The sequence below is a fragment of the Phycicoccus mangrovi genome (assembly GCF_018729305.1).
Classification (GTDB): domain Bacteria; phylum Actinomycetota; class Actinomycetes; order Actinomycetales; family Dermatophilaceae; genus Phycicoccus; species Phycicoccus jejuensis.
The window spans coordinates 1-55638 of record NZ_JAHHWP010000027.1 but is presented as its reverse complement, the minus strand read 5'-3'; the positions used below and the strand labels follow the sequence as shown (position 1 = coordinate 55638).

The window sequence follows — 55638 nt, the reverse complement described above, 5'->3', positions numbered from 1 at the left end:
CCCGCGCACAGAGCGACGACATCCGGGCGCGCCTGCGCGAGGTCGGCGTCCGCGTGGTCGAGGGCACCGGCTCGCTCGTGTCGCCGAGCAGGGTCCGCGTCGACGACGAGCACCTCGACGCCGACGTCGTCCTCGTCGCGACCGGCGCCTCGCCCCGCGTGATGGACACCGCCGTGCCCGACGGCGAGCGCATCCTCACCTGGCAGCAGATCTACGACCTGCCCGAGCTGCCGCAGCGCCTCGTCGTCGTCGGCTCCGGCGTCACCGGCGCCGAGCTCGCGCAGGCCTACCTCGGGCTCGGCTCCGAGGTCGTCCTCGTCTCCTCGCGCGACCGCGTCCTGCCGGGCGAGGACCCCGACGCCGCCTCGGTCATCGAGGAGGTCTTCCGCAAGCGCGGGATGGAGGTGCTCGGGCGCTCGCGGATGGCGGCCGTCGAGCGCACCGCCGACGGGGTGGTCGTGCGCCTCGAGGACGGCCGCGAGGTCACCGGCTCGCACGCGCTGCTGGCGGTCGGGTCGGTGCCGTCGACGCGAGGCATCGGCCTCGAGGAGGTCGGGGTCGAGCTCGCGCCCTCCGGCCACGTCGTCGTCGACCGGGTCTCGCGCACGTCCGTCCGCGGTGTCTACGCGGCCGGTGACTGCACCGGCGTGCTGCCGCTGGCGTCCGTCGCGGCGATGCAGGGGCGCATCGCGATCGCGCACGCCCTCGGCGACGCCGTCGCGCCGCTCAACCTCGGCGTCGTCTCGGCGAACATCTTCACCGACCCCGAGATCGCCACGGTCGGCATCTCGCAGAAGGACGTCGACGAGGAGCGCGTCGACGCCGAGGTCCTCATGCTGCCGCTGTCGCGCAACCCGCGCGCGAAGATGCTCGGCATCACCGACGGCTTCGTCAAGTTGTTCGCGCAGAAGGGCTCCGGCGCGGTCGTCGGCGGCGTCGTCGTCGCGCCGCGGGCGTCGGAGCTGATCTTCCCGGTGACGCTCGCCGTGCAGCACCGCCTCAACGTCGACCAGGTCGCGTCGACCTTCACGGTGTACCCGTCGCTGTCCGGCTCGGTCGCCGAGGCCGCGCGCCGGCTGCACCCCATCGCCTGACCTGCGGCGACGCCGTCGCAGCTGCGTCACCCCCGGCCCGCCGGGAACCTTGCTCCGGCAGGATGGGTTGTCCCTTCAGACACCCCATCCCCGAGGAGGACGACATGGCCAAGGGTCGCGCCGCGGCGCTCATCGCCGCCGTCACGAAGGTCAAGGACTACGCCCGCAACAACCCGCAGAAGGCCGACGAGGCCATCGGCAAGGTCGAGGGGTTCGTGCGGTCCAAGGCCGGGCCGACGCACTCGGCGAAGGTCGACAAGGGCAGCGACGCGCTGCGCAAGGGGCTCGGGCTGCCGCCGCACGGCGGGTCCGGTGGGCCGACCTCCGGTGGCGGCCAGGTGCCCCCGCCGCCCCCGCCGACGTCCGGCCCGACCCACTGAGGCGGGCGGGATGAGCACCGAGCCCGGCCCCGACGTCCCCGACCTGCCGGACGAGGACCTGCCCGCGGCGCCCGAGGCCCCGGACCCGGTCGACCCCGACGCGCCGGACACGCTCGACCCCGACCCCGTCGAGCCGTGGCACCCGCACTCGCCGGACGACCCGGCGCCGGTCGCCCCCAACCCCGCGCCGGGGACCGGGGACGACCCCCAGCCCCGCCGCGACCTGGGGTAGCAGCTCCGCCACACCCGTCGAGTGAACAGAACACGCCGTCCGAGCGCTGGGGCGGGCGGCGGGGTGGGTTGACGCCACGGGGGCGGCCCCCGGGCCCCCCCCCCGGTGGCTAGAACATACCACCCCGCCGCCGGGCTGCCTCGGACGGCGTGTTCTGTTCACTCGACGGGGTCGACCGCCTGGAGTCGTGCCGCTGGGAGGCGGTCAGGCGTCGGCGGGCGCCTCGGCGTCCTTGATGTCGCAGATGACGGCGCCGTTGGTGACCGTCCCGCCGACCTCGGCCTTGAGGCCGGTGACGACGCCGGCCTTGTGGGCGGTGATGGGCTGCTCCATCTTCATCGCCTCGAGGACGACGACCTGGTCGCCGGCGGCGACGGTCGCGCCCTCCTCGACGCTGACCTTGACGATGGTGCCCTGCATCGGGGCGGTGAGGGAGTCGCCGGACGCCGCGGCGCCGCCGGACCCGCCGCCGGAGCGCCGGGGGGCCTTCTTCTTCGCGCCGTGGCCGGAGCCCCCGCCGCCACCGAACGACAGACCGCCGGGCACGGAGACCTCGAGGCGCTTGCCGCCCACCTCGACGACGACCGTCTGGCGCTCCTGCGCCTCGGTGGCGTCGCCGGCCGGGCCGGAGTAGGGCTCGATGTCGTTGTCGAACTCGGTCTCGATCCAGCGCGTGTGGACGGTGAACTTCTCGTCGGGGTCGGCCGGGGCGAAGGCCGGGTCGGCGACGACCTTGCGGTGGAAGGGGACGACGGTCGGCATCCCCTCGACGACGAGCTCGGCGAGCGCGCGGCGGGAGCGCTCGAGCGCCTGCTGGCGGGTGCGCCCGGTGACGACGAGCTTGGCGATCATCGAGTCGAACGCGCCGGCGACGGTGTCGCCCTCGACGATGCCGGCGTCCCAGCGCACGCCCGGGCCCTGCGGCACGACCATCCGCGACACGGTGCCGGGGGCGGGGAGGAAGTTACGCCCGGCGTCCTCGCCGTTGATGCGGAACTCGATGGAGTGCGCGTGCGGCTCGGGGTCGGGGTAGTCGAGGGACTCGCCGTTCGCGATGCGCAGCTGCTCGCGGACGAGGTCGATGCCGGTGACCTCCTCGGACACGGGGTGCTCGACCTGGAGGCGGGTGTTGACCTCGAGGAAGCTGATGTCGCCCTGCGGCCCGACGAGGAACTCGCAGGTGCCGGCGCCGACGTAGCCGGCCTTGCGGAGGATCTCCTTGCTGGCGCGGAGGAGCTCGGTGTGCTGCTCCTCGGTGAGGAACGGCGCCGGCGCCTCCTCGACGAGCTTCTGGTTGCGGCGCTGGAGGGAGCAGTCGCGCGTCGAGACGACGACGACGTTGCCGTGCTGGTCGGCGAGGCACTGGGTCTCGACGTGGCGGGGGTGGTCGAGGAAGCGCTCGACGAAGCACTCGCCGCGGCCGAAGGCGGTGACCGCCTCGCGGACCGCGGAGTCGAACAGCTCGGGGATCTCCTCGATGGTCCGGGCGACCTTGAGGCCGCGGCCGCCGCCGCCGTACGCCGCCTTGATGGCGACGGGGAGGCCGTGCTCCTGCGCGAAGGCGACGACCTCGTCGGGCCCCTCGACCGGGTCCTTGGTGCCCGGGACGAGCGGCGCGTCGGCGGCGAGGGCGATGTGCCGCGCCTTGACCTTGTCACCGAGCGAGTCGATGGCCTCGGGGCCGGGGCCGATCCAGGTGAGGCCGGCGTCGATGACCTTCTGCGCGAAGTCGGCGTTCTCGGCGAGGAAGCCGTAGCCGGGGTGGACGGCGTCGGCGCCGGCCTGCTGCGCGACCTCGATGAGCTTGTCCTGCAGGAGGTAGGAGTCGCCCGGGGTGGAGCCGCCGAGGGCGTACGCCTCGTCGGCGACCTTGACGTGGAGGGCGTCCCGGTCGGGCTCGGCGTAGACCGCGACGGACGCGACCCCGGAGTCCTTGCAGGCACGGGCGATGCGCACCGCGATCTCGCCCCGGTTCGCGATGAGGACCTTGCTGATCGGCATGTCTCGGACTCTATCGGTCCCGTGCGCCACCCACCCGAGGGCGCGGCGAGGTCTCCCTCACACGTGGTCGGGGTCCTCGGTGGGCGTTCCGCTCAGGCGCCGAGGGACTCCGCGAGGCGCGCGAGCAGGCGGGCGAGGGTGTCGCGGTCGCGGGCGCCGAGGGCCTCGAGCAGCCGGGCCTCGTTGGCCACGTGGGCGGCCATCGCGTCGTCGATGAGGGCGCGGCCCGCCGGCGTGAGGACGACGGTGCGGGCGCGGCCGTCGGTGGCGTCGGCCCGCCGCTCGACGAGGCCGCGCGCCTCGAGCCGGTCGAGGCGCTTGCTCACGGCGCCGGAGGTGACCATCGTCCGCGCGGCGAGCTCGCCGGGGGAGAGGGTGAAGGGCTCGCCCTGACGGCGGAGCGTGGCGAGGACGTCGAACTCGCCCTCGCCGAGGCCGAACCGTGCGTACACGGCGGTCAGCTCGGGGGTGAGGGCGGCCGCGACGCGGTGGATGCGGCCGATGACGAGAAGCGGGGTGGTGTCGAGGTCGGGGCGCTCGGTGCGCCACTGCGCGTGGACGGCGGCGACGTGGTCCATCCCTCGACAATATCTTCCGTGGAAGGTAATGTCTCTTCCATGGAAGAGAAAGTGGCGATGCGCACGGTGCTCGGGACGGCCGTCGCCCCGGTGGTGTGGGGATCGACGTACGCGGTGACGCAGCTCTGGCTGCCGCCCGGGCGACCGTTGTTCGCGGCGGTGATGCGCATCCTCCCGGCGGGGGTGCTGCTCCTGCTGTGGGTGCGGCAGCTCCCGCGCGGCGCCTGGTGGGGGCGGGCGGCGGTGCTGGGGACGCTCAACCACGCGGTCTTCTTCGGGCTCGTGTACGTCGCGGCCTACCGGCTGCCGAGCGGGCTGGCGTCGACGCTGACCGCGGTGTCCCCGGTGGTCGTCATGGGGGTGGCGTGGCTGCTGCTCGGGGAGCGCCAGCCGTGGGTCGCGGTGCTCGCGGCGCTGGCCGGCATCGGGGGAGTGGTGGTGCTCGTGTCGGCCGGAGGGGGCGGGACGTCGGGGGCCGTCGACCCGGTCGGGGTGGCGGCGTCGGTCGGGGCGGTCGTGTCGGCATCGGTGGGGTTCGTGCTCGTGAGGCGCTGGACTCCGCGCGACGCGGTGCTCGCGACGACGGCGTGGCAGCTGGTGGCCGGTGGGCTGGTGCTCGTGCCGGTGGCGCTGGTGGTCGAGGGGGCGCCGCCGGCGCTCGACGGCGCGGCGGTGCTGGCGCTGCTGTGGCTCGGGCTCGTCGGGTCGGTGGTCGGGTACGTCGTGTGGTTCCGCGGTCTGACCCGGATGGACGCGGGCGCGGTCGCGGTGGTGGGGCTGCTCAACCCGGTCGTCGGGACGGTGCTCGGCGTGGTCCTGCTGGGCGAGGGGTTCGGGTGGGTGCAGCTCGGGGCGATGCTCGTCGTCCTCGGTGGGGTGCTGGTGGCCCAGGCGCCGGTGCGGGCCGCGGCGGCGGGATGGGTGGAGCGGGCGCGGGCCCACCGGGTCGGGGTGGGCGTGCCGCGCGGCTCGCGCTCCGCCGGCGGGACGTCGGAGCGCGAGGGGGCGGTGGACGCGGTCCGCGAGCCGTCCGAGCCCGCGGCCTGCCGCTCGTAGGAGAGTGGAGGGGGATGGGCGGGCTCGAGGCGCGACCGCCAGCGCGTGCGCGGCGCCTGCCGACCTGAGAACCGGCCCGGGACAGGTGTTCTCCCAGCCTCCATGCGCCGCGGAAGGTTTCCCTTCCACCGGCAACCACCTGGCGGCGTCGTCGCTCCGATGCTTGTGCCCGACAAGGTTTCCCTTGCGCGGCGCGAGGTCTTCCTTGCGCGGCGCGAGGCTTCCCTTGCGCGGCGCGAGGTTTCCCGTGCGCCGGCAACCACCTCGTGGCGACCGGTTGCGCCCCGCGCGGTCTTCCTTCCGCGCGCAAGGACTTCCGCACCCGGGACGCGGGTGGGATCCGATCGTTGCGGGTGCAAGGGATTCCTTCCGGTGCGCATGGAGATCGGGGTACGGGGTCGTCCGCGGCGGGCGAGAGGAGTGACACCCGGGACCCGAGGGGCGGGAGAGCGGGGTGTCGGGCGGGTACGGGCGGCGTCCACAAGGCCCGTGGCCGGCGGCCCTGTCGAGTGGCCGACGAGACAGCGCCTGAGCACGAGTGCCCATGGCCCGACCCGCGTGGGCGCGGGACACTGACGGTGAACCCGGACCCGGGCCCGCTCTCCTCGAGGAGCACCGCGATGACCTCGCCCCCCAGCACCGCAGCGGCGACCCACCCGGACCCGGCCGGTGCCCCCGCCCTCCGCCACCCCGCCACGCCGGGCCAGCTGGCGTGGCTCGACACCCAGCTCACCGCCTGGCAGTCCGAGGGACTGCTCGACGCACCCACCGCCGACCGCCTGCGCGCCCGCTACGTCGCCCACCGCCGTCTCACCCTCGCCCGGATCGTGCTCACCCTCGGGGCGGCCTTCGTCGGCATCGGCCTCGTCTGGACCGTCGCCGCCAACCTCGACGCGGTCTCACCGCTCATCCGCATCCTCCTCGTGGCGCTCGTCTGGCTCGCGCTGGTCGTCGTGGCGGAACTCCTCCAGCGGCGGCGTGAGCGTCTCGGCGACGTCGCCTCCCCGGTCGTCGGCGCCGTCCGGCTGCTCGCCGCCGCCGCCTTCGGCGCGGTCGTCTTCCAGGCCGCCCAGAGCCTCCAGGTCCCCGCCGACCGGCCGGGTCTCGTGGGGCTGTGGGCCGCGGGGGCACTGCTCTACGGGTATGCCGTCGTCGGCGTCGGACCGGTCGTGCTCGGCGTCCTGCTCGGCAGCATCTGGACGGTGTGGAGCGCCGCCGACGCCGGCCGCACCGTCCTCGGGGTGACCCTCACCGTCGCGGCCGCCGCGCTGGCCGCCGTCGCCGTCGGGGTCATCCACCTGCGACTCGACGGCCGGCTGCGCGACTGGCGGGCGCTCGGCGTCCCCTGGCGCGAGCTCGGGGCCGCGCTCGCCCTGGGCAGCCTCTTCGTCGCCGCGCTCCCGGTCGACGACAGCGGTGATCGGACCGGCAAGGTCTTCCTCGTCGCGCTCGGCGTCGCCGCGGTCGTCGCCCTCGCCGCGAGCCTGCGCGCCGACCGCCTCGGCCGCACGGAGATCGCGCTCGCGGCAGCCACTCTCGTCGGCGTCGTGGTCCTCGGGCTGTGGCGGGCGTCGGCCGGCCTCGGGGGCGTCGCCGAGCCCACACCGTCGGACTGGGCGCGGGCGGTCGTCGCCGTCCTCGCCTACCTCGCCGTGACGAGCGGCTACGCGATCCTCGGCGGCATGCGTGACTCCGAGCGGCTCACCTGGGTGGCCACCGCCGCGCTCGTGCTCTTCACGACCGTGCAGGCCTTCGCGGTGTTCGCGCCGGTCCTCTCCGGGGCCGTGCTCTTCCTCGCGGTCGGTGTCGTCCTCCTCGGCACCGGCATCGTCGCCGATCGGGGCCGTCGGCGGCTCGTCGCCGAGGGACGGGAGGCCCGGTCGTGACCGGCCGCACCGGACGGGTCGTCGCCGCGACCGTCGCCCAGCTGCTCCTCGTCGGTGTCGCCGTGTGGGCCCCGCTCTCCGCCAGGCTGACCGGTGACGAGGTGCGCCTGCGGGTCGCGCCCGTCGATCCCTACGACCCCTTCCGCGGCGCGTACGTCGACCTCACCTATCCCGACCTCCCGGACAGTGCCGGGCGCGGCGACCGGCCCGACGCCGAGCCGCTCACGTCCCGTGGCACGGCGTTCGTCCCCCTGACCCGATCCGGCGAGGTGTGGGTCGGCGGCCCGCTCCGGCGCTCGGCTCCTGAGGACGGGCCCTTCCTCCGGTGCGACGACGCGGGGTGGCGCCTGCGGTGCGGCATCGAGAGCTGGTTCCTGCCGCAGGACCGCGCCGCAGCGCTCGCGGACGCCGTCCGCGCGGGGCGCGCCGTCGCGACGGTGCGCGTCGACGCACGAGGGAACGCGGCGCTCGTCGACGTCTCCATCGATCCCTGACACCAGAGCCACGGCACCGCCGCACGGCGGGAGCGCTCCTAGTGCGCGAACCAGTCGGCCGGCGGCCGTGGGTCCGGGTCGCCCGCCGCGCCGCCGGTCGCGGCCCAGGCCCCGAACCTCGCGGCACCCCACGTGCCGGGCTGCTCGACGTCGCCGACCTCGACGAGGGGTGCGAGGTCCCCCCGCGCCGCGACGACGGACCGCATCCGGGCCCACCCGCCGGCGACCACGATGCGCTCGACGGGTACGCCGGCCCGCTCGAGGGTCGCGAGGACGGCCCGACCGCGCGCCGTGCCGCCGTCGAGGGCCGCCCGCCAGACGTGCGCCGGGGTGTGGTGGTCGGACCCGAGGTGCACGACGACCTCGCGGTCCTCCATCCCGAAGCCGGTGACGCGCACGTCCGCCGAGTCGCCGGGTGCCAGCAGGAGAGCGGCGGCGTCGAGCTCCGACCGCGCCGGGTCCTCGGTGGCCCCGAGGATGCGCTGGACCCGCTTGAGCACCAACCCGGTCCGCGTCCCGCCGATGAGGGCCGTGCTGCCGCGCACGACGTGCGGGTACACGGAGATGCCCTCGTGCGACAGGCGGCCGACGACCTCGGGCTCGGGCACGTGGTCGGACGCCGCGAGCCACGCCTCGGCCGTGCCGAAGCTGTCGAGCGCCGATCCCGGTGTGCCGCAGCCGGTCGCGGCCGCAGCGACCGCGTGGTCGTGGCCGGCCATCGTGAGGACCGCGCCGCGCAGGGGGACGACCGGATGGTCCGCTCGCACGGTGCCGACCGGCTCGCCGGCCGCGACCGCGTCGGGCACGAGCGAGCCGTCGACCCCGAGCAGGTCCAGGCCCGGATGCCACCATCCGCCGGTGTGGACGTCGAGGAGCCCGGTCCGCCCGAGCAGCGAGCGCTCGGCGACCCGTCGACCCCCGAGCCGGTGCAGCACGAGCTCCGGTGCGCCGAGCCACTGCAGGCCGCGCAGGTCCAGGCCCTCGTCGCGCAGCCACAGCAGCTTGAAGAGCGTCGCGACGTGGCCGACCGGCAGTCCGGTGCGCTCTGGGAAGGCCCGGGCGAGGTCCTCCGGGAGGACCGCAGCCTGCTCGTCACCGCGCGGGTCGTGCCACGCCATGACGGGGGAACGCGCGGCCCCGTCGGTGTCGAGCAGCGTCCCCGCCTCGGCCATCGACGTGATGCCGACGGAGCGCACCCCCGTGCCGGCGGGCAGCGCGGCGACGACCTCGTCGAGCAGGCGCTCGACGGCCTCGACGACCGACTCCGGCGTGCGTTCCGACCGGCCGTCGCCGGGCTCGCTCCAGGCGGTGGCGACGGCGGCGTCGCCGACGACCGTGCCGGCCTCGTCGACGGCCGCGACCTTGGTCATCGTCGTGCCGAGGTCGATGCCGAGGTCGACGGTGCTCATGCCGCACCCCGTGGTCGCAGCTCGCCCGAGCCGCGCGGCACGAGCCGGGTCGGCAGCACGGTGTCGAGCGGCTCGGCGGACGGCTCGCGCAGCCGTCGCTGGAGGAGGTCGAACGCGGTCTCGGCCAACGCGGTCGGCTGCTGGTCGACGACGGTCGTGGGTGGGGTCATCAGCTCTGCTCCCGGGAGGTCGCCGAAGACGACGAGCGCGACGTCCCGGCGGGCGAGGCGCTGCTGCGCCGTGAGGACGGCGAGCCCGGTCATCGGGGTCGCAGCGAGGAGGGCGGTCGGGGCGTCGGTGCGGGTGAGCATCTGCGTCACGAGCGGCAGGGCCTCCTCGGTCGTCCACGCCCGCGTCTCCACGAGCGTGGGGTCGACCTCGAGTCCGGCCTCCCGGAGGGCGCGCTCGTAGCCGCGGTAGCGGTCGGCGAGCGTGACGAACTGGCCTGTGCGACCGACGAACCCGATGCGCCGGTGCCCGTGTTCGACGAGGTGCCGGACGGCCTCGAACGCGCCCGCTTCGTCCGTGACGCGGACGGCGTCGGTGCCGACCGTGCCGCAGGGACGGTCGACGACGACCACCGGCACGTCGGACGGCAGCGCCGCGGCGACGGCTACCGGGTCGCCGAAGGGGGCGACGACGAGGCCCGCCACCCCGCGGCGCGAGAGCCGCTCGACCTGCGAGCGCAGCCGCTCCTCGTCGAGGCCGGTCGACGCGATGAGCACGTCCATCCCGACGGCCGCGGCGCGTTCCTCGACGACCGCCGCGAGCTGGGCGAAGAAGGGGTCGGCGATGGAGTCGACGACGACGCCCACCGTCGGCAGGCGCCCGCCGCCGAGCCGCTGAGCGGCCGGGTCGGGCTGGTAGCCGAGGCGGTCGATGGCCGTGCGCACCCGGGCGAGCGTGGCCGGGCGGACGTTGGGGGCGTCGTTGATGACGCGCGAGACGGTCTTGATGGAGACCCCCGACTCGCGGGCGACGTCGTAGATCGTGGGCCGGCTCACGCGGGCACCGCCTCGGGCAGCGCCGCCAGTGCCGGGGCGACCAGGGCCGCGTCGAGCATCCCGCCCGACGGGTGCTGCACGGCGGCGGCGGCGACGGCCATCCCCCGGCGGACGGCCTCGGCGTCGGGGGCGCCGGACAGGAGCGCGTCGGTCGTCCCGGCGAGGAAGGAGTCGCCGGCGCCGATGGGGTTGGCGACCGGCACGCGCGCCGCTCCGAGCCACCACGCACCGGCCGACGTGGCGAGGGCGGCGCCGTGCGAGCCCGCGGTGACGACCGCCCGTCGCGCGCCCCGCCCGTGCAGGTCGCGGGCCGCGGCGACGCACCGGTCGACGAGGTCGTCGCCCGTCTCCTCGACCGCCTCGTCGGCGCGACCGTGCAGGAGGGCCTCGGCCTCACCGAGGTTGGGGCTCACGAGGTCCGGCTCGAACGGGAGCGCGGCGCCGAGGACGGCGGGGGAGCCGTCGACGAAGGCCTCGAGCCCGCGGGCGTGGGCCAGCTCGACGACCCGGCCGTAGGTGTCGTCGGGCAGGCCCGGCGGCAGGGACCCGGAGCAGGCGACGGCGGGCGCGTCGACGAGCGCCGCCTCGACGGCGGGCAGCAGCGCGTCGCGGTCCCACGCGGCGGGGTCGGGGCCGAGGCCGTTGACGACCGTGGCGCGCCCGTCGTCCTCGAGGAAGATCAGCGAGAGCCGCCCCTGGCCGTCGTGGGGGACCGGGACGAAGGCGCAGCCCTCGGCGGCGAGGAGGGTCGGCAGCCGGTCGTCGTCGCGCGGGGCGAGGCCGAGGAGGCGGTGCTCGCGGCGCAGGACGCGCAGGGTGCGGCAGACGTTGACCCCCTTGCCACCGGCCACGGTGACGGTGCGGGTGGCCCGCGAGACCGTGCCCGGGGTCAGCGCGCCGAGCCACGTCGTGACGTCGAGGCACGTGTTGGGGGTGACGACGAGCACGGAGGTCCTTCCGGGGCGACGGCGGTGTCGGGGGGCGCGGGGTCTTGTCGGACCGCCTCGCTCCGCGTACCGTAAGGCGGTATGACAGCGCTGTCAACGCCTCGCGTCCCGACCCCCTCCACCATCGGCCTGCACCGGCGGCTCGCGCGCATCTGCGACGCCGCCGGCCACATCCGCACGATGGCCATCGACCACCCCGAGAACTACCTGCGCCTCTTCGACGCCGACCTCGACGCCGTCTCGTTCGAGGAGGTCGTGGAGTCCAAGCTCGACATGCTGAGGGTGCTCTCGCGGCACGCGACCTCGGTGCTCGTCGACCCGGTCTGGAGCTTCGGCCAGTCCGTCGCCGCGGGCGTCGTGCCCGGTGACGTCGGCGTCATCAGCGGCATCGAGGACCTGTACTACCGGCCGGACAGCGCGGTCGGCTTCGACACCGGGCTGCACCTCAAGGAGGGGTGGGGGCCGCAGGTGCTCGCGACGCTCGGGGCAGACGCGGCGAAGCTCGTCGTCTTCCACCGCGAGGACCAGCCCGCCGAGGTCGTCGAGCAGCAGCACGCCGTCGTCGCCGACGCCGCGGCGCAGTGCCGGGCCCTGCAGATGCCGCTCGTCGTCGAGCCGCTGTGGTTCCCGACCGGCGACGAGGACACCGCCGACCCCACCGTGCAGCGCGTGCGGCGCAGCAGCGTCCTGGCCTCGGCCCGCTCCTTCCGGGAGGCCGGCGCGGACATCATGAAGGTCGAGTTCCCCGTCCTCGACCTCGATGACCTGGACGCCGCGCACGAGGCCTGCGCCGCCCTCGACGAGGCGGTCTCCGGGCCGTGGGTCCTGCTGTCGGCGGGTGTCACCTACGAGGGGTTCCGCACCCAGCTCGACGTCGCCGCCGACCACGGCTGCAGCGGGTTCATGGCCGGGCGCGCGATCTGGGGCGACGCGGTCGGCCGGATGGACGCGACGGCGCGCGCCGCGGGGGCCGACCTCGCCGCCCGCCGCCTCGACGAGCTCGCCGAGGTGCTGGAGGGTCGGGGGGCGCCGGCGTTCACCCCGGTCGACCCCGCCGAGGTCGCCGCGCTCGTCGGGCCGGACTGGTACCGGGGCGCCGTCACGGGCTGAGCCCTCCGGGCGTCATCCCCGCACGTGCGGGCTTTTCGTGGTCCGGGAGGCGTGCGGGCATCGACAACCCCGCACGTGCGGGCTTTTCGTGGTCCGGGAGGCGTGCGGGCATCGACGACCCCGCACGTGCGGGCTTTTCGTGGTCCGGGAGGCGTGCGGGCATCGACAACCCCGCACGTGCGGGCTTTTCGTGGTCCGGGAGGGGGGCGGACAGCGACGACGCCGCACGTGCGGGGTTGTCGTGGTCCGTCCGTCCGGGACGAGGCCTGCCACGAGGCCGGGGCGCGCGGTGGCACGATGGCGACCATGAGCGACGACGCGGTCGACCGGGCCCAGCGAGCACTCGAGGAGGGCATCTCGCGGGACTTCGGCACCGCGATGTCGTACGGCGCCTACCTCGACCTCGACACGCTGCTGTCGGCGCAGCACCCCCGCAGCGAGCCGCCCCAGCACGACGAGCTGCTCTTCATCGTGCAGCACCAGGTGTCGGAACTGTGGCTCAAGCTGCTGCTGCACGAGCTGCGTTCCGCGCGAACGCTGCTCGCCGCCGACGAGCTCGCCCCGGCGCTCAAGCGGCTCGCGCGGGTCAAGCACGTGCAGCGTCAGCTCGTGGAGATGTGGGACGTGCTCGCGACCCTCACGCCGAGCGAGTACGCGCAGATCCGCCCGTTCCTCGCGACGAGCTCGGGCTTCCAGAGCGACCAGTACCGCGCGGTCGAGTTCCTCCTCGGCAACAAGAACGCCGACATGCTCCGCGTGTTCGAGCACGACGCCCGGGCGAGTGCCCTCCTCGAGGAGCTCCTCGCCGAGCCGACGCTCTACGACGAGTTCCTGCGCCTCCTCGCGCGCCGCGGGTACGCCGTCCCGGAGGCGGTCCTGCACCGGGACGTCCGAGCGCCCTACCGGCTCGACCCGGACCTCGTCGCCGTCGTCGCGGAGGTGTACGCCGCCCCCGACGAGCACTGGGGCGTCTACGAGACCTGCGAGGAGCTCGTCGACATCGAGGACCTGTTCCAGCAGTGGCGCTTCCGCCATCTCCAGGTCGTCACGCGCACCATCGGCCACAAGGTCGGCACGGGCGGGTCGAGCGGCGTCGACTTCCTGCGCCGCGCGCTGGACCTCACGTTCTTCCCCGAGCTCTACGAGGTGCGCACGCAGGTCGGCTGACGAGCACACCCTCGTCAGGACCGGTCGCGCGCGACGTCCCTCCGGCTCGCGAGGACGGCGGCCCCGACGACCGCGGCCGTGGCCGCGACGAGGCCGCCCGCCACCCAGACCCATCCGGGCAGGCCCGGGGCCCGCTCCGCCGTGGCGGCCGAGTCAGCGGTCGAGGCGTCGGTCGACCCGACGGTCGGGGTCGCCGACACGACCGGTGACGGCGACGAGACCTGTGTGGACGTCGCGTACGCCGGTGCGGCAGAGGCCTCCCCGGCGACCTCGAGCCGGAACGTCACGTCGAGGGGCACCGTGACGTCGGAGTCGACCCGGGGGACCGAGATCGCGACGTAGTACTGGCCGGCCAGGCTCGAGAAGCGGGTGGGGAAGTCCTCCCGGTTGCGGTACCGGACGGGCGCGCTCTCGCGGACCACCCGGGAGTCGGGGCGACCGAGGGTCCCGAGGGGACCGGCGGACACCCGCCCGCGGGTGGGGTCGAAGAGGTTGGCGTCGAAGAGGGGGCCGGTGAACTCGTCGGTGGCGGGGCGGACCGGGCCGACGGTCAGCTTGACCTGCTGGCCCCACTGCACGGGCACGCGGTAGTAGATGGTCTCGCCGCTGACGTACTGCTCCGTCCACGTCCCCGCCGTGACGGGGGTGGCGCTGCCGAAGTCGGTGCCACCGACGACCGGCCGGGCCGCGCCCGCGTCGACGGTCGAGGGCACGGGGTCGGCCTCGGGCGCCGGCTCCGGCAGGGCGTCGACGTCGGTGACCGGAGGCTCCTCGACGACGAGGATCTCGGCGTCGACCGGCGTCCCGGACCCCGTCCGGGTCACGCGCAGCGGGATGTCGGTGAGGTCGCCGCAGCGTTCGGGATCCTGGGCGGTGCCGCCGGGCAGGACGAGCGAGTCGCTGACGACGGATGCCAGGCTCGACAGGCCGATGCGTTGCGCCCGGCCGGGGAGGCTGGTGCAGGACGAGCCCCGCGCGTCCTCGGCCCGGAACTCGATCACGTCGTCGGTGACGTCGTCCCCCTCGAGGTCCACGCCGGGCCGGGCGACGAACGAGACGTGCAGGGTGGACCGGGGGATCGTCCGCCGGACGACGAGGTGCTCGGGCGCCGCGCCCGACGTGAACGTGTCGACGTACTGGCCGGCGGTGAGCACCGGCGCGCCCTCGGGCCCGGTGGTCCCGGCGACCCGGGTCCCGGACGTCCCGAACTGCCGGGCGGCGCGCACCGAGAGGCGCGTGAGGTTGGTGGCCAGCTCGTCCGCGTTCTTGGCGTCGTAGTAGGTCCCGCCTCCGGCCCGGGCGATGCACGTCAGCTGCCGGCGGGCCGCCGCGTCCACCCCGAAGCCGACCGTGTCGATGCGCAGGTCCACCCCGGACCCGACGAGCCGTCGCACGACCGGGCACGGGTCGGGCACGCACGACTCCTCGCCGTCGGACACGAGGACGACGGTGCGCCGGCCGGTGGGGCCGAGGTCGTCGAGGGCCGCCTCGAGGGAGCGGGCGATCGGCGTCTCGCCGAGGGCCCGGAAGCCCTTGATGGTGCGCGTCATCGCCGCCCGGTCGAGCGGGCCGACGGGCTGCACGAGACGGGTGTCGGCGCAGGCGGCCTTCGTCGGCCGCCCACCGCCGTCGACCTCGGCGCCGTACACGCGCAGGCCGACCGAGCTGTCTGCCGGGAGGTCGCGGACGACCGCGGTGAGCGCCTGCTTCGCGGCCTCCATCTTCGACAGGCCCGACGGGTCCGGTCGCTTCATGGACCCGGAGGCGTCGAGGAGCAGGAGCAGGCGCGAGTCCGCGGGGTCGTCCTCGGCGGCGATTCCGCCGGCCGGGGCCCGGGTCGGCGCCGTGGCGGTCGCGGGTGGCGCGACGAGCAGGGCCGTCGTCATCAGCGTGGCGGCCAGCGCGAGGGCGCGGCGGGCGTGGCGTGGCATGGTCTGGACCCCCCGGGTAGAAGACGCTCGTGGTGCGCGATGGCGACCGTATACATTCGCGATCGCAAACGTCAAGGTGCAGCCGGCGTGCGGTCCCCGGTCCCTACACTGGCCGCCGTGACGACGACCGAGGCCCTCGAGCAGCAGCGCGCCCTGTACGGCGCACCGCTCGCCGACCTCGCGTCCGAGGTCCGGGGGGCGCTCGGGCTCTCGCAGGCCGGTCTCGCCCGCGTGCTCGGCCTGTCCGCCCCGATGCTCTCCCAGCTGCTCAGCGGGCAACGGACGAAGATCGGCAACCCGGCCGTGGTGCACCGGCTCGAGTCCCTGCTCGACCTCGCGCGGCGCGGCGCCCCCGCGGACGCCGAGGGCCTGCAGGCGCGCCTGGAGGAGATCGCGGCCGAGCAGGCCACCCTCACCGCCGACGCCGGCGCGGACGTCGCAGCCGCCGCCCGCGCGCTCGCCCGCGTCGTCGACGCCGACGAGCTCGCGGCGGCCGCGAGCCGGGTCGGGTCGCCGGTGCTCGCCGAGGTCCTGCGCCGGGCCGCGGACGTCGCGCGTGGGTGAGGTCTTCGCCGGGCGCTACGAGCTGCTCGACGTCATCGGCGAGGGCGGGATGGGCTCGGTCTGGCGGGTCTGGGACCGCCGCGAGGAACGGGTCGTCGCCGCGAAGGTCCTGCGGCAGTCGGACGCCGTCTCGCTGCTGCGCTTCGTGCGCGAGCAGGCGGTCCGGGTCCGGCACCCGCACGTGCTCACGCCGCTGGGGTGGGCGGGGGAGGACGACCGCGTCCTGTTCACGATGCCCGTCGTCGACGGGGGCTCCGTCGCCTCGCTCGTGGGGGACCACGGCCCGCTCCCGCCGCTGCTCGTCGCCGAGCTGCTGCGCCAGCTGCTGTCCGCCCTCGGCTCCGTGCACCGTGCCGGCATCGTCCACCGTGACGTCAAACCGGCGAACCTCCTGCTCCTCGCGACGGGCCGCGAGCGTCCGCACCTGTTGCTCACCGACTTCGGCATCGCGGTCGACGAGAGCGTGCCGCGCTTCACGCGCACCGGCGGGGTGACCGGAACGCCCGGGTACATCGCCCCCGAGTCCGAGGACGACGAGGTCACGCCCCTCGTCGACGTCTACGCCGCCGGGCAGGTGGGCCGGGCGATGCTCACCGCGCTGCGGCCGGCGGACGCCCGGTCCGCCGAGCGGCCGGCCGGGTGCCCCGCGCAGCTGTGGTCGGCGATCGAGGCGATGTCAGCGGCCGACCCGGCGGCCCGTCCGGGCTCGGCCGAGGCCGCCGCCCTCCTCCTCGCCGGGAGCGGCCTCACCTGGACTCCCGGGGCGATGGGTGACGTCGAGGTCCTCCGGCACGTCGAGGCCGACCCCGGCGGGCGGTGGCAGCTCGGCGTCACCCCGCTCGACGACCTGCCGACCCGCGCCTCGGTCGCCGCGGCCCCGGTGACCATCCCGCCACCGTCGGACGGCGCCGACGGCGTCGTGGCGCCGGCCGCGCCGCCGTCCCCGGGTGGCCGTGGACGGCGCTCGCGGGTCCTCCTCCTCGGCGCGACGCTCGGTGTGCTCGCCGTGCTGGTCGGTGGCGTCGTCCGGGCGACGGGCGGGCTCGACGAGCCGTCGGGTCCGACGCCGGAGAGGTCTCCCGTCGGACGCTCGTCCACGGGGCCGACGCCCACGGCGACCCCGTCCGCGTCGACCCCACCGAGCCCCACCGCGTCGCCGTCGCCGAGCACCGGGACGGTCGAGGTCGGTCCCGTGGTCGTCCGGGCCGGGCAACCGTGCGGCTTCGCCGACGTCGGCCTGCGCGAGACGACGCTCGACGGCGTGCGCGTCGTGTGCGCGCGTGCCGACGACGGTCGCTACCTCTGGGAGCGGCTCTCCGGCTGACGCGCGGACGGCCGAGGGCCTCGCGGGCGGTCGGGCGTCACTAGGGTCGGAGGATGCCGCCCCGGGTCATCCACACCGCGCAGGCCCTCGTCGACGCCGTGATGGAGGTGCCGTCCCTCCCGCGGGGCGGCGGCAACGTCATGGCCACCTCCTACCGGCGCTACGCCGGTGGCGCCGTGACCATCCTGCTCGCGGCGGCCCGCTCGGGAGCGCACGCCGTGCACGCCGGCGCCGTCGGCACCGGCCCGAACGGCGACCTCGTGCGGGCCGCGCTCGCGGCGGACGGCGTGGAGGCGTCGGCCCCGCCGGTCGAGGGCTCGGACACGGGGGTCTGCATCGTGCTCGTCGAGCCGAGCGCGGAGCGCAGCTTCGTGACGACCCAGGGCGCCGAGCGCGAGATCACGGTCGCCTCCCTGGCGACGAGCGCCCCCGTCGCGGGCGACTTCGTCTGCGTCAGCGGCTACTCGCTCGTCGGGCGCACGCGCGACCCGCTGATGGAGTGGCTCGGCACCCTCGACGACGGGGTGCACGTCGTCCTCGACCCCGGCGCCGCCTTCGCCGAGGCGCCCGCCGCCGTCCGCGACGCGCTGCTGGCCCGCACGACCGTGTGGACGGGCAACGCCGAGGAGTCGGAGGCGCTGGCCGGGCTGCGCGGCCTGCAGGAGGCGGCGCAGGTCGTGGCCGGCATCCTGCGGCCGGACGCCGTCACCGTCGTCCGAGACGGTCCGCGGGGATGCCTCGTGCGGGCCGACGGGTGCGACGACGTGCTGCCGGGCCACCCGCAGCGCCCGGTCGACACCAACGGCGCCGGCGACACCCACACCGGGGTGCTGCTCGCCGAGCGTGCTGCCGGCCTCTCGTGGGTCGACGCGGCGGTGCGCGCCAACGCGGCGGCCGCTGTGAAGGTGACCCGGCGTGGCCCGGACACCGCCCCCACGCGCGCCGAGGTCGACGCCTTCCTCGCGGGCTGAGCCGGAGCGCCGGCGGACGGTCGTGGTGCGCGGCTCAGCGCATCCGGCCGAGGTCCTCGCGGCAGCGGCGCTCGAAGCCGTCGAGCTCGGCGAGCGCGGCCTCGAGGTCGCGCCGGCGTTGCTCGAGGTCGGCGCGCCGCTCGTCGATCTGGGCGAGGACGTACTCCAGCTGGCTGCGCCGGCCGCGCGGGGCGTCGTAGAGGTCGATGATCGTGCGGATCTCCTCGAGCGGGAACCCGAGGCGCTTGCCGCGCAGGACCAGCCCGAGGCGGGTGCGGTCGCGCCGGTGGTAGACGCGCGTCGTGCCGCGGCGCTCGGGGGAGATGAGGCCGAGGTCCTCGTAGTGGCGCACGGTGCGGTGGGTGACGCCGAACTCGTCGGCGACCTCGGCGATCGTCCACGTCGTGGCGTCGCCCGCCGGGTCGACCTCGTCGGGCAGGACGTCCGTCGTGCCGGGGGAGGTGCGCTGGCTTGTCACGGAGGCGAGTATTGCTTTACGTTGACGTCAACGTCAAGAACGTGACCACCGCCGGCCGCCGTGACCCGGGGCCGTGCACCTCGAGCGCGAAGGGGCGCCCATGTACGAGCTCAGCAAGGACCACGAGGACTTCCGGGCGGTCGTCCGCGAGTTCGCGACCGACGCCGTCGAGCCGCACGTCGCGCAGTGGGACCGCGACCACCACTTCCCGGCCGACCTCGTGCCGCGGATGGGGGAGCTCGGGCTCTTCGGGCTCGTCGTCCCCGAGGCGTTCGGCGGGTCGCTCGAGGACGCCGACGGCGGCGCCTTCACGAGCCTGTGCATCGCCATCGAGGAGCTCGGCCGGGTCGACCAGTCGATCGGCATCACGCTCTCGGCCGGGGTCGGCCTGGGCATCAACCCGATCCTCACGTACGGCAGCGACGAGCAGAAGGAGCGCTTCCTGCCCGACCTCGTCGCCGGCCGCGCGCTCGCCGGCTTCGGCCTCACCGAGCCGGACGCCGGGTCGGACGCCGGCGCCACCCGCACCAAGGCGGTGCTCGACGGCGGCGACTGGGTCGTCGACGGGGCGAAGGCGTTCATCACGAACTCCGGCACCGACATCACGTCCGTCGTCACCGTCACGGCGCGCACCGGCACGCTCGACAACGGCCGTCCCGAGATCAGCGCCATCATGATCCCTTCCGGTACAACCGGGTTCACCGTCGAGCCGGCCTACCAGAAGATGGGCTGGAACATCTCCGACACCCACGGCCTCTCGTTCGCCGGGTGCCGCGTGCCCGAGGCCAACCTCCTCGGAGAGCGCGGGCGCGGCTTCCACCAGTTCCTCAAGACCCTCGACGACGGGCGCATCGCGATCAGCGCGCTCGCGCTCGGCCTCATCACCCGGATGCGCGAGGAGGCCGCGGCGTACGCGAAGTCCCGCATCGCCTTCGGTCGCCCGATCGGCGTCAACCAGGGTGTCGCCTTCCCCGTCGCGGACCTCGCCGTCATGGAGGACGCCGCCCGCCTGCTCACCTACCGGGCCGCGTGGCTCAAGGACGAACACGAGGCCGGCCGCCGCTCGGTCGAGGAGGTCAAGCAGGCCGCCGCCAAGGCGAAGCTCTACACCTCCGAGGCGGCGGTCACCGCGACCCGCATCGCGACCCAAGTCTTCGGCGGCAACGGCTTCATGGAGGAGTACCCGGTGGCGCGCTTCTACCGCGACGCGAAGATCCTCGAGATCGGCGAGGGCACCTCCGAGGTCCAGCGGATGGTCCTCGCGAAGGGCCTCGGCCTCCCGGCATGAGCACCGACCCCGTGACCACCGACGCCCGCGTCGCCGACGTCCGCGCCCGGCTGCAGGCGGCCCACGCGGCCTCGGCCGCGCCGACGGAGAAGGCGGCGGCCAAGCTCGCCGCCCAGGGCAAGCTCTACGTCCGCGACCGCATCGCGCTGCTGCTCGACGAGGGCTCATTCGTCGAGGACGGCCGCTACGCCAACTCGCGCGCGGCTGGGCTGCCGGCCGACGGTGTGGTCACCGGGCGGGGCACGGTCGAGGACCGGCCCGTCGTCGTCATCGCCAACGACCCGACCGTCAAGGCGGGGTCGTGGGGCGCGCGCACCGTCGAGAAGATCGTGCGCGCCACCGAGACCGCGCTGCGCGAGGAGTTGCCGGTCTTCTGGCTCGTCGACTCCGCGGGCGCCCGGATCACCGACCAGGTCGAGATGTTCCCGGGTCGTCGCGGGGCGGGGCGGATCTTCCACCACCAGGTCGCGCTCTCGGGCAAGGTGCCGCAGATCTGCTGCCTCTTCGGCCCGTCGGCCGCGGGCGGCGCGTACATCCCGAGCTTCTGTGACGTCATCATCATGGTCGAGGGCAACGCCTCGATGTACCTCGGCAGCCCGCGGATGGCCGAGATGGTCGTCGGCGAGAAGGTGTCGCTCGAGGAGATGGGCGGCGCCCGGATGCACTGCACCGTCTCGGGCGTCGGCGACCTGCTCGCCGCCGACGACACCGAGGCCATCGAGCTCGCCCGCCTGTACTTCTCGTACGTGCCCGACTCGTGGCGCGTCCCCACGCCGAGCTACCACGCCGAGGAGCCGGCCGCGCCGCTGACGCAGGCCAGCGTGCCCGAGCGCGAGAGCCAGCCGTTCGACGTCCACGAGCTGATCGACGGCCTCGTCGACGACGGCAGCTTCTTCGAGATCAAGCCGCTCTTCGCCCCCGAGCTCGTCGTCGGCTTCGGCCGGATGGCGGGGGAGTCGGTCGGCATCGTCGCCAACAACTCGGCCGTCAAGGGCGGTGTGCTGTTCACCGACTCCGCCGACAAGGCCGCACGCTTCATCTGGCTGTGTGACGCGTTCTCGATCCCGCTCGTCTACCTCGCTGACGTCCCCGGCTTCATGATCGGCTCCGAGGTCGAGCGTGGCGGCATCATCCGGCACGGCGCGAAGATGGTCTCGGCCGTCGCCTCCGCGACCGTGCCGCAGTTCTGCGTCGTCGTCCGCAAGGCCTACGGCGCAGGGCTGTACGCGATGGGCGGGCCGGGCTTCGGCCCCGACGCGACGATCGCCCTGCCGACGGCGCGCATCGCCGTCATGGGCCCCGAGGCCGCCGTCAACGCGGTGTACGCCAACAAGATCGCCGAGATCGAGGCCGCCGAGGGGGCCGAGGCGCGCGACGCGTTCGTCGAGGCACGCCGGGCCGAGTACCTCGAGGACGTCGACCTCGAGCGGCTCGCCGCCGATCTCGTCGTCGACCAGGTGGTCGAGGCCGACGAGCTGCGGGCCGAGCTGCTGCACCGGCTGCGCTACGCCGCCCGCCGCGACCGGCACTTCTCGTCCAAGCGCCGCGACGTCCCCCCGGTCTGACCTCGTCCGGACCTCGGCCCCCAGCCGTCGAGTGAACAGAACACGCCGCGTGCCCGGTCGCTCGCACGGCGTGTTCTGTACACTCGACGGGTTCTCGGGCAGGGGACGGGCGGCGTGCTCAGGCGCCGGCGATGTCGCGCAGCGCCGCGAGGTGGCCCTGCCACGCGTCGCGGCCCGCTCGCGTGAGTGACAGCCACGTCCGCGGCCGCTTGCCGACGTAGCCCTTGCGGACCTTGACGTAGCCGGCCTGCTCCATCGCCGAGACCTGCTTGGAGAGCACCGAGTCCGACACCTCCACCTCGTCGCGGACGAGGGCGAACTCGGCCTCGTCGACGCCGGCGAGCGTGGCGGCGATGCTGAAGCGCACCGGGGCGTGGAGGACGTCGTCGAGGCGGTGTCGCGCGTGCGGGGGACGGGTGGTGCCGTCGGCGCTCACCGCGGGTCACCGCGGCGGATGCGCACCGCCGCCAGGAGCATCGGGGCCGCGACGACGACCCCGGCGAGCGCGAGCAGCCACGGGTTCTCCGACGGGGCCAAGCCGTCCATCTTCTGCTCCGCCTCGCGGATGTTGAGGCCGATGGCGGCGACGAGGAACAGCCCGAAGGTCGTCCCGAGCCCGATCCGGCCGGCGCGCCGGGCGTGCCGTGGCCAGGCCCGCGAGGCGCGGGTCTGCCACGTCGCGAGCCCGGCGACCGCGAGCACGTAGGCGACGAGCAGGGGCTGCTCGAGCGGGGTGTCGTCGGTCGCCCGTGAGAGCGACAGGTAGGCGCCCATGACGGCGCCGAAGCCGGCGGTGGCCCAGGCGTGGACGCGGCGCTCGGCGTCGCGACGGCCGGTGGCGGCCTCCGCGTGGGCGAGCCGCTCGCGGGCCTGCTGGGGCGTGATGTCGTTCATCGTGGATCCCTCCCGTGTCGTGTGCATGGACCCAACGCTACGAAAGTACTTTCCACTCTGTCAAGTACTTTCTGACGAACTCCCGCAGCGGGCTACACCGCAGTACCTGCCGCCACGGCGACAGCTACCGCGGTGTAGCCCGCGACGGGGCGAGGGGGGAGGGTCGCGTCAGCGGGTGCGCAGGTCGTGCCAGGCGAGACCGAGCTCGCCGACGAGCTCGCGCAGCAGCGGCAGGGAGACGCCGACGACGGTGCCGGGGTCGCCCTCGATGCCGGCGACGTAGGGCCCGCCGAGGCCGTCGAGGGTGAAGGCGCCGGCGACCCGCAGGGGCTCCCCGGTCGCGACGTAGTCGTCGATCTCGGCGTCGGAGAGGTCGGCGAAGTGCACCGTCGTGCTCGCCGTGCCACCGAGCTGGCCACCGGTCCCGCCGTCGCCGGTGTCGCGCAGGTCGACGAGCCAGTGGCCGGTGTGCAGGACCCCGGAGCGCCCGCGCATCCGCCGCCAGCGCTCGACGGCCTCGGCGGCGTCGGTGGGCTTGCCGTGGATCTCGCCGTCGAGCTCGAGCATGGAGTCGCAGCCGAGGACGAGCTCGACCTGCAGGTCCTCGCCGGACTCCTCGAGGCTCGCGACGACGTCCTCGGCCTTCGCACGGGCGAGGAGCAGGGTGACGTCCTCGGCCGCGAGCGTGCCGTGCTCCTGCTCGGCCGCGGCGACGGCACCGGGCTCGTCGACGTCGGAGACCCGGACGACGGGCTCGACACCGGCCGACCGGAGGGTCGCGAGGCGGGCGGGGCTGGCGGAGGCGAGGACGAGGGTGACGTCGGGCATGGCGCACACGCTAGACGGCGGCGCCGGGCCTCAGCCCAGCACCTCGTCGACGAAGCACCAGCGCCACGCCTCGCCGGGCTCGATCGAGCGCATCACGGGATGACCCGAGGTGTGGAAGTGGCGGCTCGCGTGCTGCCCGACGGAGGAGTCGCAGCAGCCGACGTGCCCGCACTCGGTGCACGAGCGCAGGTGCACCCAGGTGAGGCCCTCGGCGCGGCACTCGGGGCACCCCTCGGTGTCGGACGGCGGGTGCGGGGCGCTGTCGTCGGCGAGGTGCTCGCACGCGCCGGCCACCCGGTCGGGGGGCCGCAGCTCCGACTCGCGCACCCCGGCCGTGCGGGTGGCGCTCCACACGAGGGCGGTCTCCTCGGCGTCGAGCTGGGCGAGCACGCTCGTGAGGACGGCGTGGTCGACCTCGCCGTTGCCGCGGATGCGCAGCAGCTCCTCGCGCTCGGCGCGGATCATCTCGGCGCGCAGCCGGGCCCGGGCCTCGGCGGGGCTCTCGCGGTCGGTCCGGCCGAGCGTCCCGAGGCGCTCCCAGCTGCGGTTGACCCGGTCGGCGGCCTGCTGGCGGATGACCTCGAGCACGTCCTGGTCGACGTGGGGGTCGGCCTCGAGGTGGCGCAGCCCGGCCCCGGTCGTGGCGCCGAGCACGGTCGCCTCCTGGAGCGCGTCCTCGCGCGGGTCGGGGCCGCGGACGTCGAGCGCCCGCGCGAGCGCCGGCAGGGTCGTGCCCTGGAGGACGAGCGTGCCGACGGTGACGACGAGCGCGATGAGCACGAGCTCGGGTCGCATCGGGGTGTCCTCGGGCAGGGTGAGGGCCGCCGCGAGGGTGACGACCCCCCGCATCCCGGCCCAGCCGGTGACGAGGGACCACCCGACCATCTGCCGGCGGTCGGCCCGGCCCCGCAGCACCTGGACGACCGACTGCCCGAAGAGCCACAGCGGCCGCAGGACGAGGACGGTCAGCAGCACGGCGCCGGCCACGGCCAGCGTGCGGCCGGCGCCGAGCTCGCCGGTACGGGTGTCCTGGAACAGCGTCCACACCTGCAGCCCGATGAGCAGGAAGACCGCGTTCTCGAGGACGAAGGTGACGCTGCCCCAGTTGATGCGCTCCGCCAGGCGTGACGGCGCGGACTGCAGCACCGGCGCGCGGTAGGCCAGCAGCAGGCCTGCCGTGACGACGGCGAGGACGCCCGACGCGCCGACCGCCTCCGCCGGGGCGTACGCGACGTACGGCGCGATGAACGACAGCGCCGTGTCGGCGGCGACCTCGGTGAGCCGACGGCGCATCCAGCCGATGACGACGAAGGCGACGACCCCGACGGCCACGCCGCCGACCGCCGCGACCAGCAGCTCGAGGGTGACCGACGCGAAGGTGACCTCCGTGATCTCGGCGCCGTGCGCCGCGAGGCCGGCGGCCGCGAGGGCGGTGCGGAGGGTGACGAGCGCCGTCGCGTCGTTGAGCAGCGACTCGCCCTCGAGGATCGTCGTGATCTTGCGCGGCAGGCCGATCCGGCGGGCCACGGCGGTGGCCGCGACGGCGTCCGGGGGTGCGACGACCGCTCCGAGCGCCAGCGCCAGGGCGAACGAGACGCCCGGCATGAGGGCCCACACGACGAGCGCGACCCCGAACGCGGTGAAGAGGACGAGGCCGACCGACAGGCTGAGGATCTTCGAGCGGAAGGTCCGGATGTCGACGAGCGAGCTCGACAGCGCCGCCGAATACAGCAGCGGCGGCAGCAGCCCGAAGAGCGCGACCTCGGGGGAGAGGCGGATCTCGGGGACCTGGGGGACGGCGGACAGCACGGCGCCGACGACGAGCAGCGCGATCGGCGCCGGGACCCGGAGGGGGGCGGCGAGACGGCTGACGACGATGACGACGAGGATGATGGCGACGACGAGCGCGGCGGGCTCCACGCGGGCATTCTCGCCTGTTCCTGCGCCGGAGGGGAGCGCGGGGCGGCGGTGCTCGGCCCGTGGACGCCCGGCGGCCGGTCGACGGCCCGGCCGTCAGCGGGTGACGGCGTCCTCGAGCGCGCCGGTCAGGTAGTGCTGCAGGACGGGACCGACGGCGGCGACGAGACGCTCCGGGTCCTCGTCGGAGATGCCCGGCAGCGACAGCACGTAGCGGGAGAAGATGTAGCCGACGAGCTGGCTGCCCATGAGCGAGGCCCGCAGCTCGGGCTCGTCCCCGCCGAGCAGGCGGGCGAGCGGGGTGAGCATCCGCTCCGACAGCACGTCACGGACGAGGAGCGCCGCGTCGTCCTCCGAGGCGGCGGCGCGCACCAGCCCGGTCATCGACTGGCGCGTGCCCGGGTCGTCGAACATCCGGATGACCACCTCCGCCAGACGGTGTCCGGCGCGCTCCGGACCCTCGGAGAGGACGGCCCCCGCCAGCTGGTCGGGGTCGAAGGGGAAGTCGGCGACCGCGACGAAGAGGTTCTGCTTGGTCCCGAAGTAGTGCGTGACGAGGCGCGTGTCGACGTCGGCCTCGCGCGCGATGGCCCGCAGCGTCGTGCCGGGGTACCCGTGCTCGCCGAACTGGTGCTTGGCCGCGGCGAGGATGTCCTCGCGGGTGTTGCTGCCCGCGGGGCGTCTCCCTCGTGATCTCGGCACCGGCGCTCCTCCGTGTCCGTGTCCGTGTCCCACGGTCGCAGGACGGGGAGGCATCGACCCGGTCGCCGGCCCCACCCCCCGTGATCCTCCAGCGTAGGGGACGGGGGTCCACCGGTGTCCACCCCCTCGGGGGCCCCAGTTTCCCGGACCGGGTCGGCCGGGGAGGTTCAGGTCCCGACGACCGCCTCCCGCAGGACGTCGAGTCCCACGGAGCCGACGTCGAGCGCCCGTCGGTGGAAGTCCTTGAGCGAGAAGGCGTCACCCTCGCGCGCCGCCGCCTCGTCGCGCATCTGCAGCCAGAGCCGCTCACCCACCTTGTAGCTGGTGGCCTGACCCGGCCAGCCCAGGTAGCGGTCGAGCTCGAAGCGCAGCATCGCCTCGTCGTCCCGGGCGTGGCGGCGCAGCAGGGTCCACGCCTTGTCGTACGTCCAGGCACCACCCCCGACCTCGGCGGGTGCGTCGAAGCCGCAGTGCAGGCCGATGTCGATGACGACGCGGACGGCCCGCAGCGACTGGGCGTCGAGCATCCCCAGGTGGTTGCCGGGGTCCTCGAGGTGGCCCAGCTCGGCCATGAGGCGCTCCGCGTAGAGGGCCCAGCCCTCGCCGTGGCCGCTCACCCAGCACATCATCCGGCGCCACGTGTTGAGCAGCTCGCGGCGGTACACCGTCTGCGCGACCTGGAGATGGTGACCGGGGACACCCTCGTGGTAGACGGTCGTCAGCTGCTTCCAGGTGACGAACTCGGTGACCCCCTTGGGCACCGACCACCACATCCGGCCGGGCCGCGTGAAGTCGTCGCTCGGGCCGGTGTAGTAGATGCTCCCCGACTGCGTCGGGGCGATCCGGCACTCGATGGTGCGCACCGGATCGGGGATGTCGAAGTGCGTGCCGGCCAGGGCGGCGACGGCCTCGTCGGCGCGCTCCTGCATCCAGGCCTGCAGCGCGTCCGTGCCGTGCAGGAGGTAGGCCTCGTCGCGCTCGAGGTGGGCGACGGCGTCGTCGACGCTGCCTCCGGGGACGATGCGCCGGGCGGTGCGCTCCATGTCCGCGCTGATCCGCGCGAGCTCCTCCTGGCCCCAGGCGTAGGTCTCCTCGAGGTCGATGGTCGCGCCGAGGAAGGTGCGCGACGCGAGGGCGTAGCGGTCGCGTCCGGCGGCGTCGGACTCGGGCGCCCGGTCGAGCAGGTGGGTCGCGAGGTCCTCGCCGGCGCGCCGGTACGCAGCGGCGGCCCCCTCCACGGCGCGACGCAGGTCGGCCGCGACCGCGTCGTCCAGCGGCGCGTCGCCCGCCCGGGCGTCCGCGAGGAAGGCCGCGAAGTAGCCGTCGGGCGCGACGAGGTCCTCGCACTGGCGGATGCACGCCTCGACCTGACGGCGGGGCGTCACGAGCCCGCGGTCGGCCGACTCCCGCAGCGTGCCGGTGTACTGGGCGAGGGCCCGCGGGATCTGGGCGACCCGCGCGGCCATCGTCGCCCACTGCTCCTGGGTGTCGGTCGGCATGAGGTCGAGCACGTCGCGCACGCCCTGGAGCGGGGAGGCGATGACGTCGAGCTGTATCCGGTCCAGGCCGGCGTCGTGCGTCTCGAGCGCGAGCCCGAGCCGCTCGCGCATCGCGGCGACGGTGACGCGGTCGACGTCGTCGACCGGCTCCGTCGCGTCGAGGCGGGCGAGGGTGGAGCGGGCGAGGTCGGCGTGCGCGGCGTAGCCCTCGGGGGAGAGGTCGTCGAGCTCGTGGTCGTGGCCGGGGACACCGAGGTAGGTGGCCTCGACCGGGCTCAGGGCGACGGCGGCGTCGAAGTGGGCGTCGGCGACGGCGTCGACGGCGGTGGGGGTGCGGACGGTGGTGGGCTCGCTCACCCGGCGGACGCTACCCGAGGAGACCGTCTGCGGCGCCCCGGTCTCCCGGCCTAGGCTCGGGCCCGTGACAGCACGCATCCGGTCGGTCAACGTGGGCGGTCCGCGCGCGGGCGTCGGGTCGCGCGGCCGGGCCAGCGCCATCGACAAGCGGCCCGTCGCCGCGGTCGAGGTCCGCGACCCCGGGCCGAAGCGTGGCGGGCTCGGCAGCGGCGTCGTCGGGGACGACGTCGTCTCGCGCAAGCACCACGGAGGGTCGTCGCAGGCGGTCTACGCGGTGGCCCGCGAGGAGCTCGACCACTGGGGCGCCGAGCTCGGGCGCGAGCTGCGGGACGGTCTGTTCGGCGAGAACCTCACGACGGCGGACCTCGACGTCGACGGGGCGCTCGTCGGGGAGCGCTGGCGGGTCGGGACGGCGCTGCTCGAGGTCACCGGGCCGCGCATCCCGTGCGCGACGTTCGGGGCGTGGATGGGGGAGCGCGGCTGGGTGCAGCGCTTCACCGAGCGCGGTCGCACGGGGGCCTACCTCGCGGTGCTCGAGCCGGGGACGGTGTCGGTCGGCGATGTCGTGGAGGTGGTGGAGCGTCCGGAGCACGGCATCGTCGTGCCGCGGGTGTTCCGGGCGCTGTGCGGCGACCTCGAGGCGGCGCACCAGGTGCTCGGGGCGCGGGTGCTCGACCCGCAGCACCACGCCGAGCTCGAGCGGTCGGTCGCCCGCCGCACCCCCTGACCCCGGCAGATGTGCACTAATCGTCGAATGTGTCGATTGCTGCACGGCTGAACGGGGCGGGGTGTGCAGCAATCGTCGAATGTGTCGATTGCTGCACGCCTGAACGGCACGGGGTGTGCAGCAATCGACGAATGTGTCGATTGATGTACGCGCGGGTCGGAGGGGGCGTGCGGCGATCGTTGAAGGTGTCGATGAACGAACGGTCGGCGATGGCGCGCGATCAGGCGGCCACGCGAGTGAGACGAAAGTGGCGGCGCCAGTCGTCGTGCGGTCGGGCGGGCACCGGGACACCCAGGGCCCCCAGCTCGTGGTGCAACCGGCTGACGAGGTTCTCCGTGGCGTTGAACAGCTCGTCCGGAGTGACGACGAGGAATGTCCATCCGTCCTCCTCGGTCAACCGCGAGCGGCGCGAGGAGTCGCGCAGGCGTTGGGCGGGTTCCTCGTGCCACCGACCGTCGTACTCGATGGCGACCCGGTGCCCCTCGAAGGCGAGCTCGATGCGATAGCGGATCGAGCCGTCCTCGTGGTGGGCGGTGACATTGATCTGCGGTTCAGGGAGGCCGGACAACACCATGAGCAGTCGCAGCGACGTCTCGGGTGACGAGTCCACGCCGTCCCGGACGAGGCGCGCGGCGTCGATGGCCTCGGCGCGGCACTGGCCCTCCCAGCCCTCGGCGGACGCACGAAGGTCGAGCTCCGAGATGTGCCCGCGGCGTACGAGGCTGTCCCCGAGGGCGACGAGGTCGACCAGCCCGAGGAACCTCGCGAGATGACAGAACGTGACGGCAGGCGTCGTGACCGGGAGGCCGTGCCTGCGAGTGGTGCTGAGTCGGTAGGTGAAACAGTGCGGCTTGACCCCGCGCAGCCTCCATCGCACGCGGCGGGAAAACGCGACGTGGAGACAGTCGTGGTCCGGGACCCGGCCGCCCCAGAGGCGAGCCGCCGTCCAGTGGCTGAGGACCGCGCCGTCGGGGGCGACGAGGAGTGCCGCGCGAGAGCGGACGACGACCGTGTCGGGTACCCGTGCGTCGACGAGTACTCCGCGCAGGACCGTCCGGTATCGCGACCCACGGAGCGCCCGACCCGAGATGCCGAGGGCGGCGGCATCCGTCGCGAGGAAAGGGCCCAGCGGGTCGTCGGTCTGCATCCGTCGAGCGTGGCACCCGACGCGGCATCCGATCGCGTTGTCCACAGGTCAGGGGTGGCAACAGGCCTGGCAGGGCACGCCGTCAGCCCTCGGGGCGTACGACAATCGACACATTCGTCAGTTCGTGTACGTCTGGTGAGCCCGGGGGTGTGCACGAATCGACACATTCGTCAGTTTGTGTACGGCCGCTCGCGTGGAGGCCGGTGGCGGTGGGCGAGAGGCGGTCAGCGGCGGTAGGTGGTGTGCCAGGCGCCGGGGCCGTGGCCGACGGGCCGGCGGACGGCGGCGTCGTGCGCCGCCCACGTCGAGGTGCGCTGCGGCGGCGGGGGGTCCTCGCCCCCGCCGGCGACCAGGAGGACGGCGACGACCGCCGCGACCTCCTCGGGGGTCGCGGCTCCCTCGATGCGGATGGCCGGCGGCTCGGGCTGCTGCACGTCGTCGACGGTCACAGGGGGATGTTCCCGTGCTTCTTCGGCGGGAGGGACTCACGCTTGGTGCGCAGCGCCCGCAGTGCCTTCGTGACGTTCATCCGCGTGTTCGACGGGGTGATGACGGTGTCGACGTACCCGCGCTCGGCGGCGACGTAGGGGTTGGCCAGCGCGTCCTCGTACTGCTTAATGAACGCGGCCCGCGCCTCCTCGACCGACTCGCCCTTGTCGGCGGCCTTCGCGAGCTCCTTGCGGTAGAGGATGTTCACCGCGCCCTGCGCGCCCATGACGGCGATCTGCGCGGTCGGCCACGCGAGGTTGATGTCGGCGCCGAGGTGCTTGGAGCCCATGACGTCGTAGGCGCCGCCGTAGGCCTTGCGGGTGATGACCGTGACGAGCGGGACCGTCGCCTCGGCGTACGCGTAGATGAGCTTCGCGCCGCGCCGGATGATGCCGTCCCACTCCTGGTCGGTGCCCGGGAGGAAGCCGGGCACGTCGACGAAGGTCAGCACGGGGACGTTGAATGCGTCGCAGGTGCGCACGAAGCGGGCGGCCTTCTCGGAGGCGTCGATGTCGAGCGTGCCGGCGAACTGCATCGGGTTGTTCGCGACGACCCCGACCGAGCGACCCTCGACGCGGCCGAAGCCGGTGATGATGTTCGGCGCGAACAGCGGTGAGACCTCGAGGAACTCGCCGTCGTCGACGACCTTCTCGATGACCTGGTGCATGTCGTAGGGGACGTTCGGGCTGTCCGGGACGATCGTGTCGAGGAAGCGGTCGTCGTCGGTGACCTCGAGGTCGAGCTCCTCGCCGAAGACCGGCGGGTCCTCCATGTTGTTGCTCGGCAGGTACGACAGCAGCGCCTTGACGTACTCGACGGCGTCGTCCTCGTCGGTGCCCATGTAGTGCGCCACACCGGACTTCGTGTTGTGCGTCCGCGCACCGCCGAGCTCCTCGAAGCCGACGTCCTCGCCGGTGACGGTCTTGATGACGTCCGGGCCGGTGATGAACATGTGCGACGTCTGGTCGACCATCACGGTGAAGTCGGTGACGGCCGGCGAGTACACGGCGCCGCCGGCGCACGGGCCCATGATGAGCGAGATCTGCGGGACCACCCCGGACGCGTGGACGTTGCGCCGGAAGATCTCGCCGTACAGGCCGAGCGACACGACACCCTCCTGGATGCGCGCGCCGCCCGAGTCGTTGAGCCCGACGACCGGGCAGCCGACCTTCATCGCGAAGTCCATGACCTTGCAGATCTTCTCGCCGAAGACCTCGCCGAGCGAGCCGCCGAACACCGTGAAGTCCTGGGCGAAGACCGCGACCGTGCGGCCGTCGACCGTGCCGTACCCGGTGACGACGCCGTCGCCGTAGGGGCGGTTCTTGTCCTGCCCGAAGGAGACCGACCGGTGCCGGGCGTACTTGTCCATCTCGACGAATGAGCCCTCGTCGAGGAGCATCTCGAGGCGCTCTCGGGCGGTCTTCTTGCCGCGTGCGTGCTGCTTCTCGACCGCGCGCTCCGACCCCGCGTTGGCGACCTCGGCGACGCGCCGCTTGAGGTCGGCCAGCTTCCCCGCGGTGGTCGTCGTGTCGATGTCGGTCGGTACGTCGGTCCCGCCCATGGAGTGGTGGTCGCTCTTCGACATGACCCGAGCCTAGCCTTGGCGCCGTGAGCGAGAACCCCCTGAACGCGGCGCTGGACGCGGCGTCCGTCACACCCGGCGACCCGTGGCTCCCGGTCGAGGTGCGGGAGCGGGTCGGGTCGACGAACGACGAGGTGCGCGCCGACCCGCGGCCTTGGCGCGTCCTCGTCGCCGAGGTGCAGGAGACGGGGCGCGGCCGGCTCGGTCGCGCGTGGACGACGACGCCCGGCACGGCGCTCGCCGTCTCGGTCTGCGTGCCCGTGCCGGCGTCCGGCGCCGGGTGGGTCCCCCTGCTCGCCGGGCTCGCGCTGCACCGGGCGGTCGCCGACGTGGCCGGCGTCGCGACGAGCCTCAAGTGGCCCAACGACGTCCTCGTGCCGGGGGACGGCGACCGCAAGCTCGCCGGCCTCCTCTGCGAGTGGGTCCCGCCCGCCGGCGTCGTCGTCGGCTGCGGGGTCAACGTCGACACGGCGCGGGAGGAGCTGCCGCTCGACACGGCCACGTCGCTGCGGGCCGCGGGTGCGCCGGGCGTCGACCGCGCCGCGCTGCTCACCGCCTACCTGCGCCACCTCGCGGCGGTCCTGCGGGAGGACACCGGCGCGGCGGGCCCGTCGGTCGCCGCCTACCGCGACGCCTGCGGCACGGTCGGGCGCGACGTCGAGGTCCACCAGCCCGACGGCAGCGTCCGGCGGGGCAGGGCGACAGGCGTGGACGCGGAGGGCAGACTGGCCGTGCGCACCGAGGGCGGGACGACGAGCGTCTCCGCCGGCGACGTCGTCCACGTCCGGTCGCGCTGAGCGAGGGAGGTGGGATGACGCAGGAGCCGCCGGGGGAGGAGACCGTCCTCCCCGTCCCGCCGCCGGAGCCGGCCGCCGACGACCTCGCGGAGCGGGTCGAGCGCTCCCTGCTCGGCCGCTCGGCGTCGATGGCCCGTGCCGAGGTGAGCGCCGCCGCCGGCGTCGACCCCACGGAGGCGCGGCGCTTCTGGCACGCCATGGGCTTCCAGCTCGTCGAGGACGACGAGGCGATGTTCACCGAGGCCGACCGGGCCGCCCTGCGCCGCGTCACCGACCTCGTCCAGCGGGGCGCGGTGAGCGAGGAGCTCGCGCTGGGGATGACCCGGGCCTTCGCGCGGACCGCCGACCGGCTCGCGGTCTGGCAGACCCAGCTCGTCGCGGAGTCGCTGACGCCGGAGGTCTCGGACCAGCTCGAGGGCAAGGACACCCGCTCGGTGCCCGAGCCCCGCATCGCCGCCGATGCCGCCAACCTGCTCTCGCGCACCATCGACGACATCGAGCCGCTGCTCGTCTACGTGTGGCGCCGGCACCTGACGAACGCCATCCAGCGCATGCTCGCGGACGCCGACCCCGCCGTCCGCTCCGACCCGTCGGCGCCCGTGCGCGCCGTGGGTTTCGCCGACCTCGTGTCGTTCACGTCGTTCGTCCGGCGGATGAGCGAGCGCCAGCTCGCCCGGCTCGTCCAGCACTTCGAGCTGCTCGCGAGCGACGTCGTCGCCGAGCACGGCGGCCGCGTCATCAAGACGGTGGGCGACGAGGTCCTCTTCGTCCACACCGACATCGCCGCGGCGTCCGCGATCGCCCTCGACCTCGTCGACGCGATGGCCGGGGACGAGCTGCTGCCCCCGGTGCGCGTCGGGATGGCGCACGGCCGTGTCGTGTCGCGGCTCGGGGACGTCTTCGGGGTGACGGTCAACAAGGCCAGCCGGATCACCGCCGTCACGCCGTCGGGCACCGTCTTCGTCGACGAGGACATGGCCCGCGCGCTGGGCTCGGTGTCCGGCTTCACGGCGGTCGAACGCCGCCGCCGGATGCTGCGCGGCATCGGTGTCGTGACCCTCCACGAGCTCCAGCGCTCGCCGGGAGGACGCCGCCCTGCCGTGCCGAACGGCTCTGCGTGACTACGATCGCCCCCATGACGAAGGTGTTGCTCGCCGAGGACGACCCGGCCATCTCCGACCCGCTCGCCCGCGCCCTGCGGCGCGAGGGCTACGACGTCGAGGTGTGCTCCGACGGCGAGTCGGCCCTCGCGGCGGCCCTGCGCCAGCCCGACCTCGTCGTGCTCGACCTCGGGCTGCCGAAGATGGACGGGCTCGAGGTCTGCCGCCGCCTGCGGCAGGAGGGCAGCGGCGTGCCCGTCCTCATCCTCACCGCCCGCGCCGACGAGGTCGACACCGTCGTCGGGCTCGACGCCGGCGCCGACGACTACGTGACCAAGCCCTTCCGGCTCGCCGAGCTGCTGGCGCGGGCCCGGGCGCTGCTGCGCCGCGGCGTCGTCGAGGCCGCCGAGGACGAGGGCGAGCAACTCATCGACATCGACCCCGACGGCCGCCGCGTGTTCCTGCGGGGCGAGGAGGTGCAGCTGACCGGCAAGGAGTTCGAGCTGCTGCGCGTCCTCGTCGCCAACGAGGGCAAGGTCGTCTCCCGCGAGAAGCTCATGCGCGACGTCTGGGACAGCGCCTGGTACGGGTCGACGAAGACGCTCGACATGCACATCTCCGTGCTGCGCCGGAAGCTCGGCGACGACGCCGCGAGCCCCCGCTACATCACGACGATCCGCGGCCTCGGCTTCCGGTTCGACTCCCCGGAGGACTGACGCCGCGTGCGCCGCATCGCGCTGACCGTCGTCCTCCAGGCGTTCGGCCTCACGACCGTCGCCGCCGTCGCGGCCGTGGCCGGGGTCGCGGCCGAGGGCGTGCCCACGACGGACGACCCCTCGACGTGGGTGGCCCCGGGCCTCACGGTGCTCGCCGCCCTGGCCGTGGCCGTCCTCGGGGCCATGTGGCTCGCGGAACGCAGCGCGGCGCGTGTCTCGACGCTGCTCGAGACGCTCAGACAGCGGGTCGACCGGCTCAACGCCGGTGACCGGCCCGTGCCGCTGGACTCGGGCATCGTCGAGGTCGACCGGCTCGACGCCGCGCTCATCCGCGGCGCCGCCCAGGGCGCCCGGCGGCTCGCGTCCGAGCGGGACTTCGCGGCCGACGCGTCGCACCAGCTGCGGACGCCGCTCACGGCGCTGCTCATGCGCCTCGAGGAGATCAACCTCACCGACGACCTCTCCGTCGTCGCCGAGGAGTCGACGATCGCCATCGGGCAGGTCGAGCGGCTGAGCAAGGTCGTCGACGACCTCATGACGCGCACGCGGCACGGCGCCGAGGTCAACCCCTCGGTGTCGCTCGACTCCGTCCTCGCGTCCCTCCAGCGCGAGTGGCAGCCGGCCTTCGCGCAGGCGCGGCGCAGCATCAAGGTGAGCGGGGAGCGCGGGCTCCTCGTGCGGGCGACCCCGGTGGCGCTCGGCCAGATCCTCACGACCCTGCTCGAGAACTCGCTCGCCTACGGACGCGGCACGGTCGAGGTCAACGCCCGGCGGGCCGGGCCGTCGGTCGTCATCGAGGTGAGCGACCAGGGCGACGGGGTGGCGGCGTCGATGGCGCCGCACATCTTCGAGCGCTCGGTGTCGTCGTCGGGGTCCGGGCTCGGGCTGTCGCTCGCGCGCGACCTCGCCGAGGGCGCCGGCGGCCGCCTGGAGCTCGCGCGCGCCGCGCCGCCGGTCTTCGCGCTCTTCCTCTCGGTGAGCGCGGACTGAGCGCCCGGCCTCAGAGGGGCTCGTGCGAGAAGACGAGCCGCCGGTAGGCCCAGAACCGGAAGAGCGTGCCGAGGCCGATGCCGACGACGGTGGCCACGTTGTCGGCCAGCCGGCTCTCGAAGCCGAGCCCGTAGTGCGAGAACGCCAGGATGACGGCGGAGATGCCGAGCGCGACGAGGTTGACCCCGAAGAACAGCGCCACCTCGTGGTGCACCGGGCGGCTGCGGCGGTGCCGGAAGGTCCACTGCCGGTTGCCGATCCACGCGAACAGCGTCGCGACGGCGCCGGAGATGATCTTCGCGGTGGTGATCTTGTCGGCGAGGACGGTGTGCCAGAGGAGGTTGGCGCCGCCGAGGTCGATGACGAACGCGACCGCGCCGACGACGCCGAACTTGATCATCTCGCGGTAGAGGACGTCGACCGCGCCCCGCGCGGAGGCGAGGGCGCGGGAGACGGGGCCTCGCGAGGGGGCGTCCTGGGCGGTCACCCGTGCAGCCTACTGAGTGCAGGTCGGTATCCTCGGCCGGGTGACCACCCCACGTCGTGCGCCCGGAGGGTTCCCCGTCGTCGGCATCGTCGGGGGTGGGCAGCTGGCGCGGATGTGCGCCGGACCCGCCGCCGAGCTCGGCCTCACGCTGAGCGTCCTCGCCGAGGCGGAGGACGCGAGCGCCGCCCTCGTCGTCCCGAGCTCGCCGGTGGGGCACCACACCGACGCCGAGGCCGTGCTCGCCTTCGCGGAGGCCTGTGACGTCGTGACGTTCGACCACGAGCACGTGCCGCCCGAGGTGCTCGAGCAGCTCGTCGCGACCGGGGTGCCGGTGCACCCCACGCCGGACGCGCTGCGCTTCGCGCAGGACAAGCTGGCGATGCGCGAGCGGCTGACCGCGCTCGGGGTGCCCTGCCCCCGCTGGACGCGCGCCGACACCGCCGCCGACGTCGAGGCGTTCGCCGCCGAGGTCGGGTGGCCGCTCGTCGCGAAGACGCCCCGCGGCGGCTACGACGGCAAGGGCGTGGCGGTCGTGTCGTCCGCCGCCGACCTCGAGGACTGGCTGGCCCGCGCCCAAAAGGCGGGCACCGGGCTGCTGCTCGAGGAGAAGGTTCCCTTCCGGCGTGAGCTCGCCGTGCTCCTCGCGCGCAGCCCGTCCGGCCAGGCCGCGGCGTGGCCGGTCGTCGAGACCGTCCAGACCGACGGCATCTGCACCGAGGTGCTCGCCCCGGCCCCCGCGCTCGACGCCGACCTGTCGGCGCGCGCCGTCGCGGCGGCGCTGCGCGTGGCCGGGGAGCTCGGGGTCACCGGCGTCCTCGCCGTGGAGCTCTTCGAGGTGGAGGGCGAGGGCGGCGAGCCCGGCTTCGTCGTCAACGAGCTCGCGATGCGGCCGCACAACTCCGGGCACTGGTCGATGGACGGCGCGGTCACCGGGCAGTTCGAGCAGCACCTGCGGGCCGTGCTCGACCTGCCCCTGGGCTCGCCGCGGCCGCGATCGCCGTGGACCGTCATGGCCAACGTCCTCGGCGGCGACTACCCCGAGCTGTACCCGGCCTACCGGCACGTCATGGCCCGCGACCCCGACGCGAAGGTCCACCTCTACGGCAAGGGCGTGCGCCCCGGCCGCAAGATCGGGCACGTCAACGTCTCCGGCGACGACCTCGCCGACCTGCGCGAGCGGGCCGGCCACGCCGCCGACTACCTCCAGGGAGTGGTCACCGAATGAGCACGCAGCCGGTCGTCGGCGTCGTCATGGGCTCGGACTCCGACTGGCCCGTCATGGAGGCCGCCGTCGCCGCGCTCGAGGAGCTCGGCGTCGACTGCGAGGTCGACGTCGTCTCCGCGCACCGGATGCCCGAGGAGATGCTCGAGTACGGCCGCTCCGCCGAGGAGCGCGGGCTGCGCGTGGTGATCGCCGGGGCCGGGGGCGCCGCGCACCTGCCCGGCATGCTCGCCTCGGTCACGTCGCTGCCGGTCATCGGCGTGCCGGTGCCGCTCAAGTACCTCGACGGGATGGACTCGCTGCTCTCCATCGTCCAGATGCCGGCCGGCGTCCCGGTCGCGACCGTGTCGGTCGGCGGGGCGCGCAACGCCGGCCTGCTCGCGGCCCGCATCCTCGGGGCCGGCGAGGGCGCCGAGGCGCAGCGGCTGCGCGCGGCGATGGGGGAGTTCCGCACCGCGCTGCGCGACCAGGCGCACGCCAAGGGCGCGGCCCTGCGTGAGCGCCGTCAGGGCTGAGGCCTCAGGGCCGACGCCTCAGCGCTGCATTCCGTCGCGGCGCACCTTGGGCCACTCGATCTTCGGGCAGGTGTCCATGACGACCCCGAGGCCGGCCCGGCGGGCGCGCTCGGCCGCCGCGACGTCGACGACGCCGACCTGCATCCAGACGGCGTCGAGCTGGAGGCGGTCCTTGTGCTCGATGGCCTCGTCGACGACGGCCCCCACCTTCGAGGAGTTGACGAAGCAGTCGACGACCTTGAGGTCCTGGTCGGGGATGTCGGCGAGGCTGGCGTAGCCCTGCGCGCCGTGGACCGTCTCGGCCTTCGGGTGCACGGGGATGATCGGTGTGCCGAGCTCGACCGACATCCAGCGCGACACCGACCACGCGGGACGGCTGCGGTTGTCCGACAGCCCGACGACGACCCAGATGCCGGGGTCCATGAGCAGCTCGCGGATCAGGTCGGGGTCGTTCTGGTGCCTCAGTGCGCCCATCCGTCCATCATGCTCCGCGTCCGGCACCGACGGTGGACGCCGCGCGGGCCGAGTGGGGCCGGCGGGTCAGTCGTTGCCGAAGAGGTCGCGGGTGTACACGCGGTCGGCGACGTCGGCCAGCTCGTCGACGAGGCGGTTCGCGACGATGACGTCCGAGCGCTCCTTGAGCTCCTCGAGCGAGACGAGCGGCGAGCCGTAGAAGGCGTCCTCGTGCAGCTCGGGCTCGAAGACGACGACCTCGACCCCCTTGGCCTTGAGGCGCTTCATGACGCCCTGGACGCTGCTGCTGCGGAAGTTGTCGGACCCGGACTTCATGATGAGCCGGTGGATGCCGACGACCTTCGGGCGGCGGGCGAGGATGTCGGTCGCCACGAAGTCCTTGCGGGTCGTGTTGGCGTCGACGATGGCCTGGATGAGCGTCTGCGGCACGTCCGCGTAGTTCGCGAGCAGCTGCTTGGTGTCCTTGGGGAGGCAGTAGCCGCCGTAGCCGAAGCTCGGGTTGTTGTAGTGCGTCCCGATCCGGGGGTCGAGGCCGACGCCGTCGATGATCTGGCGGGTGTCGAGCCCGTGGGTCGCGGCGTAGGTGTCGAGCTCGTTGAAGTACGCGACCCGCATCGCGAGGTAGGTGTTGGCGAAGAGCTTGATCGCCTCGGCCTCGGTGGGGTCGGTGAGCAGGACGGGCACGTCGGGGTCGAGCGCCGCCTCGGCGAGGAGGCGGGCGAAGAGCTCGCCGCGCTCGCTGCGGTCGCCGACGACGATGCGCGAGGGGTGGAGGTTGTCGTGCAGGGCCTTGCCCTCGCGGAGGAACTCGGGGCTGAAGACGACGCGGTCGGTGCCGAGCCGCTCGCGCAGCCCGCGCGTGAAGCCGACGGGGACGGTCGACTTGACGACGGCGGTCGCCTCGGGCGCGATGCGGCGGACGTCGCCGACGACCTGCTCGACGCTGCTCGTGTCGAAGTAGTTCGTCCGCTCGTCGTAGTTCGTCGGGGTGGCGACGACGACGAACTCGGCCCCGCGGTAGGCCTCCTCCTTGTCGGTCGTCACGGCGAGGTTCAGCCCGCCCGCGGCGAGGTGGCTCTCGATGTCGGGGTCCGAGATCGGGCTGCGTCCCTCGCGGAGGGCGGCCACGCGCGACTCGTCGATGTCGAAGGCGATGACGTCGTGCTGGCGCGCCAGGAGGACGGCGAGCGAGAGCCCGACGTAGGAGGTGCCGACGACGCAGATCCGGTGGGTCACGGCCGACAGCCTACGGCGAGCCCGGCTGGGGCATGATCGAGGTCCACGACACCTCGAGGAGACCCCACGATGAAGTTCGGACTGTTCGTCCCGCAGGGCTGGCGCCACGACCTCGTCGGCATCGACCCGGCCCAGCACTGGGGGGTGATGGCCGGGCTCGCGCGGCGCGCCGACGGCATCGAGGACTGGACCTCGATCTGGGTCTACGACCACTTCCACCCGGTGCCGCGGCCCACCGAGGCCGGCGTGCACGAGGCCTGGACGCTCATGGCGGCCTTCGCGGGCGTCACCGGCCGGGTGCGCCTGGGCCAGATGTGCACCTGCCTGGGCTACCGCGAGCCGACCTACCTCGCGAAGGTCGCGGCCACCGTCGACGCCGTCTCCGAGGGGCGCGTCGAGATGGGCATCGGCGCCGGCTGGTACGAGCACGAGTGGCGCGCGTACGGCTACGGCTTCCCGGGCGCCGGCGAGCGGCTGGCCCGCCTGCGCGAGGGCGTCGAGGTCATGCGGCAGATGTGGACCACCGGGCGCGCGACGCTCGACGGCGACCACTACCAGGTCGACGGCGCGATGTGCTTCCCGCAGCCGCTGCAGGGCACGTCGATGCCGGGCTCGCGCGCGAACGGCATCCCGATGTGGGTCGCCGGCGGTGGCGAGAGGAAGACGCTGCGCATCGCGGCCGAGTACGCCGACTACACGAACTTCGACGGCTCGCCCGAGGGCTTCAGCGCCAAGAGCGCGATCCTCGAGCAGCACTGCCGCGACATCGGCCGGGACTTCGGCGAGATCGTCCGCAGCGCCAACTACAACGTCGTCATCGGTCGCGACGAGCGCGAGGTGAAGGAGCGCCTGGCGTGGATCCGCGACCACTACGCGTCCGCCGGGCTGCCGGACGACGTCGTCGAGGACACCGTGCGCTCCTTCGAGACCGGGCCCCTGGTCGGCACGCCCGAGCAGGTCGTCGAGAAGCTGAAGGACCTCCAGGCGCGCGGGATGACCTACGCCATCACCTACTTCGTCGAGCAGGCCTACGACCTCTCGGGCGTCGAGCTGTTCGAGCGCGAGGTGATGCCGGAGCTCGTCGACCGCGAGCGCCACGGCCACCTGTGGCACCTGCTGCGCGGCGAGTGACCGGTCGGCGCCGGTGATCCTCCCGCCGGAGCGGGACCTGCGGCTGACGACGCTCCGCCGCGGAGGCACGCTCACCGACGCGGACCACCGGCTGCTGGCCCTCTGGGCGGTGGCCTGCGCCGAGCGCGTCCTGCCGCTCGTCGAGGCCGAGCGGCCCGACGACCCCCGCCCCCGGGCCGCCCTCGAGGCGGTCCGGGGCTGGGTGCGCGGCGAGGTCGGGATGATGGCCTCGCGCGCCGCCGGCGGGCACGCGATGGGCGCCGCTCGCGACCTGCGGGGTGCTCCGCGGTTCGCGGCCTACGCCTGCGGGCAGGCGGCCTGCGTCGCGCACGTCGCGGCGCACGACCTCGGGGCGGCCGCGTACGCCCTCAAGGCCGTGCGGTGGTCGGCGGCGCCCGGTGCGGCGGAGGCGGCGGGGCGGGCCGAGTGCGCGTGGCAGCGCGAGCAGCTGCCCGACGCCGTGCGCGACCTCGTCCTCGAGGACCAGGAGCGCCGCAACCCCCTGTGCTGGGACCTCTTCCACGCCTGACCGCTCGCGACATCCAACCCCGGACTTCCCCACTTCTTGCGAGTTGAGCCGCTCGACCCACCGCGCGACGGCGTGTCGAGCGGCGGAACTCGCAAGAAGTCGGGTGGGGGTGGGGTGGGTCAGAGGAAGAGGGTGGGGTCGAACTCGTCGATCGGGATGATCCGGACGCGCGGGAGGGGCTCCTTGAACGCGCGGACGTCGTGCTCGAGGTCGAGCGCCTCGAGCCCACGGCCCACGAGCGCGTTGAACGCCTGGTTGCGGAACTCGTCGAAGCCCGCCACCGCGACCTTGCGGCCGTCGAGGAGGCCCTCGACCTGCGGCAGGAAGTCGCCGTCGTTGCTCACGAGCATCACGTCGGCCGAGCGCTCCTGCAGGGCCTCGAGCGTGCGCTGGATCGCGACGTCGACGACCTTGACGCCCGGGTCGCCGGACAGCGGCACCGGGCGGTAGCCGATGGCCAGCAGCGCCTGGACGAAGGACATCGGCAGCTCGGAGTTGGCCGCGAGGAAGAACAGCCCACGGGTCGGCTGCTGCCAGTGCTCCTCGGCGAACTTGAGGACCCGCTCCCAGCGGGGGCGCTCCTCGGGACGTGGCCGCCGGGCCAGGATCGCGTTGCCCAGGGTGGCGTCGATGTTCTCGCCGTCCACCAGCACGTAGGTCAGCCGGCCGCTCTCGTCCATGAGGGCAGGCTAGGGGGCGCGGAGGCCCACGTCGCCCCCGGGGGCCGGTGCGGTCCGGCCCGGGCCGTCAGGTCGTGGGCTCGCCGGCGGCGGCGCGCAGGGCGGGGAGGAGCTCCTCCACCGGGCGGGAGGAGCGCACGACGACGATCTCGGTCTCGCGCGGGGAAGGGGCGGGGGAGCCCGACGGCGCCGCCCAGCGGGCGACCTCGGCCATCGCCCGGCCGAGCTCGGCGCGGGCGTCGACGGCGTCGGTGTGGCCCCGCAGCCACCGGCGCAGGACGTGGTTGTGGGCGGTGACGACGGCGCCCGCGAGGAGCTCGGCGCGCAGGTCGGAGGCCTCGCTCTCGCCGGTCAGCCGGCGCAGGAACACCCGGAAGGTGCGGTGGTAGGGCAGCTGGCTCGCCGCCTCGCGGTCGCGCAGGGCGGCGACCTGCCGGGTGATGCGGTAGCGCAGCCGGGCCCGGTCGCCCTCCGCCAGGTAGTGCTCGAGGACCAGCCCCGCGGCGTCGGTCGCCGCCTGCAGCGCCGGAGCGTCGGACGCCGCGAGACGCTCCTCGACGCGCGCGACGAGCGCCTCGTGGTCCGGGAAGACCGCGTCCTCCTTGCCGCTGAAGACGCGGAAGAAGGTCGAGCGGCCGACCCCCGCCCGCGCGACGACGTCGTCGACCGTCGTCTCGTGGAAGCCGCGCTCGGCGAAGAGGGCGAACGCGGCGTCGGTGATCCGCTCGCGGGGGGTGGGCGTCACACCGCCCACGATAGACGCTGGCGCCGGTACTGAGTATCGTGTGATGGGACTGAGTACCACGCGCGGCCCCGGCCGCCGGACGGAAGAGGCACCCATGAGCGGCAACCCCGACTTCGACACCTACCGGCTCTCGGAGGACCACGAGGCCATCCGCGAGGCCGTCCGTGCCGTCGCCGAGGACAAGATCGCGCCGTTCGCCGCGGCCGTCGACGAGGAGTCGCGCTACCCGCAGGAGGCGCACGACGCGCTCGTCGCCTCGGACTTCTTCGCCCCGCACGTGCCCGAGGAGTTCGGGGGCGTCGGTGCCGACGCGCTCGCCACCTGCCTCGTCATCGAGGAGGTCGCCCGGGTCTGCGCGTCGTCCTCGCTCATCCCGGCGGTCAACAAGCTCGGCTCGATGCCGCTGCTCCTCGCGGCCAACGACGACGTCAAGAAGCGCTACCTCACCCCGCTCGCCGCCGGAGAGTCGACGTTCTCCTACGGCCTCTCGGAGCGCGAGGCCGGCTCGGACACGGCCGCGATGAAGTGCAAGGCCGTGCGCGACGGCGACGACTGGGTGCTGAGCGGCCAGAAGTCGTGGATCACCAACGCCGGTGTCTCCGAGTACTACACGGTGCTCGCGGTGACCGACCCCGACGGCCCGCGCGGCAACAACATCACCGCGTTCGTCGTCGAGAAGTCGGACGAGGGCTTCTCGTTCGGCGAGAAGGAGCGCAAGCTCGGCATCAAGGGCAGCCCGACGCGCGAGCTGCACTTCGACCGCTGCCGCATCCCCGGCGACCGCGTCGTCGGCGAGGTCGGCGCCGGGCTCAAGATCGCCCTCGCGACCCTCGACCACACCCGCGTGACGATCGGGGCGCAGGCCGTCGGCATCGCGCAGGGCGCGCTCGACCAGGCCGTGGCGTACGTCAAGGAGCGGCAGCAGTTCGGCAAGAAGGTCGCCGAGTTCCAGGGCGTGCAGTTCATGCTCGCCGACATGGCGATGCAGCTCGAGGCCGCGCGCCAGCTCGTCTACGTCGCCGCCGCGAAGTCGGAGCGCTCCGACGCCGACCTGCCGTTCTTCGGCGCCGCGGCCAAGGCCTACGCGTCCGACGTCGCGATGCAGGTGACGACCGACGCCGTCCAGCTGCTCGGCGGCGCCGGGTACACCCGCGACTTCCCGCTCGAGCGGATGATGCGCGACGCGAAGATCACCCAGATCTACGAGGGCACCAACCAGGTCCAGCGGATCGTCATGGCCCGCCAGCTCCTCAAGGGCTGACCCGCCGTCCGGGGTTCAGCCGGCCCGGTGTGCCGGCGGCGCGGACCCGGACGGAGACGGCGCCCACGTGGGGCAGGTCGGCCCGCAGGTGCTCCTCGACGTGGGCAGCGACGGCGTCGGCCACGTCGAGCCGTGTCGTGGCGTCCACCGTCACCGAGGCCTCGACGAGGAGGGCGTGCCCCGACCAGCGCAGCCGGACGTCGTCCACGCCGTGCACCTCGTCGACGCCCGCGGCGGAGACGCGGGCGCGGCGGACGAGGTCCGGGTCGACGGCGTCGAGCAGCCGGGCGCCGACGGACCGGGCGGCCGAGCGCAGCACGCCGACGATGGCGACGCAGATGAGCAGGCCGACGACCGGGTCGGCCCAGCCCCACCCCGCGGCGACACCGCCGGCGCCGACGAGCACCGCAAGCGAGGTGAAGCCGTCGGTCCGGGCGTGCAGGCCGTCGGCGACCAGGGCCGCGGACCCGATCTGCCGTCCGACGCGGATGCGGTAGCGGGCGACCCACTCGTTGCCGACGAAGCCGACGACCGATGCGGCGGCGACCGCCCAGAGGTGGTCGACGGGCCGAGGGTCCAGCAGCCGGGCGATGCTCTCCCACGCGACGAGGACGCCGGACAGGGCGATCATCACGACGACCACGAGGCCGGCGAGGTCCTCGGCGCGACCCCATCCGTGGGTCATCCGGTCCGAGCGGCCGCGGGCGGCGAGGGCGAAGGCGAACAGCAGGGGGACGGCGGTGCCGGCGTCGACGAGGTTGTGCAGGGTGTCGCCGAGCAGCGCCACCGACCCCGACCAGGCGACCACGACGCCCTGCAGCGCCGCGGTGACGAGGAGGCCGGCGAGGCTGACCCACAGGGCCCGACGGCCGGTGGCGGTGCCCTCGACCGCGTCGTCGATGCGGTCGGCCGCGTCGTGGGAGTGACCCCCGAGCAGCTCGGAGAGCGCGTGCCGCAGCCGGGCCACCGGCGTGCCACCGTGGTCGTGGTCGTGGTCGTGGTCGTGGTCGTGGTCGTGGTCGTGGTCGCGGTCGCGGTCGTGGTCGTGGGCGTGGCCGGCGACCGCACGCGTGGTGTGGCTCATCGCGCTCATCCCTCGCTGCGGTGGTGGGCGGGCACGTTCTCGAGGAGGTGCTCGACGTGCCCTACGGTGTCGACGACGAGCTGACGCACGTGGCCGTTCTCGACCCGGTAGAGCACGGTCTGGCCCTGCCGGCGCGAGGTGACCAGACGGGCCATGCGCAGCTTGGCGAGGTGCTGGGAGACCGCGGGGACCGGCCGCTCGAGCACCTCGGCGAGCTCGCTGACCGAGCGCTCCTCGTCGAGCAGCAGCCCGGCCAGCTGCAGGCGGGTGGGGTCGGCGAGCATCCGCAGGACCTCGACGGCGAGGGTGACGACGTCTTCACCCCAGACCGGAGGTTCGATGTTTGCGTGCATGCGCAAACACTAGTGGCCGAGGCGGGCGCAGGAGGCGGTGGCCCACAGCCCCGGCACAGGTGAGCGGCCCACACTGCGGTGTCACCCCGAGAGAGGCCACCCACCCGATGCCCACCCCTTCGCCCGACGAGCGGCTCTTCGCCGCGGTCCAGTCGTTCGCCCGCTCCACACCGTGGCTGCACGGCCCGGCCGTGCTGTTCGCGACCTACGGGGTCGTGCTCTTCGCCGGGCTCGCCCTGTGGGCGCTGCTGGCGGCCCGCCGCGCGGGTGACCGCGACCTCGCCGCCGCCGGGTGGGTCGCCCTCGGCACGCTCGTCGCGGTGACGGTCAACCAGCCCGTCGCCGCGCTGTTCGGTGAGGCCCGCCCGTACGCGACGCACCCCGGTGCGCTCCTGCTCGTCCCGCGCACCTCCGACGTGTCCTTCCCGTCGGACCACGCGACGATGGCCGGGGCCGTGGCCGTCGGGCTCCTCGTCGCCGCGCCCCGGATCGGCCGGTGGGCCGTCGTGGCCGCGCTCGCGATGGCGTTGACGCGTGTCTACGTCGGCGCGCACTACCCGCAGGACGTCCTCGCCGGCCTCCTGCTCGGCGGCGTCGTGGCCGGTGCGGGGTGGCTGCTGCCCACCGGCCGCTCACCGCGGTGACCGGGTGGCTGCGCGGACGCCCGGTGGTCCGCACCGTCTTCCGGCCGGTCACGAGCGGCTGACCGGGGCGGGTCGGCCGGTCCCGACGAGGGGCCCGGGAAGGAAGTCCGGCCGATCGCTCCGTCCGGTCGGACGATCGGCTGATCCCTCCCCGGTTGGGCGGAAACGCGCTCCCGTCGCCCCGCACAATCACGGGGTCGACACAACTGGAGGACGGACCGTGCTTGTAGGGGAGCCCGCGACGTCCACGGCCGCCCCCGCGGTGGCCGTGGGACGCCAACCGATCGTCGACCGCACCGGCGCGGTGATGGGCTACGAGCTCCTGTACCGCGCCGCCCGGTCGGACGCCCCGCTGCCCTCCGGGGAGCAGATGACCGCCGACGTGGTGCTGGGTGCCCTGACCATCGGGGTCGGTCAGCTCGTCGGCGACAAGGTGATCTTCTGCAACGCCGAGCGGGGCGTGCTCACCGGCAGGACCCCGGTCACCCTCCCGCCCGCGCGCACCGTCATCGAGGTGCTCGAGACGGTGACCGTCGACGACGAGTCCGTCCAGGGGTGCCGCGACCTCGTCGCGCGCGGCTACCAGCTCGCCCTCGACGACTTCGTGTGGATCGACGGGGCCGAACGGCTGCTGGAGCTCGCGACGATCGTCAAGATCGACGTGCAGGCCCTCGGCCGGGAGGGCTCGCTCGCGCTCGCGGACCGGTGCCGGCCCTACGGCGTGCAGCTGCTGGCCGAGAAGCTCGAGACGCTCGACGACCTCGACTGGGCGATGCAGTCCGGGTTCGAGCTGTTCCAGGGCTACGCCATCGAGAAGCCGCGCGTGGTGCGCGGCCAGTCCATCCCGACGGCCGCGCTGGCCCACGTGAACCTCGCGACGACCCTGCTCACCGAGGACGTCGACCTGGACGCGCTGGAGTCGATCCTGCGCCGCGAGCCGGGGCTCGTGCTCCAGGTGCTGCAGCTGGCGTCGGTCGGTGCCAACCACGGGCTGCGGCGCGAGGTGCGCAGCATCCGCGAGGCCCTCGTCATGCTCGGCACGGTCCGGATCCGGCAGTGGGTGGCACTCACCCTGCTCTCGGGGCGGCCGGGCGCGGGCGCCGACGGCCTGGCGACGGCGCTGGTCCGGGCCCGCACCTGCGAGCTGCTCGCCGCCGAGCGCTCGGTCTGCGAGCCGGACTTCGCCTTCACCGTCGGGCTGCTGTCCGCCCTCGACCTGCTGCTCGGCGTCCCGATCGAGGACGTGGCGGGGGATGCTCGACGTGCCCACGGCCGTCGCCGACGCCGCCTTCCGCAGGACGAGCGCGGCCGGCGAGCTGGTCGCCGAGGTGGCGGTGTTCCAGCACGGCATGGGCGAGGCCTCACCCGCGCCCACCGCCGCGGACCTCGACGCCGCCGCCGCGCGCGCCTTCGCCTGGGCGATGCCCTACGTCAACGGGATGCCCTGACCCGCGTCGTGAGGGCCGATGCGGAGCGTCCGGCCCCGGACGGTCCGCCCGGTCCTCACGCGCGGACGCGGCAGTAGAGCAGCAGGTCCGCGGCGAGCGCCTCACGCGCGAGGCGCGCCAGCCGGTGCACGTCCGGCCGGTCCCGCCACGCGGCCCTGTCGGTGTCGGCGGAGGCAGCGACCGCGTCCCGCAGGTCGGCCGCGGTGGCGGTGGCGAGGGCGTGCTGCAGCCCGCGGGTCACGGTGACGACCAGCGGGCCGGGCCGGTCGGGCGGGCCCAGGGCACGGGCGCTGCGGTGGTCGGCCGCGACCTCCGCGTGCGTGCGCGCGGTGAGGAGCTCCTCGAGCCGGCTGCACCGCAGGACGGGGTCGACGCGGTCGGTGAAGACGGGGCGGGGGAAGCGCCGGGCGGGAGGTCCGTCGCCGCCGGGGTGCCCCGGTCCGGTCCCGCCGACCGCCACCCGCAGGTCGACGAGGTCGAGGGCGGCCAGGTCGTCGACGGCGGCGTAGTAGACGAACGCGGCGGGCACCGGACGACGGTGGGTCACGCGCCGGGTGCGACGGGGGTGACGGGCACGTCCGCGAGGGCGCTCGCGGCCACGAGCAGGGCGACGCGCGCCGAGTCGTTCGTCCGCATCGAGGTCCAGCCGTGGGCGATGCGGACGAGGGCGACGGCCGCGTGCATCTCGAGCACGTCCGGGCGCAGCGGGACGCCGGCGGCCTCGGTGTACCCCTGGAGGAACGGGCGGGCCGGCCCCGTGAACAGGGGCTCGGTCCCCCCGCTGGTCACCCACAGCCATGCGCACCAGTAGGCGACGTCGCGCTCGCGCTCGGCGAGCTGGAGCCGGTCGAGGTCGACGATCGCGACGTGGTCCGCGGTGGCGTGGACGTTGCGCGGCGAGAAGTCCCCGTGGCTGGGGACCAGCTCGCCGGTCTCGGTTCCCGCCCACCGTCGTTCGATGCCCTCCGCGACGACCCGGAACAGGGAGTGGACGTGCGGCCTCGCCTGCCCCTCGAGCGAGCGGACCTTCCGGTGGGTCGAGCGGACGAGGGCGCGCCGGTCGCGCACCCGGTGCAGGTCGGCTCCGCTGCCGTGCAGGGCGGCGAGCAGCCGGCCGACGTCGGCCCCACGACGGACCGAGCCGCCGAGCGCGCCGCGCACGGCGACGGCCTCGCCGGGCACCCGGGTCATCACGAGGTCACCGGACGAGGCGTCGAAGGACAGCGGCTCGGGCATCCGTGGGTGCGGTGAGCCACCGAAGGGAGAGGCCCACAGGGAGAGCATGTCGTCGTGGACGCGCGAGCCGTCCGCGCCGAGGTAGGTCTTGACCACGACCGGACGCCCCGTCGCCTCGTCGACGGCCATCCGCACCGGGCGGTCGGCGTGGCCGGTCGGGACGAGGCCGACCGGGGGAGGCGGGGGGGCGGGGCGCTCGGCGAGGAGGCGGAGCAGGGCGTCCCGCTCCTGCGGGGAGCCGTGACGGCTCTCGGCCAGGCCGGCCAGGCGGGCCAGGGCGAGGCGCTCCCACGCGAGCAGGTCGGCGGGCGCGTCGCCGTACCCGCCGAGGAAGGCGTCGACGGCCGCCTCGCCGACCTCGAGGCCGCGCCGCCCGACGACGACCTCGCGGCGCAGGTGGGCCACCATGTTGCCGACGTCGAGGCCGCGGGGGGCGAGGGCCGCGTCGTCGAGGTCGATGAGGCAGACGCCCGAGGCTCCGTCGACCGCCACGACCTGCCGGGGGTGGAGGTCGCGGTGCGACGGGACGAGCGTGCCGTCCGGCGGAGCGGCTGCGGCCTCCGCCGCGGCGACGTCACGGCAGCCGGCCGGCGCGCGGCGCAGCAGCTGGGCGCACTCGTCGGCCGAGGTCCAGCGCCGGTCGAGCGCGGCGCCGCTGTCGTGGAGCCGGCGCAGGACGCCGCCCGTCGCGGCGCACGCGTCGAGCCAGGCGTCGTCGGACAGGTCCTCCATCACGGTTCCCGGACGGAAGGACACGACGCCGACGCAGCCGTCGTCGGAGGTCGCGAGCGCCGTGGGGACGACGTCGGAGAGCCCGGCGTCGGCGAGGGCGGCCAGCCGTCGGGCGTTGCCGCGTGCGCGGGGCGACGCGAACGCCTTGACGACGACGGCCTCCCCGTCCGCGCGACGCGCGGCGAAGGTGGCCCGGCGACCCGCGACGCGGCGCAGGACCCGGCCGAGCCGCAGGCCGGCGAGCGTGTGGTCCCGGTCGGCCCGTCGCAGGGCCTCGGCCACGGCCGTGTCCTCCTCGGGGAGGTCGGCGGCCGCGGCGGCCGCGCTGCCGGGTCCGGTCGTCACCTGCTCGAGCGCCGCGAGGACGTCGCCGACCCGGGAGGCCCACGACCACTCCTCCCGCACGCGCACGGCCACCGCGGCCTCCGCCTCGCCGGCCCCGGCCGCGAGCGCGGCGCGGATGCCGAGCGCGAGGTCGGCGGGGTCCCCGGGTCGGACGAGCCGGCCGACACCGAGGCCGGCGAGCAGCGCGTGCGGCTGGCCGAGGTCCGAGGCGACGACGGGTGTGCCGGCCGCCAGGTACTCGTAGACCTTGAGCGGGGAGAACGAGAAGCCGGGCAGGTCGGGGTAGGGGGCGAGGGCGACGCCGGCGGCGCGGACCGCGTCGACGGCCTCGTCGTGGGGGAGCGCGCCGACCAGGTGCACGCGGTGGCCGACGCCGCGCGCCTCCGCCCGCGCGGCGAGCTCGTCGCGCACCGGTCCGTCCCCGACGACGACGAGGTGGACGTCCGGGTCGAGGGCGGCCAGCGCGTCGACGGCGACCTCGACCCCGTGCCAGGGACGCAGCGTGCCGGTGAACACGGCCAGCCGCGCACCCGGGGGGACGCCGAGCCGGGCCCGCACGGCACCGGGGGAGTGGGGGCGCAGGAACGGGCGCGGGTCGACGCCGTTGGCGACGGTGACGACCGGGGCGTCCGGCCCGAGCAGGGCGCGCACCTCGGCGGTCAGCTCGTCGCTGACCGGGACGACGAGGTCGGCGCCGGAGAGCACCGCGTGCTCCCGCTCGCGGGCCACGGCGACGTGGCCGAGCCCGCGCCACCGCGCCTCCTCGTGGGCGAGCAGCGCGTTGACCTCGACGACGTGCCGCGCCCCGGTGGCCCGGGCCAGCCGCAGCCCCGCGGTGCCGAAGAGCGACAGCCGCTCGTGGACGACGTCGGGAGCGAAGGCCCGGGCGACCGGCCCGCCCTCCGTCACGAAGCGCTCGACGAGGGCGAGCTTGTTGCGTTCCCGCAGCACGCCCTCGGCCCGCCCCGGGTGCGGGAGCAGGTGGGTGCGCAGCCGCGGGTGCGACGGCGGGTCACCGTGGCCGGCGACGCCGAGGAGCAGCACCTCGTGGCCGAGCGCGGCGTAGGCCTCGGCGACCGCGCGCAGGTGGAGCGCGGCACCCTTGGAGCCCGGCACCCGGACGCCCTGGTCGGTGCACAGGACGAGGACCCTCATCGCGCGACCTCCGCCCACAGCCCGAGGAGCTCGCGCCCGGAGCGGTCGGGAGCGTAGTCGGCGGCGACGAGCTCGCGCCCGGCGGCACCGAGGGCGCGCGCCGCGACGGGGTCGGACCGCAGGTCCACGATCGCCCGGGCCAGGGCCCGTGGGTCGTCCTGCGGCACGAGCCGGCCGGTGGCGCCGTCGCGGACGAGCTCGGGGATGCCGACGACGTCGGTGGAGACGACCGGCACCCCGCGGGCGAGGGCCTCGACGAGGACCGTCGGCAGCCCGTCGCGGTCGCCGTCCTCGTCGACGCGGCAGGGCAGCGCGACGAGGGAGGCCCGCGCGTAGGCGGCCTCGACACCGGCGGAGTCCATCGCCCCGTGGAACGTCACGCGGTCGCCGACCCCCAGCTCGGCGGCGAGGTCGACGAGCATCGTGCGCAGCGGTCCGTCGCCGATGACGTCGAGGCGCAGCCAGGGGTCGTCGACGGCCGCGAGGGCCACCGCGCGGACGAGGACGTCGACGCCCTTCTTCGGCACGAGCCGGCAGACGCACAGGACCGGGGCGTCGCGCCGTCCGGCGTGCACGAGGTTGGGTCGGCCGAGCGGAACGCCGTTGCGCACGAGGCGGATCCGGGCGCCCGGGAGGGAGCGACCGAGGTGGTCGACGTTGTACTCCGACACGGTGACCACGGCGGCGACACCCTCCAGGCGCCCGCCGAGGGCGTCGACGTTCTGCACGTGGAAGACGTCCTTGGCGTGCGCGGTCACGGTCACTGGGACGCCCGTGACCCGCGAGGCGACGGCGGCGACCTCGGCGGCCGCCGTCGCGAAGTGGGCGTGGAGGACGTCGGGACGCTCGGCGAGCACGCGCTCGGCGACGAGGAGGCCGTGGGCCAGGCGGCGCCGCGCGCTGCGGTCCCCGGCCGACGACAGCCGGCGGGCCCGACGGACCTCGCGGACGACGGCACGCGGTCGTCGCAGCCCGAGGCGGGCGGCGGGGCCGACCCATCCCGCGCGGCGCGGGAGGTAGCGCGCGACGGCCCGCACCTGCCCCACCTCGGCGTGGCGCGGCCCGTCCTCGGGGGGCATGAGGCTGTCGACGAGGACCTCGGTGCCGAGCTCCTCGAGGGTGGCGAGCTCCCGGACGACGAAGGTCTCGCTGAGCCGCGGGTAGCGCTTGAGGACGTAGAGGACCTTCACGACCGACCCCCCGCCGCACGCCGCTGCGCGAGGTCCGTCACCGGGCGGTCGGCCGGGCCGGAGAGCCTCCGGACGACCGAGGCGTCGACGTCGTCGGGGGAGCCGACCCGCACGAGCCGGCCGCGGTCGAGGACGGCGACCGCGTCGGCGGACCGGATCGTCGAGAGGCGGTGGGCGATGAGCAGGGTCGTCCGGTCCTCGGGCAGGTTGGACAGCGCCTCCATGACGAGCTCCTCGGTGTGGACGTCGAGCGCCGAGGTCGGCTCGTCGAGGACGAGGACCGGCGCGTCGCGCAGGATCGCGCGGGCGATGGCGAGCCGCTGCCGCTGGCCCCCGGAGAGCGTGGCCCCGCGCTCGCCGACCGGGGTGTCGAGGCCGTCGGGCAGGCGGGCGGCGAACTCGTCGACGAGCGCGAGCCGGGCGGCCCGGTGCACGGCCGCGTCGCTGGCGTCGACGTCGCCGAGCCGGATGTTGTCGCGCAGCGTCCCGCGCATCACGAGGCAGTCCTGGAGCACGACGGCCACCTGCGAGCGCAGGTCGGCGAGCGCCCGGCGGCGCACGTCGACGAAGTCGAGGTGGACCGCGCCGGAGGTGGGGTCGACGAGCCGGGGGACGAGCGAGGCCAGGCTCGTCTTGCCGGCGCCGGTCGGCCCGACGAGGGCGAGGGTCTGGCCCGGCTCCACCTCGAGCGAGACGCCGTCGAGCACGGTCGTGCTGCCGTAGCGCAGCGTCACGTCGGAGAACTCCAGGTGCCCGCGGGCCCGTCGGGGGCGGACCGGCTGCGCCGGCTCGGCGACGTCGGGCAGCTCGGCGAGCACCTCCTCGATGCGCTCCGCGGCCGCGGCCCCCTTGGCGAGCGAGGTGCTGAGCCGCGAGAGCGCCTTGAGCGGCTTGTAGAGCGAGCCGAGGTAGGAGACGAAGACGAGGAGCATGCCGAGGGTGATCTCGCCCGAGAGGACCCGGGAGGTGCCCACCCAGAGCACCATGGCGGCCGAGCCGGCGGCGGTGAGGTCGACGAGCGGGCTGAACCGGGCCTGGATGCGGGCGGACTCGAGCCCGGCGCGCAGGCTCTCGCCCGTCAGCCGGTCGAAGGTGCTGCGCTGGGTCGGCTCCAGGCCGAGCGACTGCACGAGCGGCATCACCGCGAGGCTCTCGGACGCGGCGGCGGCGACGACGCCGTCGGCGGCGCGGGCCTCGCGGCTGCTGCGCTTGAGCCGGACGGTCGAGCGGTGGACGGTCCACGCGAGCACCGGGGCGAGCACGAGCGCGACGAGGGCGAACACGACGTCCATCGCGACCATGACGACGAACATCCCGACGACGAGCATGACGTTCGGGCCGATGACGGCGAGCGACTGCACGAGCATGTCCTGGGTGCGGTCGACGTCGCTCGTCACGCGGTTGGCGAGGTCCCCGACGCGCGAGCGGCCGTGGAAGGCCAGCGAGAGCCGGTGCAGGTGCGTGAAGACGGTGCCGCGCAGGTCGGCCGCGAGCCGCAGCCCGGCCGACGCGAGGACGCGCGTCGACCAGTAGTCGAGGACCGCGGCGAGCGCGACGACGACGAGCAGCGCGACGGCCGAGAGCGCCGCGACGGCCATCGGGTCGGTGAGGCCGAGGACCGGACGGGGGTCCTCGGCGAGCGCGTGGTCGACGACGAGCCGCAGCGGCCACGGCTCGGCCAGCCGCACGACCACCTCGAGCACCGCGAGCAGCGCCCCGAGGGCGAGCAGGCGACGGTAGGGGCGCACGTGCCCGGAGAAGCGGCGCAGCACCGCGAGGACCCCGCTCATCGCACGGCCACCCGGGCGGGCGCGGTGGCGGCACCCGCGTGGGCGAGCACCCGGGCCGCGACGCGCGCGGCGCCGTCGACGTCGAGACCGCTGCGGGCGAGGTCCCACCCGGTCTGCAGCCGGGGGCGGTCGAGGAGCCAGCTCACCTCGTCCGGGCCGGCCCCGGGGTCGAGGACGTCGGCCAGCCCGAGGCAGGCCAGGCGTCCCGCGCGGATGGCCTGCTCGCGCCGGGGCGCGCGGCGCGGCACGAGCAGCGGGCGCAGGCCCGAGACGACGGCCTCGTAGACGGAGTTGTAGCCGACCATCTGGACGCTGGCCGAGGCCTCGGCGTAGAGCGCCGTGCAGTCGTCGCGCGGCGCGACGACCTCGACCCGGTCGGGGACCGACCAGCCCGCCGCGGGGCCACGGACGACGACCACGCGCTCGTAGCGGGGCGTGGCGGCGACGGCCTCGAGCACCGAGGTGAGCACGTCGCCGTCGCCGCCACCACCGGCCGTGACGAGGACCGTTCCCCCGGTCGCCGGGGCGAGGGGCCGGGGTGGCGCGACGGGCGCGGTGACGATGCCGCAGTAGACCGGGCGCACCGGCAGGCCGTACTCGGCGACGTGGTCGCAGAGCGAGGGCGACCCGTACACGAGCACCTCGTCGACCCAGCGTCCGGCGCCCGACCAGTCCGGGCCCTCGATCTCGGCGCGGACGGCGGCGGGGGTGTCGAGGATGTCGCGCAGCCCGAGCAGGACGGTGGCACCACCGCGGCGAGCGGCGGCCACGGCCGGCCGCAGCTCCCCCTCGATGCCGAGGGGGTGGCGGTCGACGAGCAGCACGTCGGGCCGGACCTCCTCGACGACCCGCGCGAAGACCCGGGCGCGCTCGCGGAGGGTGCCGGCGAGGTCGCCGCTGCGGGTCACGTAGCGGCCGGTGGCGTCCTTGGTGACGGCCGGGACGCGGACGACGCGGACGCCGTCGGCGCCCAGCCACGCGTGCCGGCTGGCCAGACCGGTGACGAGGGTGACGTCCGCCGACGGGGCGAGGGCGCGGACGGCGGCGGCGATGCGCGAGTTGCGCCGGGCGTGGCCCAGGCCGAACCCGTCGTGCGAGACGAGGACGACACGTGGAGCCCGCTCCGACCTTCGCAGCAGGGGGGACGCCTCCGGCCGGCTCGGGCTCCACGTGTCCATGCGCGGAACCGTAGGTTCGCCCGCCGTTCACCCGCCATTGGCCCTTGGCCCACCCCCACCTGTCCGGAGGTACTAGTCCCCGGGCGGTGACGCCCGGTCGCGCGGGCGGCTCAGGAGGGGTGTCCGGGCAGGTCGGGGCCGTCCGGACCCGCCGTCACCTCACGGATGGTCCGGACGAGGATCCGGGTCGCCCGAGGCGTGGCGACCATCCCGGACGCCCCCGCCTCCCGCGCGGAGCGACGCAGGGCGGCATCGTCGAAGGCGCTGGTCAGCAGCACCCTCGGGGCGCGGGGCCGCCTCGTCAGGTCCCGGCACAGGTCCAGGCCGGAGCCGTCGGGGAGCCGCACCGCGACCACGACCACGTCCGGGGCGAGGCCGTCCACCGACCGGCGTGCGGCCTCGGCACCCGTGCACTCCCCGACGAGGACGAGGCCGGGCTCGGCGGCCAGGAGCGCCCGCAGCTGCTCGCGCACGAGCGGGTGCGGCTCGACGATGAGGACGCGCAGCGGGCGGGCCGCCGGAGGGTACGCGTCGGTCACGAGGGGCGTCCTTCCTGCAGGCGCCGACGCCTGTCGGGCACAACGTAGCTCGGTGGATGGTCGAGGCCGGACGTCGGGACCAGGGGGCGTCCGTGAAGGTCGTCACTCCGTCCGGACGGACGGTCCAGGGGTTGTCCGTCCGGGCAGGAGGGACCCCGCGGACGAGGGGTCCCGAGCCGGCTCACCCGGGCCGCGCGGCACAGGGCGGCGCCCCGCCGGTGCAGGGGAACCAGCGGGGCGCCAGGGGGGATTCTGGCACGGGACCTGGTGGTCGACAGGACCGGGGGACGGTGGCTGTCGAAGGTTGCGTGCCGCCGGGTCAGTGCTGGAACTGGGCGACGAGGGTCTGGAGCTGGGTGCTCATGCGGGCGAGCTCGAGGGAGGCGCTCTGGCTGTCGGCGGCGGAGCCGCTGGTGACCTGGGCGGTGTCGGCGACGATG

Annotated in this window: 54 protein-coding genes (1 of these 54 only partly in view); 25 read left to right on the top strand and 29 right to left on the bottom strand. The window is 74.7% G+C overall.

Annotation, left to right across the window (positions count from 1 at the left end; all coding sequences use genetic code 11):
* The 3 genes from KMZ30_RS20575 to KMZ30_RS20565 all read left to right on the top strand — a co-directional run.
* Positions 1-1094, top strand: the 3' portion of a protein-coding gene (locus KMZ30_RS20575; protein ID WP_215514401.1) for an NAD(P)H-quinone dehydrogenase. The gene continues 307 nt to the left of window position 1, outside the view; only the last 1094 of its 1401 coding nucleotides appear in the window; the start codon falls outside the window, past its left edge; its stop codon occupies positions 1092-1094.
* 104 nt (positions 1095-1198) lie between these two features.
* A complete protein-coding gene (locus KMZ30_RS20570; protein ID WP_215514400.1) occupies positions 1199-1474 on the top strand; it encodes an antitoxin in 276 nt (91 codons plus the stop codon).
* A 10-nt stretch (positions 1475-1484) separates the two neighbouring features.
* Positions 1485-1706, top strand: a complete 222-nt coding sequence (locus tag KMZ30_RS20565; RefSeq protein WP_215514399.1) for a hypothetical protein — start codon at positions 1485-1487, stop codon at positions 1704-1706.
* 204 nt (positions 1707-1910) lie between these two features.
* Here KMZ30_RS20565 and KMZ30_RS20560 read toward each other — a convergent pair whose 3' ends face one another.
* Both KMZ30_RS20560 and KMZ30_RS20555 read right to left on the bottom strand, forming a co-directional pair.
* Positions 1911-3707 (bottom strand): acetyl/propionyl/methylcrotonyl-CoA carboxylase subunit alpha, encoded by a 1797-nt coding sequence (locus tag KMZ30_RS20560; protein WP_215514393.1) that lies wholly within the window; start codon positions 3705-3707, stop codon positions 1911-1913.
* Positions 3708-3799: 92 nt separating this feature from the next.
* Entirely contained in the window at positions 3800-4285 is a 486-nt protein-coding gene (locus tag KMZ30_RS20555) for a MarR family winged helix-turn-helix transcriptional regulator (protein WP_215514392.1), read from the bottom strand.
* Between the two features lie 39 nt (positions 4286-4324).
* On the opposite strand from KMZ30_RS20555, the gene KMZ30_RS20550 reads away from it, so the two are divergent.
* From KMZ30_RS20550 to KMZ30_RS20540, 3 genes are all read left to right on the top strand, one after another.
* Entirely contained in the window at positions 4325-5341 is a 1017-nt protein-coding gene (locus tag KMZ30_RS20550; RefSeq protein WP_215514391.1) for a DMT family transporter, read from the top strand.
* 620 nt (positions 5342-5961) lie between these two features.
* Positions 5962-7227 (top strand): DUF2157 domain-containing protein, encoded by a 1266-nt coding sequence (locus KMZ30_RS20545; RefSeq protein WP_215514390.1) that lies wholly within the window; start codon positions 5962-5964, stop codon positions 7225-7227.
* On the top strand, positions 7224-7721 hold the full coding sequence (locus KMZ30_RS20540; protein WP_215514389.1) for a GDYXXLXY domain-containing protein: 498 nt from the start codon (positions 7224-7226) through the stop codon (positions 7719-7721). Before KMZ30_RS20545 ends, KMZ30_RS20540 begins: the two co-directional genes overlap by 4 nt.
* Positions 7722-7759: 38 nt before the next feature.
* Here the strand turns inward: KMZ30_RS20540 and KMZ30_RS20535 are convergent, their stop codons facing one another.
* The 3 genes from KMZ30_RS20535 to KMZ30_RS20525 are packed head-to-tail and all read right to left on the bottom strand — an operon-like array spanning position 7760 to position 11081.
* Positions 7760-9130 carry an FGGY-family carbohydrate kinase gene (locus tag KMZ30_RS20535; RefSeq protein ID WP_215514388.1) on the bottom strand — a complete coding sequence of 457 codons (1371 nt, stop codon included), beginning with the start codon at positions 9128-9130 and terminating at the stop codon, positions 7760-7762.
* Positions 9127-10134: a LacI family DNA-binding transcriptional regulator gene (locus KMZ30_RS20530; protein WP_215514387.1), complete on the bottom strand. Its 1008-nt coding sequence runs from the start codon at positions 10132-10134 to the stop codon at positions 9127-9129. The genes KMZ30_RS20535 and KMZ30_RS20530 overlap by 4 nt, the downstream gene beginning before the upstream one ends.
* The gene (locus tag KMZ30_RS20525) at positions 10131-11081 is read right to left on the bottom strand and encodes a 1-phosphofructokinase family hexose kinase (RefSeq protein ID WP_215514386.1); all 951 of its coding nucleotides are present in this window, start codon (positions 11079-11081) and stop codon (positions 10131-10133) included. The genes KMZ30_RS20530 and KMZ30_RS20525 overlap by 4 nt, the downstream gene beginning before the upstream one ends.
* 81 nt (positions 11082-11162) lie before the next feature.
* Here KMZ30_RS20525 and KMZ30_RS20520 point away from each other — a divergent pair, with 81 nt between their 5' ends.
* Together KMZ30_RS20520 and kynA are read left to right on the top strand one after the other, a co-directional pair.
* Positions 11163-12191: a beta/alpha barrel domain-containing protein gene (locus tag KMZ30_RS20520; RefSeq protein WP_215514385.1), complete on the top strand. Its 1029-nt coding sequence runs from the start codon at positions 11163-11165 to the stop codon at positions 12189-12191.
* 306 nt (positions 12192-12497) lie between these two features.
* Positions 12498-13358: a tryptophan 2,3-dioxygenase gene (gene kynA / locus KMZ30_RS20515; RefSeq protein ID WP_215514384.1), complete on the top strand. Its 861-nt coding sequence runs from the start codon at positions 12498-12500 to the stop codon at positions 13356-13358.
* 14 nt (positions 13359-13372) lie between these two features.
* Here kynA and KMZ30_RS20510 read toward each other — a convergent pair whose 3' ends face one another.
* Positions 13373-15289: a vWA domain-containing protein gene (locus KMZ30_RS20510; protein WP_215514383.1), complete on the bottom strand. Its 1917-nt coding sequence runs from the start codon at positions 15287-15289 to the stop codon at positions 13373-13375.
* A gap of 117 nt (positions 15290-15406) precedes the next feature.
* Here KMZ30_RS20510 and KMZ30_RS20505 point away from each other — a divergent pair, with 117 nt between their 5' ends.
* Genes KMZ30_RS20505 through KMZ30_RS20495 form a run of 3 tightly spaced genes read left to right on the top strand, consistent with a single transcriptional unit; the run spans position 15407 to position 18148 of the window.
* On the top strand, positions 15407-15853 hold the full coding sequence (locus KMZ30_RS20505) for a helix-turn-helix domain-containing protein (RefSeq protein ID WP_215514382.1): 447 nt from the start codon (positions 15407-15409) through the stop codon (positions 15851-15853).
* Complete coding sequence (locus KMZ30_RS20500) at positions 15846-17177, top strand: serine/threonine-protein kinase (protein ID WP_215514381.1); 1332 nt, start codon at positions 15846-15848, stop codon at positions 17175-17177. The genes KMZ30_RS20505 and KMZ30_RS20500 overlap by 8 nt, the downstream gene beginning before the upstream one ends.
* Positions 17178-17230: 53 nt before the next feature.
* Positions 17231-18148 carry a PfkB family carbohydrate kinase gene (locus KMZ30_RS20495; protein ID WP_215514380.1) on the top strand — a complete coding sequence of 306 codons (918 nt, stop codon included), beginning with the start codon at positions 17231-17233 and terminating at the stop codon, positions 18146-18148.
* 34 nt (positions 18149-18182) lie between these two features.
* On the opposite strand, the gene KMZ30_RS20490 is transcribed toward KMZ30_RS20495, so the two are convergent.
* Positions 18183-18587, bottom strand: coding sequence for a MerR family transcriptional regulator (locus KMZ30_RS20490; RefSeq protein ID WP_215514398.1), 405 nt, complete (start codon positions 18585-18587; stop codon positions 18183-18185).
* 139 nt (positions 18588-18726) lie between these two features.
* On the opposite strand from KMZ30_RS20490, the gene KMZ30_RS20485 reads away from it, so the two are divergent.
* Together KMZ30_RS20485 and KMZ30_RS20480 are read left to right on the top strand one after the other, a co-directional pair.
* Entirely contained in the window at positions 18727-19914 is a 1188-nt protein-coding gene (locus KMZ30_RS20485; RefSeq protein ID WP_215514379.1) for an acyl-CoA dehydrogenase family protein, read from the top strand.
* Positions 19911-21479, top strand: coding sequence for an acyl-CoA carboxylase subunit beta (locus KMZ30_RS20480; RefSeq protein WP_215514378.1), 1569 nt, complete (start codon positions 19911-19913; stop codon positions 21477-21479). Before KMZ30_RS20485 ends, KMZ30_RS20480 begins: the two co-directional genes overlap by 4 nt.
* A gap of 118 nt (positions 21480-21597) precedes the next feature.
* On the opposite strand, the gene KMZ30_RS20475 is transcribed toward KMZ30_RS20480, so the two are convergent.
* The 6 genes from KMZ30_RS20475 to KMZ30_RS20450 form a co-directional block, all read right to left on the bottom strand.
* The gene (locus KMZ30_RS20475) at positions 21598-21915 is read right to left on the bottom strand and encodes a winged helix-turn-helix domain-containing protein (RefSeq protein WP_215514377.1); all 318 of its coding nucleotides are present in this window, start codon (positions 21913-21915) and stop codon (positions 21598-21600) included.
* Complete coding sequence (locus KMZ30_RS20470) at positions 21912-22400, bottom strand: hypothetical protein (protein WP_215514376.1); 489 nt, start codon at positions 22398-22400, stop codon at positions 21912-21914. The genes KMZ30_RS20475 and KMZ30_RS20470 overlap by 4 nt, the downstream gene beginning before the upstream one ends.
* Positions 22401-22541: 141 nt before the next feature.
* Positions 22542-23201: a Maf family protein gene (locus KMZ30_RS20465; RefSeq protein WP_215514375.1), complete on the bottom strand. Its 660-nt coding sequence runs from the start codon at positions 23199-23201 to the stop codon at positions 22542-22544.
* A 30-nt stretch (positions 23202-23231) separates the two neighbouring features.
* Positions 23232-25121: a cation:proton antiporter domain-containing protein gene (locus KMZ30_RS22560; protein WP_215514374.1), complete on the bottom strand. Its 1890-nt coding sequence runs from the start codon at positions 25119-25121 to the stop codon at positions 23232-23234.
* A 93-nt stretch (positions 25122-25214) separates the two neighbouring features.
* Positions 25215-25820, bottom strand: a complete 606-nt coding sequence (locus KMZ30_RS20455; RefSeq protein WP_215514373.1) for a TetR/AcrR family transcriptional regulator — start codon at positions 25818-25820, stop codon at positions 25215-25217.
* A gap of 167 nt (positions 25821-25987) precedes the next feature.
* Positions 25988-27676: a DUF885 domain-containing protein gene (locus KMZ30_RS20450; RefSeq protein ID WP_308284338.1), complete on the bottom strand. Its 1689-nt coding sequence runs from the start codon at positions 27674-27676 to the stop codon at positions 25988-25990.
* Positions 27677-27740: 64 nt separating this feature from the next.
* Here KMZ30_RS20450 and KMZ30_RS20445 point away from each other — a divergent pair, with 64 nt between their 5' ends.
* Positions 27741-28403, top strand: coding sequence for an MOSC domain-containing protein (locus KMZ30_RS20445; protein WP_308279892.1), 663 nt, complete (start codon positions 27741-27743; stop codon positions 28401-28403).
* Between the two features lie 220 nt (positions 28404-28623).
* Here the strand turns inward: KMZ30_RS20445 and KMZ30_RS20440 are convergent, their stop codons facing one another.
* The 3 genes from KMZ30_RS20440 to KMZ30_RS20430 form a co-directional block, all read right to left on the bottom strand.
* Positions 28624-29550: a hypothetical protein gene (locus KMZ30_RS20440; RefSeq protein ID WP_215514372.1), complete on the bottom strand. Its 927-nt coding sequence runs from the start codon at positions 29548-29550 to the stop codon at positions 28624-28626.
* Between the two features lie 224 nt (positions 29551-29774).
* Positions 29775-29999, bottom strand: a complete 225-nt coding sequence (locus KMZ30_RS21920) for an acyl-CoA carboxylase epsilon subunit (RefSeq protein WP_215514371.1) — start codon at positions 29997-29999, stop codon at positions 29775-29777.
* Entirely contained in the window at positions 29996-31624 is a 1629-nt protein-coding gene (locus tag KMZ30_RS20430) for an acyl-CoA carboxylase subunit beta (protein WP_215514370.1), read from the bottom strand. The genes KMZ30_RS21920 and KMZ30_RS20430 overlap by 4 nt, the downstream gene beginning before the upstream one ends.
* A gap of 23 nt (positions 31625-31647) precedes the next feature.
* On the opposite strand from KMZ30_RS20430, the gene KMZ30_RS20425 reads away from it, so the two are divergent.
* Genes KMZ30_RS20425 through KMZ30_RS20410 form a run of 4 tightly spaced genes read left to right on the top strand, consistent with a single transcriptional unit; the run spans position 31648 to position 35224 of the window.
* Positions 31648-32418 carry a biotin--[acetyl-CoA-carboxylase] ligase gene (locus tag KMZ30_RS20425; protein WP_308279891.1) on the top strand — a complete coding sequence of 257 codons (771 nt, stop codon included), beginning with the start codon at positions 31648-31650 and terminating at the stop codon, positions 32416-32418.
* 14 nt (positions 32419-32432) lie between these two features.
* On the top strand, positions 32433-33539 hold the full coding sequence (locus KMZ30_RS20420; RefSeq protein ID WP_051750361.1) for an adenylate/guanylate cyclase domain-containing protein: 1107 nt from the start codon (positions 32433-32435) through the stop codon (positions 33537-33539).
* Between the two features lie 14 nt (positions 33540-33553).
* Positions 33554-34234, top strand: coding sequence for a response regulator transcription factor (locus tag KMZ30_RS20415; protein WP_030527677.1), 681 nt, complete (start codon positions 33554-33556; stop codon positions 34232-34234).
* Between the two features lie 6 nt (positions 34235-34240).
* Complete coding sequence (locus KMZ30_RS20410) at positions 34241-35224, top strand: sensor histidine kinase (protein WP_308279890.1); 984 nt, start codon at positions 34241-34243, stop codon at positions 35222-35224.
* A gap of 10 nt (positions 35225-35234) precedes the next feature.
* Here the strand turns inward: KMZ30_RS20410 and KMZ30_RS20405 are convergent, their stop codons facing one another.
* Positions 35235-35711 (bottom strand): GtrA family protein, encoded by a 477-nt coding sequence (locus tag KMZ30_RS20405; RefSeq protein WP_308279889.1) that lies wholly within the window; start codon positions 35709-35711, stop codon positions 35235-35237.
* A 40-nt stretch (positions 35712-35751) separates the two neighbouring features.
* Here KMZ30_RS20405 and KMZ30_RS20400 point away from each other — a divergent pair, with 40 nt between their 5' ends.
* Positions 35752-36936 (top strand): 5-(carboxyamino)imidazole ribonucleotide synthase, encoded by a 1185-nt coding sequence (locus KMZ30_RS20400; RefSeq protein ID WP_215514369.1) that lies wholly within the window; start codon positions 35752-35754, stop codon positions 36934-36936.
* Positions 36933-37448, top strand: a complete 516-nt coding sequence (gene purE, locus KMZ30_RS20395; RefSeq protein WP_215514368.1) for a 5-(carboxyamino)imidazole ribonucleotide mutase — start codon at positions 36933-36935, stop codon at positions 37446-37448. Before KMZ30_RS20400 ends, purE begins: the two co-directional genes overlap by 4 nt.
* Positions 37449-37466: 18 nt before the next feature.
* Here purE and KMZ30_RS20390 read toward each other — a convergent pair whose 3' ends face one another.
* Positions 37467-37922 carry a CoA-binding protein gene (locus KMZ30_RS20390; protein WP_215514367.1) on the bottom strand — a complete coding sequence of 152 codons (456 nt, stop codon included), beginning with the start codon at positions 37920-37922 and terminating at the stop codon, positions 37467-37469.
* A 66-nt stretch (positions 37923-37988) separates the two neighbouring features.
* Entirely contained in the window at positions 37989-39158 is a 1170-nt protein-coding gene (locus tag KMZ30_RS20385) for a nucleotide sugar dehydrogenase (RefSeq protein ID WP_215514366.1), read from the bottom strand.
* Between the two features lie 69 nt (positions 39159-39227).
* On the opposite strand from KMZ30_RS20385, the gene KMZ30_RS20380 reads away from it, so the two are divergent.
* Together KMZ30_RS20380 and KMZ30_RS20375 are read left to right on the top strand one after the other, a co-directional pair.
* The gene (locus KMZ30_RS20380) at positions 39228-40289 is read left to right on the top strand and encodes a TIGR03560 family F420-dependent LLM class oxidoreductase (RefSeq protein WP_215514365.1); all 1062 of its coding nucleotides are present in this window, start codon (positions 39228-39230) and stop codon (positions 40287-40289) included.
* Between the two features lie 13 nt (positions 40290-40302).
* Complete coding sequence (locus tag KMZ30_RS20375; protein WP_215514364.1) at positions 40303-40818, top strand: putative immunity protein; 516 nt, start codon at positions 40303-40305, stop codon at positions 40816-40818.
* A 119-nt stretch (positions 40819-40937) separates the two neighbouring features.
* Here the strand turns inward: KMZ30_RS20375 and KMZ30_RS20370 are convergent, their stop codons facing one another.
* Together KMZ30_RS20370 and KMZ30_RS20365 are read right to left on the bottom strand one after the other, a co-directional pair.
* On the bottom strand, positions 40938-41498 hold the full coding sequence (locus KMZ30_RS20370; RefSeq protein ID WP_215514363.1) for an NYN domain-containing protein: 561 nt from the start codon (positions 41496-41498) through the stop codon (positions 40938-40940).
* A gap of 67 nt (positions 41499-41565) precedes the next feature.
* Positions 41566-42243 carry a TetR family transcriptional regulator gene (locus KMZ30_RS20365; protein ID WP_215514362.1) on the bottom strand — a complete coding sequence of 226 codons (678 nt, stop codon included), beginning with the start codon at positions 42241-42243 and terminating at the stop codon, positions 41566-41568.
* Positions 42244-42337: 94 nt separating this feature from the next.
* Here KMZ30_RS20365 and KMZ30_RS20360 point away from each other — a divergent pair, with 94 nt between their 5' ends.
* A complete protein-coding gene (locus tag KMZ30_RS20360) occupies positions 42338-43504 on the top strand; it encodes an acyl-CoA dehydrogenase family protein (protein ID WP_215514361.1) in 1167 nt (388 codons plus the stop codon).
* Here KMZ30_RS20360 and KMZ30_RS20355 read toward each other — a convergent pair.
* Positions 43494-44588: a cation diffusion facilitator family transporter gene (locus tag KMZ30_RS20355; protein WP_215520183.1), complete on the bottom strand. Its 1095-nt coding sequence runs from the start codon at positions 44586-44588 to the stop codon at positions 43494-43496. The two genes, KMZ30_RS20360 and KMZ30_RS20355, sit on opposite strands and share 11 nt — an antisense overlap.
* A gap of 5 nt (positions 44589-44593) precedes the next feature.
* Positions 44594-44941, bottom strand: a complete 348-nt coding sequence (locus tag KMZ30_RS20350) for an ArsR/SmtB family transcription factor (RefSeq protein WP_215514539.1) — start codon at positions 44939-44941, stop codon at positions 44594-44596.
* Between the two features lie 107 nt (positions 44942-45048).
* On the opposite strand from KMZ30_RS20350, the gene KMZ30_RS20345 reads away from it, so the two are divergent.
* Both KMZ30_RS20345 and KMZ30_RS20340 read left to right on the top strand, forming a co-directional pair.
* On the top strand, positions 45049-45585 hold the full coding sequence (locus KMZ30_RS20345; protein ID WP_215520182.1) for a phosphatase PAP2 family protein: 537 nt from the start codon (positions 45049-45051) through the stop codon (positions 45583-45585).
* A gap of 268 nt (positions 45586-45853) precedes the next feature.
* Complete coding sequence (locus KMZ30_RS20340; RefSeq protein ID WP_215520181.1) at positions 45854-47110, top strand: EAL and HDOD domain-containing protein; 1257 nt, start codon at positions 45854-45856, stop codon at positions 47108-47110.
* On the opposite strand, the gene KMZ30_RS20335 is transcribed toward KMZ30_RS20340, so the two are convergent.
* The 6 genes from KMZ30_RS20335 to KMZ30_RS20310 form a co-directional block, all read right to left on the bottom strand.
* On the bottom strand, positions 47089-47562 hold the full coding sequence (locus KMZ30_RS20335) for a hypothetical protein (RefSeq protein ID WP_215514542.1): 474 nt from the start codon (positions 47560-47562) through the stop codon (positions 47089-47091). The genes KMZ30_RS20340 and KMZ30_RS20335 overlap by 22 nt on opposite strands.
* Positions 47563-47576: 14 nt before the next feature.
* The gene (locus KMZ30_RS20330; RefSeq protein ID WP_215514543.1) at positions 47577-50501 is read right to left on the bottom strand and encodes a glycosyltransferase; all 2925 of its coding nucleotides are present in this window, start codon (positions 50499-50501) and stop codon (positions 47577-47579) included.
* On the bottom strand, positions 50498-51691 hold the full coding sequence (locus KMZ30_RS20325) for a glycosyltransferase family 4 protein (RefSeq protein WP_215514544.1): 1194 nt from the start codon (positions 51689-51691) through the stop codon (positions 50498-50500). The genes KMZ30_RS20330 and KMZ30_RS20325 overlap by 4 nt, the downstream gene beginning before the upstream one ends.
* Positions 51688-53481, bottom strand: a complete 1794-nt coding sequence (locus KMZ30_RS20320) for an ABC transporter ATP-binding protein (RefSeq protein WP_215514545.1) — start codon at positions 53479-53481, stop codon at positions 51688-51690. The genes KMZ30_RS20325 and KMZ30_RS20320 overlap by 4 nt, the downstream gene beginning before the upstream one ends.
* Complete coding sequence (locus tag KMZ30_RS20315) at positions 53478-54659, bottom strand: glycosyltransferase family protein (protein WP_215514546.1); 1182 nt, start codon at positions 54657-54659, stop codon at positions 53478-53480. The genes KMZ30_RS20320 and KMZ30_RS20315 overlap by 4 nt, the downstream gene beginning before the upstream one ends.
* Before the next feature lie 110 nt (positions 54660-54769).
* Complete coding sequence (locus tag KMZ30_RS20310) at positions 54770-55198, bottom strand: response regulator (protein ID WP_215514547.1); 429 nt, start codon at positions 55196-55198, stop codon at positions 54770-54772.
* Positions 55199-55638: the final 440 nt, after the last annotated feature.

Excerpts from the sequence above, each read along its gene's own strand:
- KMZ30_RS20570 (WP_215514400.1), top strand. The coding sequence starts at position 1,199 with ATGGCCAAGGGTCGCGCCGCGGCGCTCATCGCCGCCGTCACGAAGGTC.
- KMZ30_RS20565 (WP_215514399.1), top strand. The coding sequence starts at position 1,485 with ATGAGCACCGAGCCCGGCCCCGACGTCCCCGACCTGCCGGACGAGGAC.
- KMZ30_RS20560 (WP_215514393.1), bottom strand. The coding sequence starts at position 3,707 with ATGCCGATCAGCAAGGTCCTCATCGCGAACCGGGGCGAGATCGCGGTG.
- KMZ30_RS20555 (WP_215514392.1), bottom strand. The coding sequence starts at position 4,285 with ATGGACCACGTCGCCGCCGTCCACGCGCAGTGGCGCACCGAGCGCCCC.
- KMZ30_RS20550 (WP_215514391.1), top strand. The coding sequence starts at position 4,325 with ATGGAAGAGAAAGTGGCGATGCGCACGGTGCTCGGGACGGCCGTCGCC.
- KMZ30_RS20545 (WP_215514390.1), top strand. The coding sequence starts at position 5,962 with ATGACCTCGCCCCCCAGCACCGCAGCGGCGACCCACCCGGACCCGGCC.
- KMZ30_RS20535 (WP_215514388.1), bottom strand. The coding sequence starts at position 9,130 with ATGAGCACCGTCGACCTCGGCATCGACCTCGGCACGACGATGACCAAG.
- KMZ30_RS20520 (WP_215514385.1), top strand. The coding sequence starts at position 11,163 with ATGACAGCGCTGTCAACGCCTCGCGTCCCGACCCCCTCCACCATCGGC.
- kynA (WP_215514384.1), top strand. The coding sequence starts at position 12,498 with ATGAGCGACGACGCGGTCGACCGGGCCCAGCGAGCACTCGAGGAGGGC.
- KMZ30_RS20510 (WP_215514383.1), bottom strand. The coding sequence starts at position 15,289 with ATGCCACGCCACGCCCGCCGCGCCCTCGCGCTGGCCGCCACGCTGATG.
- KMZ30_RS20495 (WP_215514380.1), top strand. The coding sequence starts at position 17,231 with ATGCCGCCCCGGGTCATCCACACCGCGCAGGCCCTCGTCGACGCCGTG.
- KMZ30_RS20485 (WP_215514379.1), top strand. The coding sequence starts at position 18,727 with ATGTACGAGCTCAGCAAGGACCACGAGGACTTCCGGGCGGTCGTCCGC.
- KMZ30_RS20480 (WP_215514378.1), top strand. The coding sequence starts at position 19,911 with ATGAGCACCGACCCCGTGACCACCGACGCCCGCGTCGCCGACGTCCGC.
- KMZ30_RS20470 (WP_215514376.1), bottom strand. The coding sequence starts at position 22,400 with ATGCACACGACACGGGAGGGATCCACGATGAACGACATCACGCCCCAG.
- KMZ30_RS20465 (WP_215514375.1), bottom strand. The coding sequence starts at position 23,201 with ATGCCCGACGTCACCCTCGTCCTCGCCTCCGCCAGCCCCGCCCGCCTC.
- KMZ30_RS20440 (WP_215514372.1), bottom strand. The coding sequence starts at position 29,550 with ATGCAGACCGACGACCCGCTGGGCCCTTTCCTCGCGACGGATGCCGCC.
- KMZ30_RS20430 (WP_215514370.1), bottom strand. The coding sequence starts at position 31,624 with ATGTCGAAGAGCGACCACCACTCCATGGGCGGGACCGACGTACCGACC.
- KMZ30_RS20420 (WP_051750361.1), top strand. The coding sequence starts at position 32,433 with ATGACGCAGGAGCCGCCGGGGGAGGAGACCGTCCTCCCCGTCCCGCCG.
- KMZ30_RS20415 (WP_030527677.1), top strand. The coding sequence starts at position 33,554 with ATGACGAAGGTGTTGCTCGCCGAGGACGACCCGGCCATCTCCGACCCG.
- purE (WP_215514368.1), top strand. The coding sequence starts at position 36,933 with ATGAGCACGCAGCCGGTCGTCGGCGTCGTCATGGGCTCGGACTCCGAC.
- KMZ30_RS20390 (WP_215514367.1), bottom strand. The coding sequence starts at position 37,922 with ATGGGCGCACTGAGGCACCAGAACGACCCCGACCTGATCCGCGAGCTG.
- KMZ30_RS20380 (WP_215514365.1), top strand. The coding sequence starts at position 39,228 with ATGAAGTTCGGACTGTTCGTCCCGCAGGGCTGGCGCCACGACCTCGTC.
- KMZ30_RS20370 (WP_215514363.1), bottom strand. The coding sequence starts at position 41,498 with ATGGACGAGAGCGGCCGGCTGACCTACGTGCTGGTGGACGGCGAGAAC.
- KMZ30_RS20360 (WP_215514361.1), top strand. The coding sequence starts at position 42,338 with ATGAGCGGCAACCCCGACTTCGACACCTACCGGCTCTCGGAGGACCAC.
- KMZ30_RS20355 (WP_215520183.1), bottom strand. The coding sequence starts at position 44,588 with ATGAGCCACACCACGCGTGCGGTCGCCGGCCACGCCCACGACCACGAC.
- KMZ30_RS20350 (WP_215514539.1), bottom strand. The coding sequence starts at position 44,941 with ATGCACGCAAACATCGAACCTCCGGTCTGGGGTGAAGACGTCGTCACC.
- KMZ30_RS20345 (WP_215520182.1), top strand. The coding sequence starts at position 45,049 with ATGCCCACCCCTTCGCCCGACGAGCGGCTCTTCGCCGCGGTCCAGTCG.
- KMZ30_RS20330 (WP_215514543.1), bottom strand. The coding sequence starts at position 50,501 with ATGAGGGTCCTCGTCCTGTGCACCGACCAGGGCGTCCGGGTGCCGGGC.
- KMZ30_RS20320 (WP_215514545.1), bottom strand. The coding sequence starts at position 53,481 with ATGAGCGGGGTCCTCGCGGTGCTGCGCCGCTTCTCCGGGCACGTGCGC.
- KMZ30_RS20315 (WP_215514546.1), bottom strand. The coding sequence starts at position 54,659 with ATGGACACGTGGAGCCCGAGCCGGCCGGAGGCGTCCCCCCTGCTGCGA.